Origin of the sequence: Riemerella columbipharyngis (assembly GCF_900101995.1) — a bacterium.
GTDB classification, from domain to species: domain Bacteria; phylum Bacteroidota; class Bacteroidia; order Flavobacteriales; family Weeksellaceae; genus Riemerella; species Riemerella columbipharyngis.
Genome location: NZ_FNAS01000015.1, coordinates 1 through 57,671, shown reverse-complemented (window position 1 = coordinate 57,671; position 57,671 = coordinate 1). Strand labels below are relative to the sequence as shown.

Here is a 57,671-nt window from a genome sequence, read left to right as displayed (position 1 = left end):
TTCGATGAGAAAATCCCGGAAGACATCTCAACAGCTCTTCTAAAAAATAAGTATCCTTTAGGGCTAATGTTTCCACTTCTTCATAACTTAGTTTTAGCTTTAATGTAGATTTTGTTTTAACATTATTATAATATATAATTTCCTGATTGTGAAGAAAATTAAGTATATTTTTGATCATAGAGAGAGGTGTTTTGGATTGTCTTTGCAATCTATTAACATCAAACTGAAAAGTATAATTACTTTGCTCCAAATCCGCCACCTGAAACATTGAATAAAGGCAGGTTACTACATTTTTGAAAACATTACGATTGGGAATCTGGTATTGTAACATCTGATCAAAACTATCTAATTCTACCTCGTTCCAAAGTAAAAAAGTATAAGCTAAGCCCCCGTCTCTTCCCGCTCTTCCTATCTCTTGATAATAGCTTTCTATAGACCTCGGAGGCGAATAATGAATCACAAAGCGAACATTATTTTTATCTATCCCCATTCCAAAAGCATTCGTAGATACAAGTACAAAATTCGGTGAACTCAGCCATCTTTTTTGTCTTTCATTCTTATCAAAAACACTAAGACCTGCGTGATAGTAATCTACATTATCAACCCCTCTTTCTTTAAGATAAACGGTAAGATTTTCTGCATCTTTCCTCGTAGCCGTATAGATAATCCCTGAATATTCCGAATTATTTTTTAGCAAATGATAAATATGTTTACTTTTATCTGAAATTTTTTCGGTATATATTTTCAGATTACTCCGCTGAAAACTTTCTTTGAAAATATTAGCTTTTTTTATTCCCAACCGCTCTTTAATATCCTCTACTACCTTTGGTGTCGCTGTAGCAGTAAGAGCTATGATGGACAAATCCGGATATAATTTCCTAAAACCTAAAATGTTTTGATAACTTGGGCGAAAATCTTGTCCCCACTCAGAAATACAATGAGCCTCATCTACCGCAATGAAAGACAATGCTGTTTCTTCTATTCTGCTCAAAAACACTTCATCCATAAGTCTTTCCGGAGAGACAAACAGTATCTTCACGAGTCCGTCTTTGCATCTCGAAAATATTTCTTCCCTTTCTATATCATCATTTTCAGCACTAATAAAAGCCGCCGGTATCCCTCTACTATTAAGCTGAAAAACTTGGTCTTTCATCAATGCCAATAGTGGTGTAATCACCAATGCTGTTCCTTCTAAAATAACAGCCGGCAATTGATAGCAAAGAGATTTTCCACCGCCAGTAGGCATCAGTGCCAAAGTATCTATTCCCGACAAAATACTAATTATGACATCTTTTTGAGAATTTCTAAAAGCATCATAGCCCCAAAATGTTTTTAAGGTTTTGTCTAATTGTTGTTCTAGATTTGAAAGCATTTGTAAATATAAAAAAAATAAAAATAAAAAAGCTACGAAATATCGTAGCTTTTTATTGGATGAAAAATTCTTGGTTTATTTTGCTTCGAAGTAAACCCTTCTGTTAGCTCTATTTTTCCATGCAGGACACTTAGAAACAGGTCTACATTCAGGATATTTTAAATCATTTTTACCTTTACCTATAGCGTGAAGTCTATCTGCTTTCACTCCATTTTTAACCAAATAGTTTACTACAGAATTAGCTCTTCTTTCGGAAAGTTTTTGGTTGTAAGGTACAGATCCTGCATCATCTGTAGCTCCAATTACATTAAAATTGCTAGTAGATGAATTTATATAATTAACAGCATTATCAAGAATAGTTTTGTTAGATGTTAAAATCTTAGAAGAATCAAAATCAAATTCTATACCTTCTAAATTCATAACAGTTTCTTTTACTGGTGATGCCGGAGCTTCAGATTGTACAGGACAACCGTGGTTTTCAACAGGTCCTGGTACTGTAACACATTGATCATAAAGATCTATTACTCCATCCAAATCAGTATCAAGAGCTACACCTGCACCATCTACTCTTGCTCCCGTAGGAGTATCTAACTGTCTGTCCCAATCATCGCAAACGCCATCATCATCTTTATCTCCATTTTTACAAACTTTCACATCAACAGTATTATCTGCTAAAATATCTAATTTACTGTAAATATTTTGCAATGGATCATACCACATAACATTTGTTTCGTGCTTGCCTAATTTAAATGTCAAACCTAATGTAGCATTGAAGAAATCATCTGAATTTTGTTCTTCTCTTTCATTTACTACACTATATTGATCGCCTCCACCATCAAATTCATCGTCTCCTGTTACTACATACATTAACCTTCCTTCAAGATCCAATCTATTAGATATTTTATACTTAAGCCCTGTACCAGCTTGTCCAAACATAGAGCGGAAAGTAAATGGCTTAATTTCTGTCATCAATTTTTGTGCTCCACCATTGTGAGCCAAGTAAGCACGATACGCCAAGGTTCCAACACCTGCATACCCATGTAATGCCCATCTATAAGGAGATTTGTTATCTACTCTTCTTAATAAATTTGAGAAGTTAACATCTCCTAAAATAGAGATAGCATCATATTGTGTTCTAGCCGCGTATCCTCTTCCTGAATGATCTTTTGTATTGTAAAAACCTTGTCTAGTTTCTCCTCTATCGTATTGTAATTTCAAACCAAATGCGTGCGTAATCGCCTTATCTAAACTTAGGTAAGAAGAATAACCAAATACATTTTTACCATTTCCGTTTTTAATTGAAGTCAAATCTGCGGATTGCACCAACGGTACACCTCCACCTATAGAAACAGACCAATCATTAAATCTTCTAGTATCATTATTAAAAGGGTGGATGTCTGCAGATCCTGAAGAAAAGGTATTAGGATACTTATCTGAATGTGATACTGTAGAATCCTGTGCACTTAACGCTAAAGGTAGCGATAAAGCAAAAGCTAAAGTTGCAATTTGTAATTTCATTATTTTTAATTTTATCTATTTTTAATCTTTAATTTTATAGAATTATAAACTTAATCTACCGTTTATTACCTATTTATAGGGCATCCATCATTTTCTTTCAACCCAGGAACTGTTACACATTTATCATATAAATCTATAACACCATCCAAATCCATATCTAAAGCTACTCCAGATCCATCTACTCTAGCTCCTGCCGGAGTATCAAGCTGTCTATCCCAATCATCACAAACGCTATCATTATCTTTATCTCCACTTTGACAAACATCCAAATCTATAGATTTTTTGCTTAACAACATTGCTCTATATCCAATATTTTGCAATGGATCAAACCATGTCAAATGAGGATCGTGTTTACCCAGTTTGAATGTAAGACCTAAATTAATTGTAAAATAGTTATCTGAAGAATTTTTCACTATTTGATTATATGGATAATCTGTATAATCTTGCTTAAGCATCGAAGTAGTCCAGCCTCCTCCATCAAACTCATCATCTCCTGTCATAATATACATGGCTCTAGCTTCTATATCTACTAACTTAGAAATTTTATATTTCAAGCCTACACCTCCTTGATAAAAGAAAGAAGCAATATCAAGGTTTTGATTTACAGTATCTGGATTATTCCATCTTCTAGAATCGTCTTTCAAATAAGCATCATAACCTTCTAAACCAATCCCTGCATATCCGTGTAACGCCCATCTGTAAGGAGATCTATTATCTACTCTTCTTAATAAATTTGAAAAATTAATATCTCCTAAAACCGATATTTGTTTATACTTAGTCCAAGCAACACCTACTCCCCAGCTAGGTTTATACATCCCTTTCTGGTTCGTTTGACCTTGCTGATACTGCAAACTTACCCCAAATGAATGAGTAATTTGCTTATCTAAACTTACATAAGCATTCCACCCCCAATTTACTTTATTACCATAAAAAGATGTAAGGTCGGCTGATTGCATAAGTGCAGTACCTCCTCCCACAGAAATACTCCAGTCATTAAATACTCTACTTTTGTTATCAAACTTATGAATATCACTAGATTCCGAACTAAATGTATTAGGATATTCATGGTTAGAATTTACTTTTAGATTATCTTGGGAATATATTGCAATAGGTAATGCAAATAACGCCAATAAACTCAATTTCATATATTATTATTTTTTAAATTTTACTTTTCAAATCTTCTAAAAGCTCTTTCGAAAAAGATCTTTCATAAGTATGTTTAGAATGGGGAAGCTCTAGCCTATTGCTCTTAAAGACCAAATCCCCCAGATTAACTATATCTATATCAATAATTCGATCCTGATACTCTCCCCAGAAAATGGAATCTTTCGTCCGTCCCATCATTTTCTCTATATCCTTAATCTTTTCTAGCAACCCATGAGGAGACAATACCGTTTTAATTGAAACCGCAATATTACAAAAATAATTATTACTGACAAATTCCACGGGCTTTGTTTTTAAAAAAAATGTTTTTTTTTCAATTTTTCCTATTTTTTTTTCTATCAAAGAAATAGCTATTTCTATATTTTTCTTTCTATCTCCAATGTTACTTCCAAGTAACAAAACGGCATTCCTCTTAGACATATTGTATGTAACTATTCAAAATTTATATTATGCGAAGCTTTTTCAAATTTGTTTTAGCAACCATCGTGGGTATATTTATCACGACATTTCTATTCTTTATTTTATTTTTTGCTACTATTTCTATCATTGGATTTTCTTCCGATAAGAATGATACAAATATAAAGAAAAATTCTATCCTCACCATTGGGTCTAAAATTTCCATTATAGAAAACCCAAATGAAGATAATGAAAACTTTTTTGATCTTTCATCATTGAAAAACAATAAACAAGCAGTAAATATCCAAGATGTAATAAATGCCATTAACGAAGCTAAAAATGATAACAATATCAAAGGTCTAAGTATTGAAACAGACAACATCTCTGCCGGCATTACCCAGATAGATGACCTCAGAAATGCAATTTTAGACTTCAAAAAAAGCGGAAAGTTTGTTTACGCATACGGCAACATCGTTTCTCAAAACGCCTATTTGTTAGGAAGTGTGGCAGACAAATATTTCTTAAATCCCGCTGGAAGCATTGACCTTAAAGGAATGGCTTCAGAAGTGGTCTTTATGAAAGATTTTGCAGATAAATATGGCATTGGAATACATGTGATCCGTCACGGAAAATTCAAAGCTGCAGTAGAACCTTTCTTGAGAAACAATATCTCAGACGAAAACAAGGAACAGCTTTCCACCCTATTAAACGACATATGGGGAAATGCTTCAAAAAAAATGGCGACTGCGAGAGGTATAGACAGCTTAAGTTTTCAAAAAGCAACAGACAGTTTATACGGAATGATTCCGGACAACTGCATAGAATATAAACTAGCGGACCAACTATTACAAAAATCTCAATATAACGATTTCATTAAAAATAAACTTAAAATTTCAAATGATGACGACCTCAACAAAGTGTCTATTTCAGATTATATCGATTCTATCGACAAAGACAATGCCGATGATGAAGTCGCTGTACTCTACGCCTCCGGAGAAATAAAAAACGGTGATGAACTTAATGGCATTTCGAGCAAAAGGTACATTAAATATATCCAAGACTTAAAAAACAACGACGATGTAAAAGCCGTAGTACTTAGAGTAAATTCACCCGGAGGAGATGCAAATGCCGCCGATGAAATTCTTTTTGAACTACAACAATTAAAACTTAAAAAACCTCTTATTATATCTTTTGGAGATTACGCAGCTTCGGGAGGATATTATATCTCAATGGCAGGACAAAAGATTTTTGCAGAGCCCAATTGTGTTACTGGTTCCATAGGGGTTTTCGGAACAATATTCGATGCAAAAGAATTAGCCAATAGGAACGGCATACGCTCTGATGTCGTAGAGACAAATGCAAATGCCCAGACAGGCTCTCTTATAGCAGGAATACCCAACAGCACCCTCGCCATTGTACAAAAGAGTGTAGAAAAAACTTACAAAAGGTTCGTTTATTTCGTAACCCAAAACAGACATAAAACATTCGAGCAAATAGATGCTGTAGCAGGCGGTAGGGTATGGTCCGGAAAAAGAGCTAAAGAAATAGGTCTTGTAGATGATTTAGGTTCTCTAAATGATGCCATAAAATATGCTGCAAAACAAGCTCATCTAAAAAATTATAGCGTAACCTCTTATCCTGAAAAATCAAGTCCCTTTAAAGAATTTTTCAATGATACTGAAGATAGCGGTTTAGATTCTTACCTTATGAAACTGAAACTCGGGGATAAATATCAACTCTACAAAACTTTCTTAGATTTCAATAATAACAATCAACACATTTTTATGAAATCTAATATCAAAGTTAATTTCTAATTCCTTATTAAAGTATATTTCAAAAAGAAGCCGTATCAAAATTGATACGGCTTCTTTTTTTACAAATTATTCTTTTTAATCTTGCTGTGGTTTCTCTTGTCTTGGTGGTTTTGGCAAGAGTACTTTTCTGGAAAGTTTCATTTTCTTGCGATTATCATAGCCCATAAACTTCACTTCTACTTCGTCTCCTTCTTTGTATGGTACAGTATCCGTTCTTTTCCAGTCTATCTCCGAGATATGAAGTAATCCCTCTGTTCCTTTTGCCAATTGTACAAAAGCGCCAAAGTCCACTACTTTCACTACTTTCCCTTTATAGACTTCTCCTACAATCGGGATAAAAGTAATCTCGTTAATCTGAGCTATAGCGGCATTGATTTTCTCTCTATCGGTTCCGGAAATTTCTATATATCCTATTTCTCCTTTCTCTTCGATAGTGATAACGGTATCCGTATCCTTCTGCATCTGCTGTATCACTTTACCACCAGGTCCTATTACCGCCCCTATGAAATCTTTAGGAATCTCCATCATTACCATTTTCGGTGCGTGAGGTTTCACATCTGCCCTTGGTGCATCTAATGTTTTAAGCATCTCTCCAAGGATATGAAGTCTTCCTTTCCTTGCCTGCATTAGTGCTTTCTCCATAATATCCATAGTAAGCCCTTGGATTTTGATATCCATTTGACAAGCCGTGATACCATCTTCGGTACCCGTTACTTTGAAATCCATATCGCCAAGGTGGTCTTCATCTCCTAAAATATCGGAAAGAACTGTCCATTTCCCGGATTTTTTATCTGTAATCAGCCCCATTGCAATACCGGAAACAGGTTTTCTCATCTGAACACCGGCATCCATTAACGCTAAAGTACCTGCACACACCGTTGCCATAGAAGATGAACCATTAGACTCCAAAATATCTGATACCACACGAATAGTGTAAGGATTTTCCTCCGGAATCATCACTTTCAAAGCCCTCTGTGCCAAGTTCCCGTGTCCTATCTCTCTACGAGAAGTCCCTCTAAGCGGACGAGCCTCTCCGGTAGAAAACGGTGGGAAGTTGTAATGCAAAAAGAATCTCTCATCATGCTGCGTAATTACGCTATCTATCCTATTGGCATCCATTAAGGAACCAAGTGTTACCGTAGTAAGAGACTGTGTTTCTCCTCTTGTAAATATAGCCGAGCCGTGTGCTGCCGGTAAGTAATCTACCTCGCTCCATATCGGACGAATTTGTTCATTATTTCTACCGTCAAGACGGATATTTTCATTAAGGATAAGCTGTCTTACTGCTTCTTTTTGCACATCGTGGAAGTAGATTTTTGCCAATGTTTCTTTTTCCTCTAATTCCTCTTCGGTATATCTAGACAAAAATTCATCTACTACAGCTGCAAACTTCTCTGCCCTCTCTTCCTTAGCACTCGGGGTTTTTGCAATATCAAAGTATTTCTGATAACCATATTCCCAAATTTCTTTTCTAAGTTCCTCATCGTGGGTTTCGTGGCAGTATTCTCTTTTAGGGAATGCTTTTCCTGTTTTCTGGGCAAGCCGTTCTTGTGCCTCTACTTGAGCTTTTATCTCTTCGTGTGCAAAAGCGATGGCTTCCAGCATTTCTTGTTCGGAAATCTCATCCATTTCTCCTTCTACCATTACCACAGAGTCTTTGGAAGCCCCAACCATAATATCGAGCTCTACGCCCTCTTGTAGTGTTTCCCAGCTTGGGTTAATGCTTAGTACGCCGTCTTTTTTTATTACTCTTACCTCCGAAAAAGGTCCGTTAAACGGAATATCCGTGATGCTAACCGCAGCCGATGCCGCAAGTCCCGCCAACGAATCCGGCATTACCTTGCCATCATAGGAAATAAGGGATATCATCACCTGAACCTCTGCGTGGAAATCTTCAGGGAAAAGCGGACGCATTACACGATCCACCAATCTCATTGTAAGAACTTCGTCATCAGATGGTTTTGCTTCTCTTCTAAAAAAATTGCCCGGAACCTTACCTGCGGAACCGAACTTTTCTCTATAATCCACAGTAAGTGGTAAAAAATCTACTCCAGGATTTGCTTCCTTAGCCGCAACTACAGTGGCGAGAAGCATTGTTCCTCCCATTTTTACAACTACAGCGCCGTCAGCTTGTTTGGCTAACCTTCCTGTTTCAATGGTAATCTCTCTGCCGTCTTTCAGCAGAATTTTTTCGGTGATTGCTTGTGGTGCATTCATAAAATTAAATGTTTTTTAGCCAAAGCCTTAGTGCTATGGCGCGTCTGCGTAACTTCTTTAGGCAGATAATGATTAATACTCTTTTAAATATCGGCACAAAGGTAGTGTTTTTTTCGATAGAAAACAGAGTCCCCTCTACAAATTATTTTGTTAGAATACATAAGGTATAGAATAAAAAAAACTCTGACAATCTTTTTTTGAGAAAAACATAGGGTAGCGTTCTCTATACATCATACCCAGATTGGGTTTATCATTATTTAGACCTTTTTTTTAAGTATAGGATAGCGACCATAGCATTGCTGTGCTACATACTACGCATCGGACAACCCTCTTGAAACAGGGGGTACTCTATCCTCCGGAGGACTAGAGCTTACAGTGGTAAAACCTACTTACCCCATTACCCAAAGAATTTTAGAGAAAATTTTTAATTATAATGAGGAAAAGCATTAAAATAAAAACATTATCAAAAATAGAAGAGCTACTTTTTGGGTAGCTCTTTTCTATTAAAAATATTACCAATATTATTTGGGGGCTTGTATTTTTGGAAGGTGAAGTCTTGGCAAATATTTGTCAAACTCTTGCTCGTCTATTTGTACCAACCTTGCTCTTCCCACCACAAATCCTAAATTATAATCTAACCTTATAAAATACTTCTGTTGAGGAACTAAATCTAAGTTCAGTACATCTTTATTTTCTGTAGTTGCTACAATACTTAGTGGTTTAGCCTCTGTTTCCCAACAGAGATAACTGCCATGCCCTAAGCGCCCTACCAATTTATCATCTTGATAGATTTTAGATTTTATTGCCGCTGCCCAAATCACATTAGGTCTTACCACACAGATTGTAGCGTTCCCCTCCTGAATAGTATCATCTTTTTCTTTGAAAGCCACATATTGTGATGTAGATGAACAAGATAACCCATTAATTAAAATAAGAAATAAAATAACTCTTTTTAAGTAGATAAGCAATTTCTATCTGATTAAAATTTATATCCTACCCCTATTTGAAAAGCACGGTTTTTCACAGTAACATCATCAATATCATCATTATCTACTATATTAGTTAGTCCTAAATTATATCTTGCATCAATAAAAATACCTTGCCGTAAATTATATTCTGCACCAACCAATAAACCTACATCAGGCTTAACTTTAGAATCCATTTTTTCCCAAGAGCCTCTATTAATTCGACTTTCTACATCCAAGATAAAGCCCAAATAACCACCACCGTTAAACATTAAACCTTCAACAATTTGATATTTAAGCAGAATAGGAACATTAAGTTGGTGTATTCTAACCTCTCCATTTTCTATCGTCCTAATAGTTTGATAAGTATTAGGAATTCTTTCATAACTACTTAAACTTTGCTTAGCACCATTTTGTACATAGTTGAGTTCTATTTGACCAAATAGATTATCAGATGCTGCAGATAGAGGAAACTCAGCTAAAGCTCCCGCATAAAATCCAGTTCTACCACTTATTCCTTCTGTAACATCTCCATGAAATCGTGCAGTCGAAAAGTTAACTCCAGCTTTGATACCAAATCGAACATTTTGAGAGAAACCAAAAGTGGTAGCCATTACCACCATTGCGCTTGTTAAGATTTTTTTCATTGTATAATATTTTATTTTTTATAAGGCAAAATTACATATGGTACCTCCATTTTCATTATATCCGATTACTAACTCAAGAAAAATATTACTAAAATCAATTTTTATTTTTAATTTTGACGAAAATAAAGATTATGACACTCGGTGAAAAACTTAGACAAGCAAGAATAAACAAAAACTATTCTCAAGAATACATGGCTGAAGTTTTAGAAATATCTCAAAAAACTTATTCCAATTTTGAAAACGATAAAACATCTCCCAACTTTTCTCAGATAGAAAAAATATCTACTACTTTGGAAGTAAGTATTCTTGATTTTTTAACCGATAATAAACCTTCTTTTAACTATAGCATAAGCGGGGGAAACAACAATAACGGCTATGTCGTCAATCAAATACCTGAAAAACTTATAGAACAATACGAACTTCGTATAAAAAAATTAGAAGAAGAGAACAAGTATCTAAAATCAGTTCTTGATCGTATGATAAAGTAATACATACATTGTATTTTGCTAATAATAAATATTATTTATTTTTTAAATTACCTCTAACTCATATTCTTTAAAGCTAAACCAATAGTATAAGAAAGTTAAAAAAATCACAACACATTCACCTCCCGCTCCAGAGTAATGCGGAACTGCTTTTCTATACTTCGGATAAGCTCTTCCGAAAAATCGTAGATTTCTTTACCGGTGGCTTTACCCGTAGCATTGATAATCACCAATGCCTGCTTCTGATGGGTGGCTACATTTCCTATCTGCTTACCCTTCCAGCCTGCGGTCTCAATAAGCCAACCGGCAGGCACCTTTACTCCGGAAGCGGTTTCGTAGCCCGGCATATTGGGATAGCGTGCATTTAGTTCTTGAAAATGAGCCTTATCTATAACGGGATTTTTGAAAAAACTTCCGGCATTACCCGTGATTTTCGGATAGGGCAATTTGGATTGCCTTATAGACACTACCGCCTGAGATACCTCCTGAATAGTGGGCTCCGTAATTCCTTTCTTCGTCAATTCTTTCTTTATGGCTCCATAATCGGTTTTTATATCGTGATGCCTTTTGCTCAGCCTAAATGTAACGGATAAAATAACATATTTGCCTTTGCCCTCCCGCTTAAAAAAAGAGTCTCGATAGCCAAATGCACATTGCTCTCTATTAAAGGTTTCTATCTGATGGGTTTTAAGATTGAGTGCTTCGCAAGACTCAAAATGATCCTTAATCTCCACGCCATAAGCTCCGATATTTTGTACCGGCGAAGTGCCTACATTCCCGGGGATAAGTGAAAGGTTCTCTAATCCGCCATAATTTTTCTCCAAATTATACAATACAAACTGATGCCAATTCTCCCCTGCCTGAGCCGTAACCAAAACAGTATCTTCATCAATACTATTTTCTGTAATTCCTTTTAGATTAAGCGAGATGACCAATCCCTCAAAGTCTTGTGTGAAAAGAATGTTGCTCCCTCCCCCCAAAAACAAAACCGGCAAACCTGCTGCTTCGGGGGCATTGAGCACTTGTTTCAGTTCCTCCACGGAAGATACTTCTGCAAAATACCTCGCTACAACATCTACTCCGAAAGTATTGCGAGCGCTTAGATTATAATTAGAAATTAGTTCCATTTGAAATTTAGGTTGTATTTGCGTATATTATTTATTCTGATATTCTGCCAATGCATTTTTCAAGATTTCCACGCTTCTTCTTAAATCCTCTTCTTTCAGCACATACGCCATACGCACTTGGTGTTTGCCCAATTCCGGATTAGAATAAAATCCGCCTGCCGGTGCTACCATTATCGTTTCTTGGTTGTGATGATAAGACTCCAACAGCCACTGCGCAAATTTTTCCGCATCATCTACCGGAAGCTCCACCATACAATAGAAAGCTCCCTTCGGCATAGGACAACGCACTCCCGGAATTTCATTGAGTAATTTTACCAATAAATTTCTCCGCTTAGTATATTCTTCTCTTACCGAAGTGATATAGGCTTCGTCATCTTGATGCGCTTTCGCTGCGATAATCTGACCGATAAGTACAGGGCTAAGTCTTGCTTGCGCAAATTTCATCGCTGCATCTTTGATGAGTTTTGAACGGGTTACCATAAAACCTATACGCACACCGCACATAGAGTAGCGCTTAGACTCTGAGTCTATAACGATACAATGCTCTGACAATTTCGGAAAAGACAGCATAGAACACTGCTTCTCACCATCATAAACATATTCTCTGTAAACCTCGTCCGAGATAATTACAATATCGTGTTTCAGGGCAATATCTGCCAATTTTCTCAGTTCTTCTTTGGTATAAAGATACCCTGTAGGGTTCCCCGGATTACAGATAAGAATTGCTTTGGTTTTATCGGTTATTTTTTCCTCAAAAGCCTCTATGCTCGGCAATGCAAAGCCTGTTTCTATAGAAGACGGTATCGCCACCACATTCACTTTGATATGGCGGGAAAAGCCGTTGTAATTCGCATAATAAGGCTCTGGCACAATGATTTCGTCGCCCTCGTCGCAAAGTGTGGACAATGCAAAATTAAGGGCTTCCGAACCGCCATTGGTAACGATGAAATTATCTACCGTAATATCCTTAAAACCAAGCCCCTGATAATATTTTTCTAATGCTTTACGATAATCCAAATTACCCTCGGAAAGCGCGTATTCCAATACCTTTAGATGAATATTTTTCAGTTCCTCCAAAGCCGCTTTGGGCGTTTCTATATCGGGCTGCCCGATATTGAGGTGATACACTTTTATTCCTTTTTGTTTTGCCGCCAATGCATATGGCACTAATTTTCGAATAGGCGACGCAGGCATTTTCAATGCTCTCTGAGATATATTTGGCATTTCTACTTTTTTTAATCCTACAAAAATACATTTTTTTTTGAGAGCGCAGAATAGGAATTACACCAATGCCCCATATCTATTCTGTAATCTCTATCAAATTCCCCTCTATCCCAAAAATACAGCTTCCACAACAACCTTAAATATCGGATTTTTCAAAAACTTACAAATAAGTTTTTACTAAATATCTTTAGGCTAAAAATTTCTATTTATCCAACAAATGATTTTTCAGCCATTGGGAAACAGATTCGTAGGTGGCGATGCAGTCATTTAGCAAGGATTTGTTTTGTGTCTTCACAGGATTCTCTTTGTAATAGAGCTTAAACTGTGGCGGCAAATCCGATTCTTTCAATTCCAATGCATACTGCTTTACTTGCTTCACCGGTGAAATAATGGTGAGCGTATCGTTCTTTATTAATCCTAAATCTTGATAGGTGGCAATATACGCTCTTGGTTTATAGTTGTTGCCAAAGACATCCTCACCCATAAATTTAGATTGATAACTAAAATTCATCAAGCCCATAACGGTAGGCATCAAATCCATCTGAGACATCAGCCCTGTAAATTGCTGCGGCTCTATGAAATCTTGAGAATAAATAATCGCCGGAATTCTATACTTATCCATCGGAAGTTCCGTTTTCCCTGCACTTGATGCACAGTGGTCCGCCACAATCACAAAAATGGTATTCTTAAACCAAGGCTCCTTTTCTGCCATTGCAAAAAATTGTTTCAGAGCGTAGTCTGTATATTTTACTCCTCCGTCTCTTGATTTGGCATCTCCGGGAATATCTATTTTTCCGTTGGGATAAGTAAATGGGCGGTGGTTGCTTACCGTCATCCAATGGTTAAAGAATGGCTTGCCGGTTTTGTATTCTTCGTTCATCACTTGAATGGCCTTTTTTGCCATATCTTCGTCACAAACACCCCATACATTGGCAAAAGTAATCTCATCAGGACGGAAACTATCCCTATCCACTATACCGTAGCCATTCCCCTCGAAAAAGTCTTTCATATTATCAAAATAGCTGTAGCCACCATAGAGGAATTTCACTTGGTATCCCTTAGCCTTGAAAATGCTTCCGGTACTGAATTTATTTTTGTTGTCTTCTCTTTTGATAATACTTTCTCCCGGTGTAGGCGGAATGCAGAGCGTAAGGGCCTCGAGCCCCCTCACCGTACGGTTTCCCGTAGCATAAAAATTAGTACAAAATAAAGATTTATCCGCTAAGCTGTCCAAAAACGGGGTAATGCCGTTCGTATTGCCAAAATGCCTCATATACTCGGCAGAAAGACTTTCCACAGAGATAAGAACGACATTTTTATGCACCTCCTCTCCCCTGCCTTGCACCGGTTTTAGAATAGACGGCGGATTGAATTGTTTTAGATAAAGAGCTTCAGCCTCCTTCACCGGCAGTGTAGAGTAGAATTTGAAAAAGTCCAATTCATTATGGGTAAAGGCATAATAAAATTTATAAAACCCATTAGACTGTATCTCCAGCACAAAGTTGTCTTCTGCTTTGAAATCTTCAGTTTTTGGTATTACCAAAAGACTTATCCCACATATTACTACGAAAACACCTACCAATACTATCTTTTGAAAGATATTGGGTATCTCCACCAGACAATCTTTGGTCTTTCTAAAAATCCAAATGCTAAGAAGAAGTGCTATCGCAAAAATACCAAGGAACAAAGGAATTACAGGATAACTTTCCATAATATTTCCAATCACTTCATTGGTATAAATAAGGTAATCTACGGCAATGAAATTATACCTTACTCCAAATTCGTTCCAAAAGAAATACTCGCTTACACCATTGAAAATGATTAAAAGCACATAGAGAAAAATAGTGAAAAAATAATAGCCATTCCTTATTTTCAAACGATATTTCGGAAGGAAAAGCATCAGTGCAAACGCAAGGGTTTTCAATCCTACAAATATCATCACAACATCGTTCAGTCCTCCACCGTACTGTTTGAATATATTATTCGGAACAAGCCATACATAGAGAAACGCCACAACTAAAATACCTAAAATAATTCCTCCCCAAGGCTTCTCGAACTTTCTATTGGAATAAGTGAGAAAGTAAAGTGCCAAAAATAAACTCGCTAAAATAAAAATAGGAATATCCGCTAAAGTCCCTTTCAATAGAATACCTACAGCCTCAAAAAAAGTAAAATGCGTGGTCGTAATAGGATGAAAGAAAAACACAAGTCTCAGAAATACGGATAGACTAAGATATACCCCCGCGAGATAAAAGTAAGGTTTTATTTTATTGAAATACATAAACTCTTTTTTATAATTTATTTTTCAGAGCAGCCATTCTAAGTGCCGTAGCAGCCGCTTCTATACCCTTATTTCCTAATACTCCTCCACTCCTTGCGATGGACTGTTCTTTTTTATCATCCGTCAAAAGGCAAAAAACAGCCGGCGTATCTGTATCCGTATTACATCGGGTAATGCCCTCTGTAACACCTTGACAAACAAAATCAAAATGAGAAGTCTCTCCACGAATGACACAGCCTATGGCAATTACAGCATCATATTTCCCTTTCTTACAAAGCTGCATAGACGCAAAGCTAAGCTCAAAAGCTCCAGGCACATAGTGTACCTTGATATTTTCTTCTTTCACGCCCTCTTTTTTCAAAGTTTCTACTGCCCCGTCGCGGAGGTTGAAAGTTACAAAATCATTCCACTCAGAAACAACAATACCGATGTGAAATTCATCGGCATTGGAAATATTGAGCGGCTTATAATCTGAAAGATTAACTGTTGCCATAATCTATTTTTATTATTTAAAGTATTTCACCATTTCTATATAAGCGTCTGAAGCTCCTGCATCAAAATCTTGATATTCGTCTTCTATTTTTTCAAAATACTTTTTAGCATCACTGTTTTTTTTCAGAGCAATTGCCATCAGCCCTGCTTTTCTAGTAAAATAATACATCGTAAAAGGATCATCAGATACGGAAGTCGCTTTATCATAGAGCTTCATAGCATCGTCTCCTTTATTAAGATTTGCCATACAATCTCCCATTGCTCCATATTTAAGAGCCATTAAAATCTTATTGTCCGAGCTAAAAGCATCCAACAAATCATAGGCCTGCTGATACTTCCCCTCATTAAATTTAATAATTCCAGCACTGTAAGCCGATAATTTACCGGCAGCCGTACCTTTGTATTCTTGATAAGTTCCAATGAACCCCGGATTAGCGGCAGATTTTCCGCCTAATGCTTTCGCATCATCGCCTAAAGCTAAGTTTTTCTGAGCGGCAAGATACCCCAGAGTCGCTTTATCATTACGAGGAACCATTACAAACTGTTGATACGCAAAATATCCCAAAACAGCCAAAACTAAAATCAAAAATACGGCAGTCAACTGCTTAGCATATTTTTCGATAAATTTTTCGGATTTTAGTGCAGACTCATCTAAGTCGTGGAATACTTCTACGGTCTCCTTTCCTTCTTTTATTTGTTTCTTGGTAAGATGCGTACTATCGTTATATTTATTAGACATTTTCAAAAATTTATTAGTCCGCAAATTTAGTTTTTTATTCGTTTATATACAAACTTAATTTTATTCTTAGTACTACTAATCTTTAATATTCTATAATTTTGTATATCTCGGCACCGAAATGCTCCAATTTTTTCTCTCCATAAAGTTCCTTTAGCCCAATGAGAAAACTAAACTGTGCCACCTTAGCCCCTTGTTTTTCTACTAATTTTGCAGCGGCCTCGGTAGTTCCTCCTGTCGCCAGTAAGTCGTCGTGGATAAGCACTCTATCTCCTTTTTTGATTTGCCCTTCCCTCATTTCAATTTCCGCCGAGCCATACTCCAAATCGTATTTTTCGGAAACGAATGGTGGCGGTAGTTTTCCTTTCTTTCTAATCAACATAAAAGGAACATCGAGTTTCAATGCAATCGCAATCCCAAAAAGAAATCCCCTGCTCTCTATACCGCAGACTGCATCTACTTTCCCTTTACTGAAAGCCGCCAAATCCTCTATCACTTCCTCATAAAGAGAGGGATAAAGAAATATAGGACTGATATCTTTGAATTGTATTCCCGGTTTTGGAAAATCCGGAATATTCTGTATTGTGCTGTGTAGCTTTTCTACAAGTTCTTTTGATGCCATTTTTTTATTGTTTTTGAGATGAAATAATATCGTAGCTAACTATTTTCCAACCATTATCAGTGGTATTCAGACCATAATTAACGCTTACCACAATACTATTATCGTTTTTATCAGTTACATTGTACACTGCATTTACCGTAGCAGAATTACCATCAATATTTTTAGTGCTAATATTTTTCACTTTAATGCTTTTAACCGCACCAAATCCTGATGCTGAATTTGAAAAATAGCCATAATCTCCCCAAGCCGGATTGTCAGACAGACTGTACGCTGCTTTTAGATTTTGTGTATCCAGATATTTTAAGAATTTTTGAATCGTCGCTTTCGGATCGCCCACATTATGCGTTAGTTCTAAATCCTGACTTTGTTTAGCATCGTTCGCCCTAACGGTATCCAATGACACTGGCTCTTCAGCCTCTTCGCTATCTGTATTTTGTTTTAGAGCATTGGGATTTATCTTTACTCCTGAAATTTCCTTAGTGAAAATATTTTGAGCCGTTTTCACGCTTACCTTTATATCCATCTGATTGTCCACTATTCTGTCTGATACCAAAGACGAGAATCTCAACCTAATACCTTGAAAATGATTGTCTTTCATTAAACTTTTCGCAGTGTAAATAATCGATCCTCCGCTATATACATCCATAGAAGCTTCTAATGCCGCATTCGAAAAATTAACATCATTTCCTTTATCATCTACCAATCTTGGAACGACAAGAACAGCCTTCGACCCCGATAAACTATCCGCATCTATAGGCTTTAGCTTAACACTGAGTGCATAGGCCGGTACATCATTTGGATCTATTTCGGTAGGTTCTTGGCTTTTAAAAATATTCATTTGCCCTAATGATGGTGGTTCTGTACTATCCCAATCTATATTATTTTGCTTTGCAACTTCATCTGCCAATTGGAAAATTTCATTTACATTCTTACCATTGATTTTTTTAGCAAGATTATTCAACTTTTCAATATCATTTTTTCCTGAAACTCCAAAAGACTTCAACAAATAAAGAGCTTCATTGAATTTAATTTGTTTTATCGTCGGAAGAGAAGTCGTCATATCATTGATACTGGACTGAAAGTGCTTGATATCAGAGCCGTCCACTTTGTCTTTTTTACAGCCTAATAATGTAAGCAACAATAATAATGGTAAAAACTTAATTGCTTTCATTGTTATAATCTTTAGTGCAAAAATAAAAAAATCCCGACAAAAAATCGGAATTTAATAAATATTGTTAATTCACATCTTAAAAACTTAGAATGGATATTCGTAAATTTCAGATTCGTGTAAAAATGGATTCCCTTTTGGAATAAGTTGCATTTTGGATAAATTGGTCATTACCACGAAGATAAATAACCCCATCACAAACAAAATAGAACCGAAAACTAATAAGAAATTAGATGGCGTTTTCCAATATGGTCCTACAGTACCAGGGTATACCATTACAAAGTAATCCATAATGTGTCCAATGATAACAATAACTGCCACAGTGGTTACCACTTTATAGTTTCTCTTAATATTACTACTTACTAATACCAATAGAGGAATCAAGAAGTTAAGTATCAACATTGGCAAAAATACCGGTGAATAGTAATCAAATCTTCCAAGGAAATAATTCACCTCTTCAGGGATGTCTGCATACCAATAAAGCATAAATTGAGCAAACCATGTATAGGTCCAAAGCATACTTGTAGCGAATAGGAATACTCCTAAATCGTGTAAGTGGTTATCATTGAACTGAGGCAACACTCCTATTTTTTTCATATAAACAGAAATCAATACTATCACAGCTATACCACTAGATAAACAGCTCACCATAGAATACCAAATATACATAGTAGAGTACCAGTGAGGATCAATAGACATAAGCCAATCCCACGCCCATGATGCTGATGCAAATCCGAAAAATGCGATATAGCCTACACTCCATCTGTAAAGCATCTGATAGTCATCTTTTGATTTTGTTCTATCCACTTTTTTAGAAGTTACTCTGAGCTTCCAAGCAAGAAGAGAAGCACCTACTACAAATATTATCGTTCTAATAACATAAAAAGGAATATTTAAGTAAAGTTTTTTCTCAAAAAGCAGAACATCAAAATGCTGCGATTTAGGATCTGTAAGTTCCGGATCCATCCAATGAAACAAGTGGCCGTGATGTGTTACATTCAAAATAGTAGTGACAAGAAGAATAGCTCCGCCAAAAGGTATATAAGTGCCTATGGCTTCCATTATTCTCGTAATGATAATAGACCATCCTGCGTGCGAAGCATGCTGAATACAATAAAAGAACATTACACAGCAACTTAATCCAAATAAAAATACAGCTATGAAATGAATAGCAGCCAAAGGCTGATTCTGAAACTGCATAGTAGCATGCTCCAAATGTGCCGAATGGTCCTGAGGACCTACAAGTTCACTGGAATTAGATGGATTATTATGCCCATGTGCGTGAACTGTCGTCATCATATGTGCTATATGCTCTTGATCTACCCCCCGATTTAGGAAATATCCGATGCCAAAAAGCACCAATCCCAAAACGATAAATACGATTGAGTAAGTTCTTAATTTTGGTGAAAAAGTATACATTTTTACTCTTTTTATTTTTTAGTATTATCTTCTGTTTTATTATCTGATACTGTAGAATTATCAACTGGTACAGCTGTTTCGCTAGTTATTTTTTCTGTACCATTATCTCCTTTAAAAGCAGACATTACATACATAGCAATCCTCCAACGATCTGCCGGAAGCAACTGCCCTGCATAGGATCCCATCATATTACGACCATTTACGATAACATAATGTACTGTTCCCAAGGAAAATTCTCTATCTTTATAATTTGGTACTCCGGAAAAAGCACCGCTTTTCACTATCGGACCTTGTCCATCTCCGTCTAAACCATGGCATGCCGCACAAGTAATCTCAAATAGATGCTTTCCTCTTTCTAAATCTTTTTCTCTGTTTTTAGGGTCAAGAGGAGACACCGTTACACTTTTGGAGGCTTCATACCCTGCATTATATTCATCTACAGAAATAGACAAAGGTGAATTGGCTTCTACCAAACCTGATACTGTTCTGGGAACTGTTCCCACCACTGGTGTAAGTGCCGTAGCTCCATCGTTTTTAACAAATATCGGAATTGTATTCTCGTGATCAGAATAAGGATCATCCGCTTGTTGCAAAGGATCGTAAGCAACCGGAAAATACATATCAGGAAAATATACTGAAGGCGGATTTTCTTTTGGTCCGCAAGAATTCAAAACAATTGCTGTTAAACCAAAGATACCTGTTAATTTGACAATATTACTTTTTATTTTCATTTTAAGCATCTTTTACAGTTATTTCTTCTACTCCTGTATCTATAAGGAGCTGTTTAATAGTCTCTATATCTGAAGAAACAAATTCCATTAAAAATTTGTCATCAGTAGTTCTTGGGTCCGGATTTTGTGGTTTAGCACCAGGATACATTTTGTTCCTATAAAGAAATGTTAGAGACATTAAATGTGCTGAACAGAATACCATCAATTCAAACATTGGCACTACAAAAGCCGGCATATTATGTGCCCAATCAAATGCTGGTTTACCACCAATATTCTGTGGCCAGTCATGATTCATAAAATACCAAGTAGCCAACGCACCTATGGTTACGCCATAAAGAGCGTAAATAAATGCGGCATCGGAAATCCTTGTTTTTCTAAGCCCTAAAGCTTTATCCAAACCGTGAACAGGAAAAGGGGTATAAACCTCTGCTATTTCAATTCCTTTTTCTCTGAACGCCTTCACGCCGTGCATCAAATCATCGTCATCGCCATAAAGACCGTATATTCTTTTAGTGGTGCTCATCTCCTTCTTTTGCTTTATAAGTTTCACCTGATATTTTCAAAATACTCTTTAACTCTGCTTGCGCTATTACAGGGAATGTTCTAGCGTACAAGAGGAATAATACCGAAAAGAATCCTATTGTCCCTAAATACACTCCGACATCCATAATAGTAGGCTTAAACATCGTCCAAGAACTTGGCAAGTAATCTCTTGACAAGTTGATTACTATAATATCAAAACGTTCAAACCACATTCCAATATTAATAATCAAAGCAACTATGAAAGTCCAAATTATATTTGTTCTTAGCTTTTTGAACCAGAATGATGCAGGCACTACAAGGTTGCAAATAATCAATGCCCAGAAAGCCCACCAATAGGGTCCTGTAGCTGCACCTGGAGAAAGATAAGTAAAGTCTTCAAACCTAGAACCAGAATACCACCCGATAAAATACTCCACTGCGTAAGCCACCGTTACCATACCTCCCGTAATGATAATTACAATATTCATAATTTCAATATGGTACATTGTAATATATTGTTCTAAATGACAAACCTTTCTTGCTACCAAAAGCAGTGTCTGAACCATTGCAAATCCTGAGAATACCGCACCTGCTACGAAGTATGGAGGATAGATGGTAGAGTGCCATCCTTTGATAACCGAAGTAGAGAAGTCAAATGATACAGTGGTGTGTACAGAGAATACCAATGGTGTAGCCAAACCAGCCAATACCAACGAAACCTCCTCAAACCTTTGCCAGTGTTTTGCTTTTCCTCCCCATCCGAATGCCAAGATGGTGTATATCTTTTTAGTAAAAGGTGTTTTTGCTCTATCTCTAATCATTGCGAAGTCAGGAATAAGTCCGATAAACCAGAATACTACTGACACCGAGAAATAGGTAGAAATAGCGAATACATCCCATAATAACGGAGAGTTGAAGTTAGGCCAAAGAGAAGCAAACTGGTTAGGTATAGGAAACACCCAATATCCTACCCAAACTCTACCCATGTGAATCACAGGGAATATGGCCGCCTGCACTACCGCAAATATAGTCATCGCTTCCGCAGAACGGTTTACAGACATTCTCCATCTTTGTCTAAATAAAAGGAGTACCGCCGAGATAAGCGTTCCTGCGTGACCAATACCTACCCACCATACGAAATTGGTAATATCCCAACCCCAGTTGATAGTCCTATTGAGCCCCCAGGCACCAATTCCCGTCCCAATGGTATAAGCAATACATCCAAAACCATAGACGAATAATACTAAGGCTGCATAAAGCGATGCCCACCATAATTTACCTGCCCTTTCTTCGATAGGTCTTACAATATCTTCAGTGATATCGTGATAAGTCTTGTGACCAATAATTAAAGGTTCCCTAATCGGAGCTTCGTAATGTCCTGACATTTTTTACCTATTTATTTTGATTAAATTTTATTTTCTTCTTCTTTTCTGTTTCTCACTTTCACATGATAGAATATATTAGGTTTAGTACCTATTTCTTCTAACAAATGGTATCTTCTTTCGTCCTGATAAAGTTCTCTTACTTCTGAAGACTTATCGTTGATGTCTCCAAACCTCATCGCTCCTGTAGAACAAGCTTTGCTACAAGCACAAGCATCATTGAACTCTTCATCTGTAACGCGTCTGTTATCCTTTTTAGCTGTAAGAATAGCGGCTTGTGTAGATTGGATACAGAAAGAACATTTTTCCATAACCCCTCTTGTTCTTACTACCACATCCGGATTGAGAACCATTCTACCTAAGTCATTATTCATATTATAGTCAAATTTATCATTAAGGCTATAATTGAACCAATTAAACCTTCTCACTTTGTAAGGACAGTTGTTCGCACAATATCTTGTACCGATACACCTATTATAAGCCATCATATTCTGTCCTTGCTTACCGTGTGAAGTTGCCGCTACAGGACAAACTGTTTCACAAGGTGCATGGTTACACTGCTGGCACATCACCGGTTGGAAAATAACATCAGGGTTTTCTGCCGGATGGTTTAGGATACCACTATCCTTATTGAAAGCATTACCATACATTTCTGGAACATCGAGTCTTCCTTCTCTTCCGTTAAGGCTTTCTACTTGCTCAAGTTTTTCTTTAGCAGAATAGTAACGGTCGATTCTCAACCAATACATATCCCTAGACATTCTTATCTCGTCTTTACCTACTACCGGCGTATTGTTTTCTACCTGACAAGCGATGACGCAAGCACCACAACCAGTACAAGCATTAAGGTCAATAGATAAATTGAAATGAGGTCCGTCTGTATCATCGAATACATCCCACAGATCTACTTTATGAGCAGGCTGTTCTCCATTCAAAGTTTCGTATTCCAATGGAACATTCCATCCTTCAATATTTCCTTCTGCATCTCTTTTTGTACTGTCAAAAGGTACATTCAAGAATTTTTCCAAAGTTACTTCCTTAGCAATGTCATAACGACCCATCAAAGTATTTTGCAACTGCATTCCTGCAAACTCGTGGTCACTTTCGGAAGTTTTGGATAATTTCACACCGGATACCGCAAAATCAGATCCATTGTATGCCGGATAAGCATTTACCCCTACATCGGCTACTTTGCCGCAAAGTTTTTTGCCATATCCTAAAGCTAGCCCTAAGGAACCATCTGCTTGCCCCGGTTGTATAAATACAGGAACATTTTTGATGGTTTTCCCGTTTACTGTCAAATCCACTACCGAACCATCCAACTGCATTCTTCCATTAAGACTATTATCAAGCCCCAACTTATCTGCATCTTTAGGCGATACGGTAAGGTAATTATCCCACGACAGGCGAGATATCGGATCCGGCATTTCTTGCAACCAAGGGTTGTCTGCCTGAGTACCATCTCCCATAGAAGTTTTGGTATAAAGCATCAATTCAAGGTCAGAAGATTGGAATTTTTTAAGGTCAGCAATAGCCGCCTGAGCATCTCCGCCATTGTATGATAGAGCTCCCGACTGAGGGATTACATTATATCCGTCATATAAAGCTTTATTAAATGTGGTGCTGTCTCCTAAAATAGAAGTTGCATTATTTTTAAGATAAGCGTATAAGTCGTTTGCAGAATTATTTTTACCATTAGTCCAAACTAACAACGCTTCCTCTATTTGTCTTGACTTAAATATCTTCTGAATCGTAGGCTGCATTAGGGTATATACTCCGGATTCCGGAATAAAATCTCCCCAAGATTCCAAACAATGAGAAACCGGTATAACAGCATCAGAAGCCTTGAATACCTCGTCTCTTTTATTGATAAGTGCTACTTTGCAAGGTACTTTCTTGAGAAGTGCTTCAAACTTAGCTCCGTCTTCGTGAGAATATATAGGATTAACATTGTTTATAATAACAGCACCTACCTGCCCTTGGTTTAACCAAGACAAGAACTGGCTGTATTTATTGGCATCAAACTCTCTTAAAAAGTTGGCTTTACCAGTAAAAGCATTAGATTTTAATTTCTGGTTAATTAAATGAGTCAATACATAGGCACCTTTAGAGCCCTCTGCTATGACTACAGCTTTACTGCCTTTGGCTTTAAGTTCAGCCACCAACTTAGAAGCTACCGCATCAGAAGTTCCGCCGTTAAGTCCATTATAAACTTCTACTAAAAGTTTATTAACTTCACTTGGCTTAAGTCTTATTCTGGTATCGGCGTTTGCTCCGGTAAGAGATAGGTTGGATTCTACTTGAATATGACGCAACATATTCGGACCAGGTTTTCTTGCTTTACCATAAGATTTTTCCAAACTTCCACCCGAATAGCTTTCAATGAAATTTGCTTGAAAACCTATTACCAACTCTGAATTTGACAAATCATAAACCGGTAAAGCCCTCTGTCCGAAAACTTCCTCTGAAGCGTCTAACGCAGAAGCGTAAGGAACTGCATCATATGTTACCAATTCTGCATTAGGATATTTAGCTTGAAAATCTGCAAAAATTTTCTTAAATGTAGGACTTGGATAAGAATGTGAAAGAACTACAATTTTTTTGTTAACTGCTTGAGCTTGAGCCAAACCGTTTAAAACATAAGAATCTACTTTATCAAAAGTCGCATTCTCTCCTTTTAATGCAGGCTGTCTTAATTTATCATTATCATAAAGGGAAAGCAATCCTGCCTGAACTCTTGCATTGGCACATCCAAGCTGCTCTGCCGCAGAATTTGAATCTATTTTAATAGGTCTTCCCTCTCTTGTTTTCACTAATACGCTTGCGAAATCAAAGCCGTCAAAGTAAGAAGTTGCATAAAAGTTGGGCACTCCCGGTATAATATTATGAGGTTTGGTTACATAAGGGATCGTCTTAATTACCGGAGATTCACAAGCAGCAAGCGTAACAGCCACCGTAGAGAACCCTAAAAATTTAAGGAAATCTCTCCTACTTGTTCCGGAATTATTCATTTTATCCTCGTTCCCCAAAAACTCATCTACAGGAATTTCATTCTGAAACTCTTTTTGAGCAAGCTTCGTATTTAGCGAAGGGTCTTTTAATTCGTGAATACTTCTGAATTGTATTTTTTTTGAAGCCATTTTTTGATACTTCTAATTTTCTATTATTAATAATGACATTTACCACACTCGATACCTCCGATTGCATCTACTGTAATCTTAGTACCTTTACCATATTGTTTTTCTAACTTAGCATGCAAGTTTTTGAAATAGGCTTCGTTGTAGCCATTCGTCATATCCACTTGCGTCGTTCTGTGACATGAAATACACCATCCCATAGTGAAATCATTAGCCATTTGCACTACATTCATAGTATCAATTTTACCATGACAAGCTTTACAAACAATATCTACATTTTTAGCGGCCATAATCGTCTTAGCTCCCGCCACAACATGCTGAGAATGATTGAAATACACAAAATCAGGCATATTATGAATTCTAACCCACTGTATAGGGTGCGTTTTACCTGTATAAGACTGAGTTTTTTCATCCCAACCTACAGCGTCATATATCTTTTTAATCTCGCCAGTATAAAAATCTTTTGTTTTACCAGCTTGAACATACTCGCCCTTATATTCAGAAATAAATTTATGACAGTTCATACACACGTTGAGTGAAGGAATTTCTGAAACCTTACCATACTTGGCACCTGAGTGACAAAGTTGGCAATCAATTTTGTTTATACCAGCGTGAATTTTGTGAGAAAAATAGATAGGTTGCTCCGGCTGATATCCTTTATAAACACCTACCCACATTAGCCAGTTCCACACACCATAAGCAGCAAAAACGGCCAAAATTCCTAACACCAATTTTCCTATCGTATTATACTTCTCATATAGCTCTCCAAAATTACGAATTTGGCATTCATTAAAAACAGAAAGTTCTTCAGACTGATTGAGTTTAACGAGCTGTCTTAATTTAATAAGAAGCCAAACCAATAAACCTGAAACAGCCAGTAAAGAAACCAATATAATCAACGAGTTAGTTTTCTCTGTCCTCTCTGCTTCCAGCTGAGCCGGATCTTGAGCTTTATCAGCAGTAGTAGCCGCAGCATCATCTTGTTTTGGCGGATTAGTAGTATACGCTAAGATGTCATCTACATCTTGATCCGAGAGATTAGCAAAGACAGGCATTTCTGTCTTGTTAAATTTCTCAAAAAGTTCATTAGCGTACTTGTCTCCAGATGTTCTAAGAGCTTTATTGTCTTTAATCCACTTGTAGAACCAATCGACATCCAAATTTTCTTCTTGCTTCACCCGATCCACTACGCCACCCAAAGCAGGACCTACAAGCTGTTTGTCCAAGGCGTGACAAGCGGCACAATTCGCTTTAAAGAGTGTTTCTCCATTCTCAGGATCTCCTTTAGAAGCATCTTGTGCATAAATGGAAACACTCGTACATAGCAATAAACTTAATGCTATCAGTGCTTTTTTGTAATGCGTTCTCCAACTATTCATTTATACAATATTGGGTTATTAAAAAATGATTTTTACATTCAGTGCTACAAAAGTAAGACTTTAACAGAACATTAACGAAACCTCGCTAATGGAAAAATATCATATTTCTTTAATTTATAACCATTCTAAATTGAAACTTATAGTATATTAGATAGTTACAGTAGTATTTGGAGGGAAAATAAATAAATAAATAAATATACGAAAATCTAATTCTAATTTTTCAAACCCACTTAGCCAATAAATAATTAAAAATCCTCGCAGACTCTTGATTGTTAAACTATTTCAAAAAAAAAGACCTATTTAACGAGAGCTATCCCCTGCCATTTCACATAAAATAAAGTGTTGTTTCATAAAACCAAAGCAGATCAACTTCCTAACGATCAATATTACGATTGCTATTTTTAGAAATAACACTTAAAAATTATTATTGATCAATATTCTATCAAAAAATAATAAAATTATACCACTGTAAATAAGACACTTATAGTATTTTAAAATAAAAAAAACAATCAATCGTTTGATTCAATCAAATGTTTGATTTATCTTTGCAACGGATTTAATTATACGACATAATGAAACAGCTGTCTAAAGAAGAATACATAATGAGCGTAGCAGAAAAATTATTCGCTGAAAGAGGGTTTGAAGCTACTTCTATCCGCGATATTTCTGCGGCTGCCAATATTAATGTGTCGATGATTTCCTACTATTTCGGTTCTAAAGAGATGCTCTACGAAAAAATCTTTGAGTATCGGATGAAATGGGGCACAGGATTCATCAAAGAAATTATGGCAAAACAAGAATTGAACGAATGGGAAAAATTAATTGGGATTATAACTTCTCATATCGAACGATTACAGATCCTGCCCCATTTTTATGTGGTACTGCAAACCGAACAACTCATCAGTAAAAACCCTAAAATAAAAGAGTTTATAAAAAAGTTTAAGCTCTCTTTCCTAAGCGTGTACGAATCATTATTGGAAGAAGGCTGTCGAAAAAAAATTTTCACCAAAAAACCATCTGTGGATATACTCCACGCCATCGTGGCAGGAACTTTGTTCTACGCCGTGCGGAATATTCCACTATACAGCGAATTTGCCAAATCCGAATCAATGGAAATTTTCATTCCTGAATTTATAAATGAATTGAAAAACAAATTAATAGAAACCTTAAAAACACTTTTAGGTTATGAAGAAAAATAGAATATTATTATTTGCAATGCTTATAGGCAGTTCGATCTGCGTAGCACAGCAAAGCAGAATGCTGACTCTCGACGAAGCTGTGGAAATGGGGATTGCCCACTCGAAATATTTGAAAATAGACGCCGCCAAAGAATTGGAAGCCAAAGCACGCTACGAAAGTGTCAAAAACAACTTCCTCCCGAATCTGAAAGTATCCGGAAGTGCCTTGGCAATTGCTAATTCTGAAGTAAATATAGAAGTACTCTTCAAAAATCCGAATGCAGCAAGCATACAAACACCAAAACCCAATTCTGCATATTTCGGGCAAGCCAATCTCTCCTTGCCTCTGTTTGCAGGCGGAAGCATCCGCTACGGAATAAAAAGTGCCGAGTATCTGGTAAAAGCCCAAGAACTATCTACCGAAAACGACAAAAATGCCATGGCGTACAATATTGCACAAGCCTATAACAATTTGTTCAAAGCAAGCCAAACCATTAAGGTATTAGAAGAAAATCTCAAAGTGGCACAAGACCGCGATAAGCATTTCTTAAGTATGGAAAATAATGGACTCATCACCCGAAACGACCGTTTGAAAGCCAATTTGCAAACTTCCAATATTGAACTTCAGCTCTTGGATGCCCAAAACAATTACAGCATTGCCAATATGAATATGGATTTGCTGCTCGGGCTACCCGACGATACAAAAATTGAAGTGGATCCAAACTATACGGCAGACGAGAAGGTTTATACCCTCGTGCAGGATTATGTAGCAGAGGCTATGCAATACCGCAAAGATCTACAAGCAGTGCAGTATCAGCTGAAAGCTGCCGGTATGGGCAAAAAAGCTGCCAAAGGATCTTATTACCCCCAAATAGCCCTTACGGCAGGATACACCGCCGCCAAAATCCCGAAGATTTTCTCCATCTACAATGCAGCGAATATCGGTATCGGCGTGCAGTACAATCTGGATAACCTTTGGAAGAAAAACACTTCGCTGGAACAGGCAAAGGCACAGGAACAAGCCTTGCAGTCACAAAGCGAATTGACGACCGAGCAAATCCGCCTTGAAGTCAACCGCGATTACCAAAACGCAATACTTGCCAACAAGAAAATAAGCGTTTACGAAAAAACCATGCAGCAGGCTGCAGAAAACTACCGCATCACGAAAAACAAATTCGACAACGGACTGGCAACGATGACCGAGCTCTTGGAAGCCGATGCCGCCCAAATAAGTGCTAATGTAGGCTATGTGAATGCTAAAGCCGACGCCGCATTGGCGTACAAGAAACTAATGCAGACCATCGGAAAATCCGTGATTTTTTAAACATCAATCTATCAAAAAAATATTTACTAAACATAATTCAGAACTAAAATGGAAAATAATACCAAAAGAACAAAAAAGAAATCGTCCTTTGCTTTTCCTATCATCTTCGGAGGACTAATTCTCATCGGATCTATTTTCGGATACCGTACTTATGTACACGGCACCACGCACGAAGATACCGACGATGCACAAATTGCTACCAATATGTCGCCTATTATCTCTCGTATATCGGGCTATGTGAAAGAAGTAAAAGTAAGAGACAACCAAATGGTGCATAAAGGCGATACGCTCGTGGTGTTGGACAACCACGACGAGCTTTTAATATTGGCACAAGCCAAAGCCGCGCTGGCTACCGCAAACAGCAATGTAGCTACCGCCAAAGCCTCTGCCAATGCAACCTCGCAAAACATCAACACCTCCAAAGCCGCCATAGCAACGGCAGATGCCCAAATAGAAGCCGCCAAAGTGAATGTATGGAAAGCGACGCAGGATTTTAACCGCTATGCGAATTTGATAAAAGACCATTCCATCACGCAGCAACAATACGATGCCGCCCTGGCTGCCAAACAAGCCGCAGAAAAGCAGCTCCAAGTCCTTAGAGACCAAAGAAACCAAGTCGCCCAGCAGGTGAATGTGATAGCCTCCCAAACCGATGCCAGCTCTTCCCAAATAGGCGTAGCCGATGCCATGGTAAAACAAAGAAGCGTAGATGTGGAAAAAGCAAAACTCAACCTGTCTTACACCATCATTACAGCACCAGAAGACGGCTATGTTTCCAAAGTACCCGTACAGCCGGGGCAGTTTATCCAAGCCGGAGCACAGCTTTTCAGCCTCATACGCGATAACAGCGTGTGGGTGGTTGCCAACTTCAAAGAAACGCAATTGACCAAAATGGTGGAAGGGCAAAAAGTAAAAATTAAAATAGATGCTTTCCCGGACGAAAAATTAGAAGGTGTGGTAAGCTCTTTCTCCCCTGCCACAGGGTCTACTTTCTCCATTCTGCCTCCGGATAATGCTAGCGGAAACTTCGTAAAAGTAGTCCAAAGACTGCCGGTTCGCATCGATTTTACCAACCTCAATAAAGACCTTGCAAAAAAATTGCGTGCAGGGATGAATGTAAAAGTTGAAGTATTTTTAAAATCTTAACTTATGCTGGAAGAATCTTTAATAGAATACGGATATAGGCGCGTAGTTATCACCATTACCGCAATTCTCTGTGCATTGCTCGAGATTGTGGATAGTACCATCGTGAATGTGGCACTCAACGATATGAAAGGGAACCTCAGTGCTACACTCTCCGAAGTGGGCTGGGTGGTTACTGCCTATGCCATAGGGAATGTAATTATCGTTCCGATGACGAGCTGGCTATCGCAGCAGTTCGGACGGCGGAATTACTTCGCGGCATCCATCATTATGTTTACCGTTTGTTCCTTTTTGTGCGGAAACTCCACCAATATCTGGGAGCTCGTGTTTTTCCGTTTGCTACAAGGGATGGGCGGGGGTGCACTTTTGGTAACTTCGCAAACCATTATCACAGAATCTTATCCGGTAGAAAAACGAGGAATGGCACAGGCTATTTACGGCTTGGGCGTCATCGTAGGACCGGCATTGGGTCCGCCGCTCGGAGGGTATATCGTAGATAATTTCAGCTGGGCATATATCTTTTACATCAATATTCCCATCGGGATTTTAGCAACGATTTTTACTTTGAAATTTGTAAGAAGTCCGAAGTATTCCGAGAAACGCCAAGCCAAAGATGTGGACTGGATAGGCATTATTCTCTTGGCAATATTCGTAGGCTCCCTTCAATTTGTTTTGGAACGCGGCCAAGAAGACGATTGGTTTGACAGCCAGACTATCATCATTTTTTCCGCTATGGCATTTTTAGGATTTATTCTGTTTATCTGGCGTGAACTCACTTTCCGCTACCCCATCGTGGAGCTGCGGGTACTACGCAACGGGAACCTGCGTATAGGAACTATTATGTCCTTTATTTTAGGATTTGGATTGTATAGCTCAGCATTCGTTATCCCACTTTACACACAAAACATTTTAGGTTGGTCTGCCCTGCAAGCCGGTATTCTAATGATTCCACCAGCAGCTGCCACAGCTTGTATGATGCCCATTATTGCAAGGCTTTTGTCAAGCGGAATCAAACCCCAGTTTTTGGTGGCATTGGGCTTCCTACTGTTCTTTGTGTATAGTTTTTGGGGTTATAAAATCTTAACGCCGGATACCGCCAAAGACGACTTTTTCTGGATGTTGATTGTAAGAGGCATTGGGCTGAGTATGCTCTTTATCCCGATTACCACCTTGGCACTCAGTACACTGAAAGGGCAGGAAATTGGGCAAGGTGCCAGCTTTACGGGGATGATGAGACAGCTGGGTGGTTCTTTCGGCATTGCCGCTACTACCACATTTATGGCACGGCAGAATACCGAGCATCAATTTTTCCTCGTTTCCCACTTGGATATGAACAGCCTCAATGTACAACAACGGATAATCGGAATGAAAGCCGCCTTTATGGCAAAGGGAATGCCAGCAAACATTGCCACAGAGTCCAGCTATAAAGCGATAGAATATTCCGTGATAAAACAAGCTGCCGTACTTTCTTATATGGATGTATTTTTATTCTTAGGTATAATGTTTCTTATCTGTATTCCATTCATTTTGTTCATAAAAGAGCGGAAAGGCAAGAAGAGCGTAGATATTTCTATAACACATTAAAAGCAGATTTTCATCTATCTATAATGATAAATTGAGGCGAGGAGGATTGTAAAAATTTTGTAATTCTCCTTTTTTATTAAATTTTCAACACTTATTTATAAAACAATTAACAGATTAGATTATTTTATATATTTTATTTAAAAAACAAAAAATTAAAGCATTAATAATATATTAAAACACAATAGTTTATTACATTCATAAAAATATAAAACAATAAAATTATTTAATAAAAAAAGAAAAATAACCCGTATCGAATAATAGAAAAACAGCTCTTCCGATGCCAATTTTCAATTTAATGGAAGATTTTCACTCAAAAAAAGTAGTGGAAGATTTAAAATCATATTGGGGCGTGAAAGTGGAAAATGTTTCAGGAGATGACCAAACTATCACGATGGAAATTGATAAAAGAATAGTATGCTTGAGCTTTATAAAGCTATTCCAAAAGATGACATAGAAAATATACTTAGCTTTAATTATTTATGGAAAAATGCATATGAATATTTAAAAGAAATATGAAAAGTCATATTATTGTTTTGGGGTTCGAAAAGAGAAAAACAATATTGAAAACTATCATAGCAAAAGTAAATGCATCTGATTAAGAGTATGTGATAATACCATAGAGAGTTATCAAGACTCTCAAACACTTTTATTGTCGAAAGATTTATATCTTAATTTTGCAAATTTTCTTTTGAACAACCGGCTGTTTATTCAGCTATGAATATATATCGGATTAGTTCATGGAGAAAAAAATAGTATTTATACCTATGGAATGAAAAAGTTTGGAAAATCTAAAATATAAATATTTATAGATAAATATTATTTATATTACTTTATATTCTCTATTTTAAATTATTTCTTATCATCCGGTATTACACTAAAAGAAGAAGAAATATTAAAACTTAATTTATAATTATACCAACCGATAAAAAATCAATCAGTCAGAAAAAAAGGGGAGGGATAATATTCCTATTTTTAAAATTAGCCGTTATCCTCTCCGTAATATTTTTCGCCTATTTTGATACGCTCACGGCCGTTTTGCAGCCTCCAGTGATTGGTATCTCGTAGTGAATAAGCACAGCCGCAGTATTCCTGCATATAAAACTTCTCCCGTTTGCTGATGTCCAGCATCCGTTTAGAGCCGCCTTTCTTCCGCCAATTGTGTGTCCAGTAAGTTAGTCCTTCATATTTAGCGGCGGCACGCTCTCCGCAGTCGTTGATTTGTTCAAAATTTTTCCAGCGGGAAATCCCCAATGAACTGCTAATGGTGTCAAAACCGTGTTCGTAAGCATAGAGTGCCGTTCGTTCAAACCTCATATCAAAACACATGGTACAGCGTATCCCCCGCTCTGGCTCAAACTCCATACCTTTCGCCCTCGCATACCAGTTGTCCGTATCATAATCGGCATCAATAATCGGGATATTGTATTTTTCCGCAAAGCGGATATTTTCGTCCTTCCGAAGCTCGTATTCCTTACGGGGGTGGATATTGGGGTTATAGAAAAAAATAGTAAAATCAATGTCCGAAGCGATGATAGCTTCCATCACCTCTCCCGAGCAAGGTGCACAGCAAGAGTGCAGTAATAATTTTTTACCGTTATTCGGCAGCGTTAGTTTTTCCCGATTAATGTCTGTCATTTTAATTCCTAAAATAATTTCCCGCAAAAGTAAAAAAAACTAAATTGAGTTATATCAAACTAATCTAATTTTTTTGACAGGCAGTAGAGGAAGTCCTTTTATAATTCACATCTTTGCTAACACAAACTTCAACTCAAAATACTTGTATTACAATACCATATAGCGAGATGAATATTTCAATTTCATACGAACAATAATAGTATTTGCCAAAACAACTATCCCCTTTACTTTATCGAACTAATAAAGAAACATATAACTATATTTTTTTTAATAATTTACATACCCACATTCTTTCTCCTAAATAATTGAAGTTTAATATAAATAAACCATTTTACATTTTCATCGTAAAACTAAAAGTACTCTTTTTTGAGTCTTAGGTTTATAAAATAAACTAAATTGTTTAACAAATTAAAAATTTTCAATTATGGAAGACAAAAAATTAAATAAAAAGGAAAGTTTAGAACTTATCCGACAAATGATTAACGAAACCCGCAATGCCGTACAACAAGGATAACCCTTCAACCTGCTTTTTGTGGGATATCTGGGGCTGTTTTCCTCTCTGTTGGTATATTTTGCGGTGTATTTTACGGCTAATACCAATTATTATCTGCTGTGGTTACTGATGATTACTCCCGCTTTTAAATCATTTTTCATCAAAGAGAATAAACAAAAAGTTGTTTCCTACGCATCCAAATCGATAGATGCCATTTGGAGATATATCGGCTATTTTTTAGCTATCGCTCCAATTCTGTCAATTATTAATACTTTTGTATTTCATACTGGGACTTCCGGAGTTACGATATTTTCATTGTCCTTGATTTTAATAAGTCTCGGATGTGCCGCAACAGCATCATTATCAAAGAAAAAATATTTACTTTTTTGGTATCTTTTTAGGGGTTGTCATTGGATATTTTGTCTTGGAAAATTTATTTAACGGTATTTTTCCTGCGTATTTTAATCTGCTGTACGGTTTGGTATGCCTTGTGTTGCTTATCATTCCTGGTCATTATATTAACCGCAAATATAAGAAACAATGATGAAAGAATTAGCCCCCCTACTGCATTCACAGTTGCGTCTGGCAGTAGTCTCTCTGCTGATTGGGCTGGAAGAGGCGGATTTTATGTACCTGAAAGAGAAAACCAATGCCACTTCGGGCAACCTCAGCGTGCAGCTCGACAAACTGGAACAAGCAGGCTATATTACCATAAAAAAGAATTCGTAGGGAAGAAAACCCGCACCTCGTGCAGCCTTACAAAAACAGACGGGCATTAGACAATTACATAGAAGCCCTGAAAGACTATCTACCATTGGGCCGACACTTGTACTACAATAATCATCCCTAATTATCTTAAAAAAACGCATATATGTATTCAAAAAAATAATTATATTTGTTGCTTATTAGATAGTCACAATCTCTAAATCCAGCTTATTATGATGACAGAAAACTCTATTTTAATGAGTAAAGCGAGCGAATCCCTAAAAGGAAAATGGGGATTAGCTATAGGGACATTTGTTATATATATGATGATTGTTTCTATTATTGGTGCACTTATTCCTTTTGCCCATTTAATTGTTGGAGGCGCTTTTCAATTAGGAATTTCTATTTTTTCATTGTCAATAGCAAGACAACAAGATTCTAGAGTCGAACAAATATTTGCAGGATTTAATAATTTTGGAAGAGCATTAAGTGCTTTTCTACTAATATTTATTTTTGTTTTATTTTGGCTTCTTTTGCTTATTATACCTGGTATCATTGCTTCGATATCTTATTCAATGACTTTCTTTATTCTTGCTGATGATGACTCAATAAGTGCTATGGACGCTATTAAAAAAAGTAAGCAAATGATGAATGGATATAAATGGAAATATTTTCGTCTATCATTAAGATTTTTTGGCTTGGCATTACTCTGTATTTTAACATTAGGAATTGGATTTCTTTGGTTAATACCTTATCAATATGTTACCTATGCAAAATTTTATGATGATGTAAAAAATAATTATTTACTTAACCAACAAAAAAATTAATTAAACGCTTCCGCTAATTTTTCTTCCTTGTGGAAATTATTTATTCATTAAAATAGTGTTCCCGTACTTGTTGCCATTTGTGGGATTTTCAGAGCTCCGCCTAATTCTTGGTTAATCTTTTCTATGAAATACGCCGAAAGAAGCGGTGAGGCTTTCTCCACATTCTGGTGTACAAAGAAATAAAGATTTTGCAAACCTGCATTTTTCCATTCTTTTAGGCGCGCTACCCAATCATCTAACCGCGTGTAGTCGCTATCGGTATTAGCTCCCACATATCGCACAAAAGCCGTAGGGGTAGTGAGGCGTATATGCAGCATATCCCTTCTCCCGGCGGTATCTACGATGATATTGGTAATGCCGTGTTCTTCGAAAAGTTGCGTAGTTTCGTCAAATATAACTTCATCTGAGAACCATTCGTGGTTACGAAGCTCTATTCCAAGTGGAAGCTCACGCGGCCAACGCTCCACAAAACGGACTAATCTATCAAGATTTTTGGTTTTAAAATTATCATGCAACTGCAGAAATACCATTCCTAATTTTTGCTGAAACGCTATTACCGCCTCGGCATACCTCGTAACCGCATCATCTACCTCTATGAGCCTTCGATAATGAGAAATGGTATTGGTAATCTTTGGAAAAAACTTAAAGTTTTCCGGCGTTTTGTCCCTCCAAGCAGTAACCTGCTCTACCGATGGCAATCCGTAAAAGGTGGCATTCAGCTCTATACTGTTGAATTGTGTGGCATAGTAGGAAAGTTCATCTTTCGTCCCTCTGGGATAAAAGCCTTTTAGGTCTGTTTTATTCCATTTGGCACAGCCTACGCTGATATTGAGCGACTTCTTCAAATCCTGATACCGAGAAAGTATTTTTTCGGTATTAGGATGACTCTTAGGTAATGTAAAGTCTATAAGATCGGGATTTTCTACTTGTCCGAATTTCATTTCAATAAGTTTTATTTAATTTTCAAAAATAGGAAAATTAGCATAATGCTCCGAGCCGAAAAAAGTTTTATTTTTGCATAAAAGAATTAAATATGTTCAAACTTAAACTTCCCACCGACCCGAGATGGGCAAATATAGCAGAAGGAAATATAGAGGAAATATTGACAGACCACGCGTGGTGCGAACAAAAAGCGGCGTCTAACGCCATTACCCTCGTAACAATGCTGCCCGAGCACACGGAAATAGTAACAGAACTTTTGGCAATAGCACAAGAGGAATTAGAACATTTCCAACAGGTGCACGAAATCATCAAAAAAAGAGGATTTGTACTCGGCAATCCCAGAAAAGATGACTATGTGAACGATTTGTTTAAGTTCATCGTACAAGGAAGCAGAGAACAATTTATCATCGACAGAATGCTTTTTGCAGCAATGATAGAAGCCAGAAGCTGCGAACGATTCAAAGTCCTTACCGAAAATATAAAAGACGAAGAGCTAAAAACTTTCTATCGTGAACTGATGATTTCCGAAGCCAACCATTACACCACTTTCATAGGATTTGCAAGAGCATTGGGCAATCCGGAAGAGGTCAATAAACGATGGGAAGAATGGCTGGAATACGAGGCTAAAGTAATAAAATCCTACGGCAAAAAGGAAACCATACACGGATAAATTATCCTCACGATTGTGGGCTGTCTTTGGTGTAATCCGTACTGTTGATATTTTCTGCTGTAAAACCTGCCACACCACCACTTACCGCAAACTTCATCACCTCTGCGGCATTTACCCCGTCTAAGACTTTGATGTCCGAAGCCTTGACGAAAACCACCCAGCCCGATATAGCGTAAGACATAGGCATATACACGGAGACATAGTCCTCAAAATTCTCCACACAAACATTCTTTTGGGTGATAAACCCTATGCGCCAAGTTTCTGGCGACTGAGAAACACGAGCCAACACAGGGTGATTGAATTTTTTCTTATCCCCCACGAAAGAAGACATGACATCCTTCAAGGAGGTATAAATGAACTTGATGCCGGGGGTATGCTCCAGCAGATAATCCAAACTATCTATAATAATACGCCCCAAGAGGAATTTATTGCCCAGCCAGCCAATAAGCGCTGTACCGAGTATCACGACTAAAAATGTAAGCCCCGGAATTCTATCCGAAAGAGAAGGGATAAGATTATCAATAGTAGAAACAATATACCAAATAATCCATACCGTAGCTGCCAATGGACCAATGATAACCAAACCCTGCAAGAAAAACCTTAGGAAACGCTTGAGTATATTATTTTCTTTGTTCATAATATTCTTAGTATTTAGGATTATCCTTTACTACAATGTGGTGCAGCTTCGTAACTTTTCCTGAAATTTCCACCGTTACCTCGTCAAAAACGCTGTTCAGCACCCCGTTTTTTTCTGCGATATCTCCGTTTTCTGCAGATACTTTTACACCTTTTCCGAAAAGCTCGTAATTATTCTCCGAAAAATTCATCTGCGAGAGCGGATAACTTTTACCATCAATAGATAAAAGCCCCGCATTGGCCTCCGAATTAAAAATCAGAACGGGTTTCCCATTTTCTAAAAATAAAGTCTCGTCTTTATCTGGTGTTTTTTTTGAAAGGTCTAATGCTTCAGTAGGGATATCCCCAGAAGAAACATTTTCTAAACTACCTGCCCACGGCTTTGCCTCTGCCGTATCATTCTGAGAAATAGCTTCAGAAACAGTCTGCTTTTTATTACACGCCAATACCAATCCCAGACATAAGGTATATAACGCTATTTTTGTTGTTTTCATTGTTTACACTTTATTATTGATATACCCTTCCGTAGCATTTTCTTTAGGCATAATCTGTGCCGGATTTCCTACTACTACAGAATCAGACGGAATATCTATATTAACATAGGCATTCGGTGCAATCAATACATTATCTCCGATTTTGATATTGCCTACAACCACGGCATTAGCACCTATCCATACGTTATCTCCGATTGTAGGAACGCCTTGTCTTTTACCTCTGTTTTGCTGTCCGATAGTTACTCCTTGAGCAATATTACAATTTTTTCCGATAACAGTCTCGGGATTGATGACCACCACCCCCCAATGACCAAGATAAAGCCCCTCTCCTATCTGTGTTTCAGGATAAATCTGAAAACCATATTTTATTTGATAATGCCTAAGCACCAATTTCCAAAATATCCCTAAAACAGGTGTATTTCTATACTTTTGTGCTTTTCTGAAACAATAGATATAATGAAGATTTGGGCTAAAGCATTTAGCTAAAATCTGCATAGAAGACAGCCATCTGCCCGTCGCACGGTAAAAATCTTTCTGTATAATGGAGCTCATAAGTTTATAGAATTAAAGTTCATCGATAATGTTCATAATGCTTTTTACCGAATTATCTAAATTAAAAGGCATCTCATAATTTTTTAGCCGGGATTGATAAGCCTCAAAAAGCTGAGGAGAAGCAAGTGCTTTTTTCATTCCTTGGTAAATGCCTTCCTCGGAGTTTTCCACAATAAGCCCCAATTCTCCCTCCAGAAGCATCTCTCTAACTCCGGAAACCTCTGTTGCGATAATGTTTTTTTGCAGCGTAACCGCTTCGAATAATACCGTAGGATAGCCTTCGTATCGAGAACTCAGAACATAAAAATCGGCAGCCTTAAAATAAGGATAAGGATTATCCGTAAATCCTAACAGCTCTACAGTATTCTCTATCCCCAGCTCTGATCTCAGCTTCTTGAGGTTTTCAAAATCATAACCGTCTCCTGCAATCAGAATCCGATGAAAACAGCCTTCATCTAATAATCTTTTATGGACTTTGAGTAGTCTATCAAAACCTTTTTGTGGAAAAACAGTCCCCACAGAGAGAAAAATAGGCAAACCAACCGTCTCTATATCAACAGGCTGCAAACTTTTACAAAGAATATCTCTGGTATCTAACGGATTATAAATTCTTACTATTTTTTGTCGTTCCTTATTAGTTTTCGCCAAGTTCTCAAAATCTTTCTGAATATACTCCGAAATAACTAAAATTTTATCAAACCCAAAAAACCTACAAATCTCATCATCCGTATAATTATGAAATTCTGTCTTTCTCAAATCATTGTGTATCCAAATTATTTTTTTAGAACTACGAAGCGGAGAATCAAGAATCTCATCTCTAAAACCGTGTATAGCTGCAAACTCTATATCGTATTTTTTATTTTTAAGAATAAACTTATAGAGCAGAGATGGAAATCTCTTGAGCAGTCCCTGATAAATCACTCTAAATGCTTTTTTAGGAATGTCCTGAGGGCGGTTGGTAGTAATCATCTCCCCTCTATTGAGATAGAGAACATTGACCCAAGAGGGGATCTCCGGCAAGTATTTACCGGAATAGAGGTTGAGCAGTAAGTCTATCTCGTACTTATCCTCCGGTAAATTCTTTAGAAAAGTAACCAGCACCTTCTCTGCTCCTCCGTGCCGCATAGAGCCTATTCTGATAAGGATTTTCTTTTTATTTTTCAATTTTTACAGATTTTAAATATCTAATAAATTCTTCATTAAACTTAACTACTGCATCTTGATTCATATGGTCGCTATCATAGAAATCTACTGTATCATTCAGAGGAATGCTTCCGTAGAAATTTTTATATATTCCCAGATGAAAAAGCAAACTGTCTACTTGTTTATTATTGGTTCTTGCTGAATACAGTTTCTGAGTAATAGGTGCTTGTACAAGAATATAAGGAATTTTTCTTTTTTTGATAAACGCAATATTTTCTTTTAGAGCTTTTACCTGCTTGGGGGTTAACTTCCAGATTCCTACAGGCTCATCTTTTAAAGGGTTTTTTCTAAAATCGCTTTCCACATAGCCTCCTCCCGTTATATAGTGGTTCCCATCTTGGTCTACCGGTTCATGAAAACTTCTGTTTGCCCCTATCATCGTACGAAAAAACCCATACAAAAGCGTATTATAAGTAAGCCAATCGTTAATTCTATATGCCATTTCAAAAGAATTTTTATCCACATAAGAATTACTAAGCATATCCAAAGAAGACTCTACCCCATTGTCAGTAAGAGTCCCAGTATAAACTTCATAAACAATCATTTTAGGTTTAATTTCATCTAAATATTGTTTCAGTAAAACCTGCGTATTGATAGGCGTCTGACGACTGAACCTAAATTAAACGCTCGAATGTGATGCTTAGCAAAAACTCTTGTATCAAATCCTCTGTAAGAATGAGAGGAACCTAAAAAAAGAATATCCGGATTCTTTACTTTTTCTGCATCCCTCACCCTTGATAATAAATGTCCATAACATCCTACGCAATTTCTAACATTTTTTGCCAAATACTTAGGCATTACATAAGCCCACAAAGGCATCACTATAATATAAAATAAAACAGCAAATATTGAAAATATAATACAGTTTCTTATAAATCGTTTCATCTATCTAAAATTGAAAGTATATAAACGGTGTCTCTTTCGTCTGAATAAATAATCCTATCAGCATTATGATAAATGCATAAAATACCCATCTTGCTATTGATAGAAATCTTGCTCTCTTAGCTGAAGTATTTTGATGAGGAATTAATAGATTTTCCAATGCATAATTATAATCCTTTCCCATCCATTCCACAGACATAAAAAACGCTATAATAATCAAGACGCCCAATGCCTCCTTATTAAAATCAGGAAAAGTAAAAAAGCTTTTTGTAAAAATACCTTTTATATACGCAAACGCTTTACTTATACTCTGGGCTCTAAAAAATATCCATGCCAAAACTGTCAGTAAAAAAGTGGTAAAAATCTGTAAAGCATCTTTATAAGAAGGAATCAATCTATTGAGTGCTACCACCTCCATATTTTTCCGATTGGTTTTCAGTATAATAGAAGGCATTATAAACAAAGCATTAAGGACCCCCCACATGATGAATGTCCAGTTAGCTCCGTGCCAAAAACCGCTTACCACAAAAATAATGAAAGTATTCCTTATCCTCATCCACGTTCCTCCCTTGCTCCCTCCCAATGGTATATAGAGGTAGTCACGAAACCAAGTGGATAAAGAGATATGCCAACGACGCCAAAATTCTGCTACATCACGAGAGAAGTATGGATAAGCAAAATTCTTCAGCAATTCTATTCCGAACAATCGTGCCACACCAAGTGCAATATCCGAATATCCCGAGAAATCTCCGTATATCTGAAATGTAAAAAATACAGCTCCTAAAAAAAGTGTACTTCCGGAAGAATGGTCTGCATTAGCAAAAACATGGTTAGCAAAGGTGGCACAATTGTCCGCTATAACAACTTTTTTGAAAAAGCCCCATAAAATCTGGCGCATACCATCTACCGCTTGGTCATAATTAAAAATCCTTTTCCTTTGTATCTGAGGCAATAAATGCGTAGCCCTCTCTATTGGTCCCGCCACTAAAAGCGGAAAAAAAGATACAAACACTGCATAATCTACAAAATTGTATTCTGCAGGAATTTTTCGTTTATAAATATCTATTACATAAGATAATCCGTGAAATGTATAAAATGAAATACCTACCGGTAATACAATATGCAGTACCCAAGGATCCATATTAAGTCCAAAGCCTTTGAAAAAATCCGTAAAAGATTCTACAAAAAAATTATAGTACTTAAAGAATCCCAAAAATCCAAGATTGATAACAATACTTAAAGTTAGCCAAAATTTTCGTAGTTTATCATTCTTAGAATTAGCCATTTTGAGCCCCGTAAAATAATCCAACAATGTGGAAAATAATAGCAAGAAACCAAAACGCCAATCCCAGCACATATAAAAATAATAACTGGACAACAATAATAATATATTTTGCCACTTATAGTTTTTATTCAAAATCCAATATAAGGTAAATACTATGGGCAGGAATATTAAAAAACTGATAGAATTAAATAGCATAATATCCTATTTTATCTTATTATATAAAAAACTAAATGGAAACAACAGCATACCCAAAAGTCTTATCACTCCATCTTTAGGGGATATTATTATTTTTGAAAACGATATTTTGTTCTTCAGTGCATAATACTGAAACCCAATAATATTCCTCAACAATGCTTTGGGGTAACCTAATAATTTTTTCCTGTACGAATTCAAAAAGGAAAGATGTCCTTCCATCAATCCAAAGATATTTTTGCCCGTCCAGCGTGTATTGGATACTGATTCTGCGTCCTCCGTATCCATTAGATAATATCTCACCACTTTATTTACAAACCTTGTTTTTATACCTTTGGCATCATACTCATTGAAAATAACGCTCTGAGGAATATATCCTTTCCCTTCGTAGAGGCTATAGTCTTTCCCTTCTATTTGTTTATGATAAGATGAGGTAATGAATATCCCAAATTTATCACCTCTGACCTTGTATTTGTAACGCATCTCCAAAATACTTCCATCAAATCCGTCATTGGGATATCGGTCGCCCACTATATTGCCTTCTTCATCTGCCGAGAGCCCCATCACTGCGATATAATCATCTTGATTTTTAATTTGCTCCGCTTCATTGTACAAAACCTCCAAAGAGTCGTCCGGATAGGCATCATCTGAATCTACTACCATATGATATTTAGAAACTACTTTTTTGATGCCATCTAAAACAGTCAGAAATTTATGTCTGTTGGACTGAGAATAATACTCTATCTCAAAAGACGAATTTTCCCTAAACACCTCTACAAGAGATGCGGTATCGTCTGTGGAGCCATCGTCCATAATGAGCCACTTAAAGTCTCTGAAAGTTTGTTTTTTAAGAGATTCAAAAACCCGTGGCAATGTATGTGCCCTATTGTATGTCGGGGTGATAATGGTTATTTTCGGGGTTTCTTGTGCATTCATTTTTTTAATACATTTTCCAAGACTGCTATTATTTGCTGATAAATTCGCTTTTCATCAAATTTCTCATCTACATTTTTTGTTCCTGCCTTTATTTTCTCTACAAAGTTTTCGTCTGTAAGAAAACATTTCATTGCATCGTAGAGCTCGTTTTCGTCATAATTAACCAAAACACCATCTACGCCGTCTTCTATCATTTCGGGGATACCACCTACATTGGTAGAAATAATAGGTTTGCCAAGAGCCATCACCTCTCCTATGGTAAGCGGATAGCTCTCTGATTGCGAAGGTAAAACAAAATAATCAGACGCTAAAATATACGGCCAAGGATTTTTCTGTGTTCCCAAAAGCAAAAATGTGTCTTCTACCCCCAACTCTTTAGCTTGATTTTTGAGGTTTTCCATTTCGCTTCCGCCTCCTATTACAAATATACTATGATGATGCCCCGAGTCTAAAAGCCTCTTGTGGACATTCATCAATGTATGATAGCCTTTCCTGCTGTGCAACCTTCCCATAGAGGAGAAACAAGGTCTCACGGCAGGGAAACTTGCATCAAAGGCTTTTGCTTTTTGACGGGCTTCGTTTATTTTAATAACATTATAGATAACAGAACTTTTAGGATAAGTAATCCCATATAAATCTTCTATTACTTGCCGAGTTTGCTTAGCACCAAAAATCATCCAATCAAACTGCTTCATTAGCTCGATACGCTCATTTACACGCTTTTGATTCTTATCATAGCTCACATCGGTATGAAACCAGCCTATTTTTTTAGATTTTTTATTGGGAGATCCCAATACCATTTTGAATTCCGCATAGCCCGGAGCAATCTCTATATCAAAATCTTCCTTAACCTTTAATGCATAGAGCAACGAGGGGAATCTATCGTAAATCTCCAACTTCAAACGCCTAATACCTAATTGTAATTTTTGGATAAAAGGATTTTTGGACATTTGTTCCCTACCTTTTTCAATTTTGATGACTTTGATATCTTCCGGAATCTCGGAGACTAATTCTCCTTGATAGAGGTTGAGCATAAGCGTCAGTTCAAACTTATCCTTAGGCAAATTCCGCAACAAATCCAATACGACACGAGGAACTCCCCCCATCTCCAAAGAACGAAGACGGAATAATACTTTTATTTTTTTTGTATCAGACATATCAAAAATATTTTTTTAATTCAATAATATATTTTATCGGAGAGGTCCAATAAAAATGTGTAAATGTCCAGCCATACATAGGAAGCCCCAAAAACAACACAAATATTTTCAATATTAAATATTTTTTATTGATAAAGAAAGATTTTCTTTTTTCAAACAGAACGAAATAAAATAAAATTACCAAAAAGACCATATAATACCATCTTACAAAATCTGTAGCAATACAGCAAAGAATTAATATCATACTAAAATTCCCTAAAATAAAAATTGTATTTCTTTTATTAACAAAAAAACATTGCTTAATATATAAATAAAAACATAAGCATACTAAAATATAGTTTAATAAAAATCCTACCAAATAAAATTTATTTTTTACAAATGCTACATTATATATGATATATATAGGTCCTTTTAATGAAAATAACCATCTTAGATAACTTAAATGTTTCGGATTAACCCCTAATCTTTCCCAAGATAGTATTATATTGTCAGCACTTGAAACATTTCCTTTAAATAGGATTACCATCAGTAAGAAAACAACCAGTGAAGGTAAAAAAACAACTGTACAATACATCCATCTATTTCTTCCTAATTTGAAATATAGAATATAAAACAATGGAAATGAAGCTATCAAAAAATAAACTTCATGAATTAAAATTCCGATGATAAGGAATATCAATGTAAATATTATTTTTAATATTAATTTCAAATTATTTTTTTTCAAGATAAAAAACTGTAAAAACAATAGTGGTATCATCAATAAATCTAATCTAAATGCAATATGCTGAGCATAAATATTCAAAACCAGAAAGCTTGCCATAAGTATATACAAAGGAAGTTTTTTCCATATCATAATTGTTAGAATAAGGCTTAAATTAATTATCATCAGTATAGAAATTACATTATTCAAAAACATTTCTATCCCCCCCTTGCAAATAAATTACTAAAAATCAACAATATAGAACCAACTAATCCTCGTCTAATGAATGTATATTTATATGAAATAAAAAATTCAGGATAACTCCAAGTCAATCCTTTATTGAAAAAATGTAGAATACTAGATAAAAAAACTAATATAAAACATATATTCAAACCCAAATTTACTATATAACAATATCTTGATCTCTTCATTTTACTTTTTTAATGTATAAATTAACAGGCTCCTCTATGTATTTGAATAATAGAATAGATATTACATTTAAAGCAACAAATAAAAACAATTTATTACTCCAAACATATTCATCAATAAAAATAGAGACAAATCCTTTATGAATAAGATAGAATACATATGAGCTTTTACCAAGAAGCACCATAATTTTAGAGGATAACATTCTTTGTATCCAAGTGTCTTCAAAAATAAGCCCCCATATCAACGGAGCAATACCTAAAAAAGAAAGAAGGCCAATAGAAATAAAACGCCCTAAACCCGAATTTAATTCGAATATAGGGTAAAGATATTTCATTATACAGAGATATACTCCTATAAAAAATAGTCCTATATAAGTAATTTTGATAGGCATTTTAACAGAAACAGGTTTTTTCTTGATAAAAAGAGCTAATGCTATACCTGCAAAAAATTCTATTATGTACACAGATATATTATTCCTCATAAATCCCCCTAAGTAATCGAAATGTAGGCTTAAACCAGTTAAGACTGAACCAAATAAAAATATAATAATAGGCAAAACACAAAGCCAATAAGTCTTTTTTCTAATGAGTATAAAATAAAGAGGTGCTGTAAGGTAGAAAAGTTCTTCTAAAGTAAGCGTCCAGCCTTGCGATATACCCGACATAAAAAAATCCGAGAATAATGCCTTAGTCATTGTAAAACTAAAAATAGCTTCCAAAGTATTCGTATCTGTCCATACACCTTGTTTCAAATATATTACAACAAATACTAAAACTGTAATAATAAAATACATAGGATAGATTCTCGCAAACCTATTCGTCATATATTTTTTAAAGTCAATAGAAGTGCCAAAATAGCGATAAGCAATCAAAAAACCACTCAATACAAAGAACATATCCACTCCTATATGGAATTCCCAAATAATATCAGCTATCCATTTTGGATAATTATGATGTATATTTTTAAATGGGAAAAAATGATATATAAAAATAATCCACGCTGCAATAGCCCTGTAGCCAGTCAACGCAGGAAAAATTTTTTTTTTAGAAGAATTATTCAACATCACAACCTAAATTTCTATATTGTTCTTTAAAATGACTTACCCACTTTCTAAATTCCTTTACATCAATCTTTTCATCAAAAAAAGACTCCAAATATTCTATTTCAAAATCTTTAGGAAAATTCTGCGTTATATCAAATTTGCCATCATACCAAGCCTCATTAAGCAAATGATTGCAATAATTGACATCAAATAAATATCCATATTTATGGTAAGAATTGGTAGCCGAACTCTGAAAAGTAGTACGCATCGCTTCGTTTTTTAGCCGTGCTGCGAAATTGGCGTTTCTCTTATTTTTGTTATAATACGCTGCAGCATTTCTAAGCTGCTGTTTCTCATCTACCTTACCTTTAGCATCTTTCCATACCTCCAGCCAGTATTCTCTTTTCCAAAGTCCCATTAAAATAGAATTAAGCCCCCAGTATTTTCTCTTAGTATAATTATCAAAGAATCCTAACTTATAGCCTATGGTAAAAAACTTGTATTTATTGTAAAAAAACAAATCCATCAATGCTTTAGAGCCTAAAAACATTTTTTTCGGAACTATATTTTCTATATCTTTTGATATCTCACTAATATCAAAATACTTGTCATCTTCTACATTTCCCAGCCAGCCCAATTTAAGTAAATTAATCTTAAGCTCTTTACACCTTGCTACTGTTTCATCTATGTTTATGTGTGAGCCAAACCAAACATCATCCTCCGTAACGATGCAGTATTCGGAACCATTCTTCACAGCATTATACCACAAATCCGTAGGGATGCTAAAACCGTCTATATCTTTCCCAGAAATAATATTTTCTTCTATAGACATTATTTTGTTCTTATAATTTTTAGATGTTTTTATTTCTATCTCAGGGTATTTTTCTTTAATCTTGTCAAGATACTTTTTGGGGGTACCATCGTCTAAGACGATAATTTTATAATCCCCCGTGAGATTTTGTTTGACACTATATATAGCTCGGTCTAAGTAATAAACTCTATTAAACGATTTTATAAAGATATCAACAGCCATTAAAAAGATTTTTTCAAAAATTTATAATAAAATTTAGGAATAACCATAGGAAATGAGTTCATAATATTTAATAAAATCACATCAATTTTATTTCCGTATTGTGATTTATATTGATTCATAAGAATAGAAAGTTCTTTTTTATATCTATGCTTGGTTGCAACATTAAGTGCAAATTTCAGCTCTTTTTCACTTTCATTTTTTTCAGAATCCAGTATATGTAATAAATATTCAGGATGAAACTCTTCATAAGAATCTTTTCCGTATTTTAAAGACTCTCTATAAAACTGTTTTGTTTTTTCCACAAAAAGAGTTCTAAAAAACTTTCCGTCTTTTCTTGATATAGATGTTTCTAAAATCCTATAATCCAGCAATGGTGTAGTGAAATTATAAAATTTTTTGCCCTCTATCATCAATCTCAGATACAAATCATAATCTTCACAATAGTAAATTTTATCTCTGTACCTTACCTCTGCATTATTACGAAACATAATTACCGGATGATACATCGATATAGATTTAGGCATTTTTTGCTTTATCGCTTCATCTCTTTCCGGAGCCTCCAATACTTTAATAAAATTATCCTTTTCATCTATAAAATTAATAGAACTCCCCACCATAAAAACATCAGAATAAGCATCTAAAAACTGTACTTGCTTTTCCAATCTTTCAGGATGACTGATATCATCTGCATCCATACGAGCCACATATTGCCCCTTTGCCTCCTTCAACCCCCAATTCAAATTTTCTACAAATCCCTTAGAGCCTTTGTTTTCTTGCTTTCGTAGAACTTTAATTCTTTTATCCACATCTACATAATGTCTTATGATTTCATAAGACTTATCAGTAGAGCAATCATCTATTATAATAAATTCAAAATCCTCAAATACCTGTCTTACAATAGATTCTACCGCCTGACTGAGGTATTTCTCCGCATTATATACGGACATTATGACTGATACTTTACACATTATTATTATTTCTGAGTGATAAAAACAAATTTTCCCATTGCTTCATTATTGTTTCTAAACTAAATCTTTGTGCTGATTTTATGGCTTCAATAGAAAAATTATTTCTCAATTCAGAATCTCCAATCAACTTTTTTATTTTTTCTGCTAATTGATAAACATCTCCCACTTCTGCTAAAAAACCATTTTCTCCGTCATTTATCATTTGTTTAGGCCCATGCTTACAATTAAACGAAACACAAGGTAATCCACTTGCCATGGCCTCTATAAGAGCTAAAACAAAGCCCTCAAACCTTGATGATAATATAAAAATAGAATGATCGTGATATTCCTTTTCTATTTCTTTAGTCGGAGGATGTATCGTTATTATTTCTTCCAAGTTACAAGCCTTAATCTGTGCTTGCAAATCCTCCTTTAGCTCTCCATCTCCATAAATATCTAAATGCCAATCTGGATATTCCTGTGCAACTATTTTCCAAGCATCTATTAAATAATCAAAGCCTTTTTGATAAGCAAGCCGGCCTACTGCTATAGCTTTTTTATTTACCAATTGTGGTTTTTCTTTGATAGATTCAATCGTAATAGGGTTTCCGATATAAGATACTTTATCGAAATATCTTTTCCATTCTTCGGCATCTTCTTTTGTAAGAACTACGATTCTGTCAAATTTATTGACTACTTTTTGTAATTTATAGATATTATATTTCGCTTTAAGATTTTTAATGCTAATTTTTTCTTTTAAGCATGAAAACGAAGTTGTATTAAAATTAAAATGATATTCTATAATTTTTTTACTTTTGTCTTTTATCTGTGGAAGAAATGTATACTCTATCCCTAATCCCATAGATATAGAAATATCTTGAGGATTTTCTTTCAAAAATTGTTCTACCCTGCTTTTATACTCTTTTATAAAACTTCTATAAATTTTCTTTCTCCTGAAAAAACCATATTCTTTGAGGGTAAATGTAGGATCTTCTATATCTAAATGAACCATCTTGACCTTAGGGCTGAATTGAAAGAATACCGGAGCCCCATATTGTCTATATGTTAGTATAGTAACATTATTTTTTTCTGCTAAATAATTTGCTTTAATACTAAGCACTCTCTCCATACCGGATGATAATCTTAGATGTGGTATAAAATATACAATATTCATTTATTTCAATTTGAGTAATTGTAACACTATCAATTTCAAAAGACTCTCAGGAAAATATTTAGAAATTCGCCTAAGTACAGAGAAATAATCACTACTAATAGAGTTTATATAATTTATAGCCTCTATATAGTGCTTTTTCGTTGGTTTTAACAAAAAATATCTTCTAGCCCATAACCTAAAGTAATAGTTATAATTTATCCCTAAATTCTGTATTTCTCTTTTAAAACTAAAAACCACCTCCAATACATCTCTGGTACAGTTTCTATCTGTATTAGACAGAGACCCTTCTCTAATTCTGACATAAATTGTATGTTTGTTAGAACTATAAAAACGAACCCCTGCAAACAACAATTTCAGCCACAGATGCAAATCTTCCGCATTCTTGTCAAAAGAAAACTTGCTACACTCTACCAAAGCCTGTTTTTTGCATACCACTGCCGGTGTATCTATTTCATTATGAAAAAGCATATGAGGAATAAATTTCTTATCCAATTTTCCTTCTTGGCAAGATATTAATGGTCTGGCAATATCATTTGTATAAATATTATTTTTTATAAGAAATGACCTTGAATATGCGAAATCTGCATTATTCTCGTATAGATTATTAATATTATGCTCTAAATGACAAGGCAGCCAAACATCATCACTGTCAAGAAATGCAACTAATTCCCCTTTTGCTAAGTCTATCCCTCGATTTCTGGTTTTAATAATCCCTTGATTTTCTTGTTCATAAATACGAAATCTAGAATCTTTTTCTTTCCATTTTTTAATAATGTTTAAGGTATTATCCGTAGAACCATCATTTATAATAATACATTCCCAATTCTGATATGTCTGAGACAAAACAGACTGCAACGCTTCCTCTATATAATTCTCTACATTATATGCTGGAACAATGATAGATACTAAAGGACACTTACCCATTCTTTTTATTTTTACAAATTCTTTTAAAATCTATTTCCCCTATAAGATTTTTTCCCGTTTCTATCTGAATAATTTCACAATCGGGAGTGTTGATGTTTAAGGCGGCAGTAGAGCTTATGGTATATGCTTTTTTAAGCCTCAAACCATTTAATTCTAATAATTCAAAAGGAATCGGCTGGCTGACAACCACCGCATCCGGGAAATACTTTTTGTAATCCGTCTTCTCGCGAGGGTGTGTTTTTATTATCACATTGCTTTCTCCTTCTTTTTCTATTGCAGCTCTGTATAAATCTATTTTTTGCTCCTCTGTATGGATCTCCTCGACCCAGGAATCTTCATAAAAAGGCTGGGTAAGAACAATAACACTTCTTTTTTGCAAACCGTCAATTAAATCTCGTCTAAAACAAAACCGATCTAAAATAAAATTCTTTTTCCTTTCGGAAGAATTGTCCCACAATGCTTGTAACGAAACAACTTCTACTTTGGGATCGTTATGATCATTCCTTGTAAATATTTTTTTTGCCAGTCTCTTTGATGCTATACCTTTGTATTTTTCTATCCGTAGAAAAAATAGCTCTATTGCTATTTCAAAAATATTTTCTTTTTTCTTTTCTGCAGTTTCTTTATTTTGTTTCTCCTGCTGAATATGATTTGCTAATCCGTCCTCAATAAGTGTGTAGTCGTTTGTGTCTACAATGGCTGTTATCAAGAAATGCCCCGGAGGCATATGAGTAAATATTCTTGTATCTTTTACAAACGGATAATGTTTTTTATAAAAAAATCTGCTTTTATTCCATATAAGAACATTTCTTAGCCTATTGTAATAACGGTTAATAATTCTAAAAACAGATTTATTTTCAAATAAAGTAATGGAAGAGGTGTAAGTATTTATAACCAGACCGTCTTCACCTATTTTATCTAATAACTCTTTATTAAAATCCTTGGTTAAAAAATAGAAACACTTATCGATGTCCTCATCCTTCACATACAATAGAAAAAGTAAATAAGTATAAACCGTAGCACCTATATAAGTATTTTTATATTCTTTCTTCATCATACTAATTTTGCTTGTTCAACAAATACGAGGCATAATCAAAATCCTCTTGTGTGTCTATATCCACCAAGGCAAAAGGATGAGACACCGTCATAGGATATGCATTTTCTGTAATAATATTCCCATCTAAAACTACATCCGCACGCGTTATATACAGCAATCCGTTTTCGTAATACAATTTTTCCATATCCTGGCTTCTCTGCCCGAACGCATAATTAAACGGCTGAAACCTATCGTTAATGATTTTACCTAATTTATGACGATTCTCCGAAACCGTAAAAAGACTGTCAAGATGTTTTTCCCGAAAAATTGCCAATGCCTCTTCTAATAATCCTGCGGGCCTTAATGGGTTTGTTGGCTGTAATGTTATAACATAATCAGAGTTTTCTATCTCAATCTGCATCAATACATGTTTCAATACTTCTACCGTAGGCGTATAATCTCCTGCCAGTTCCTCCGGCCTGTCAATAACTTCTGCATTCCACTTTTCTGCCGTATGTTTAATTTCATCAGAATCCGTAGAGACCAATACCCTGTCTATTTCCTTAGAATTCTGAGCATACAAGATGCTGTGTGCCAGCAAGGGAATTTCTCCCAGTTTCTTAACATTCTTCCCCGGCAGTCTTTTTGAGCCTCCTCTCGCCGGTATTATAGCTATTTTTTTCATTAAAAATTATCTCTAAATTGTTTTTGGCAAGAAAGTTCCCAAATATCAGTTTGAGAAAGAATTTCAAAGAACTTGTTTTTACTGTTTCCCTCTCCGAACTCCATATTTGAAGCAATAGCAGCGTCTGCTTTTTTCGGAATATCATTCAAGGCTTTGTGTATATGTTCTTTTGAATAAGGAACATTATGTATGGCTTCATTACTACTTCTATTCATTTGCCTATCTCCTATATTGATGGAATGTACCCCATAGCACGGTGCCTCACGAATTCCCGCACTGCTGTTACCTATGATGAAATCTGCATTCTTAAGTAAAGTTAAAAAATATTCAAATCTCAATGAAGGATAAATTTTGAAATTGGCATTGCCTTTCAGTCTCTCATATTCATTTAGTATAAGTTTACTCCCCAAATCATTATTAGGATAAATTACAATATATTTTTTTTGACTTTCTAACAATGCATCTACAATAACTTTGGCATGATCTTGAATGTTTGCATAATCTGTCGTAACAGGGTGAAACATCAATATTCCATAATTATCAAAATCTATATTGTAATATTTTTTCACCAAATCCAAAGATGGTAAATCAGAGAACATTACATCCAAATCGGGAGAGCCTATTGTAAATATAGATTCTTCTAATTCTCCCATTTTTAGGAGTCTTGTTTTAGCTTCTTCATTAGACACGAAATGGATGTGGCTCATCTTTGATGTAGAATGTCTAATAAGTTCATCTATCGTACCAGACACCTCTCCTCCCTCTATGTGTGCTACAAGAGTGTTATTGAGAGCTCCCGTAATGGCTCCCGCAAGAGCCTCTACCCTATCGCCGTGCACCACGATAAGATCGGGTTTTATTATTTTTATATACCTCGAAAACCCGTCAATGGTTTTGGCTAATGTCAAATCCATTGTTTTCTCATGGGTAAAATTATCAAATGTGTCTATATGAGGAAAACCACATCTTTCAATTTCTACTAAAGTATATCCGTATTCTTCTTGCAGATGCATTCCAGTAACGAAAATATATGGTTCAAACTCTGCCGACTCTACGAGTACTTCTATAAGAGATTTAATTTTACCAAAATCTGCTCTGGTACCTGTAAGAAAAACTATCTTCTTTTTATTTTCCCACTTGTTCATATCTAATTTGTATATCTACAGGAATATCTTCCAGTGCTATTTTTCCTAAAATGTTGTTATACTCCTCTGCCAAGATTTCACCAGTTCCAGGTCTTTTCACCCAAATATTTTCCTTGGTGAAAAGCTCTCCTTTTTTTATTGATTTTATGGTACATACTGTGGCAAATGCAAAATCCATAGTCACTTGCTCCTCTTTTGCAGCTCTTTTTTCTCCTCCCCTCATTTTTTGGATTTGTGCCGATCCTTCAATGAGATCTTTCGCTGCGATTTCATCCATACTACAGACAATATCAGGTCCCAGTCTGTCCATTTTATCTGTAAAATGTCTTTCAAGAATCGAAGCTCCTAATGCCACAGCTCCAAAACAAGCAAGATTACCTTTCGTATGATCACTCAACCCCACGACTTTATCAGGAAATGCTTTTTTTAGTTGTTCAAAAGCTCCCAGCCTGACCAATTCCGGAGGAGTAGGATACAGATTGGTTGTATGAAGCAACGCTATAGGAACATTCTTAGAATCAAATATTTTCACAGCTTTCCTAATGCTTTCTATATCATTCATTCCCGTGCTAAGAATAACCGGTTTGCCAAATGTAGCAATATGCTCTAACAGAGGGTAATTATTACATTCTCCGGAGCCTATTTTGTAAGCGGGAATATCCATTTTTTTTAATCGCTCTGCTGCCGCACGAGAAAACGGAGTAGATATAAACACCATTCCTTGAGACTCTACATACTCCTTAAGCTCCATTTCTTCTTCCTCATTCAGAGCACATCTTTGCATAATTTCATATATAGAAACCTCTGCATTGCCTGGTATAACAGATTTTGCCGCACTACTCATTTCATCTTCTACAATATGAGTTTGATGTTTTACAAATTCTACGCCTGCTCGTTTGGCTGCATCTACCATCTCTTTAGCCACAGCCAGAGATCCCTCGTGATTGATTCCGATTTCGGCTATTACCAAAGGAGGGTAGTCCTCTCCTATTCTTCTTCCGCATATCTCAATATAAGGATTATTCATATTTGTACTTTATTTATATATTTTTTATCACTAATTCTTGCTTGTTAATCACGATGCTATTTGCCGGAATATCTTTATATATAGTACATCCAGCTCCTATAATAACATTGTCGCCGATAGTCACACCTTTTAGAACAACAACATTACTCCCCAGCCAACAATTTTTACCAATTTTGACAGTTCCAGTATTAAAATCCTGTTTTTTTACACCAAAACTATCGTACTGATGATTATGATCATAAACCCTAACACCTTCTCCAAATAACACATTTTCTTCTATTATTATTTTTTCTAAACAATTGATAGAACAAAAATTATTCATAAAAAAACCATCTTTTATTGAAAGTACAGCATTATTTGAAACCAATATACTACAGTTATTTCTAATATCAACTCTTTTCCCGATTTCTACTTGAGCTTTCGGATAAAACTTAAAATTACAAAAATCACCAAATTTAATCTCATCAAAATTTTTCTTTTTTAAAATGATCTTATTGGGTAATTTTATAAGATAAATAATTATTCTGGACAAAAAAAGCATACCTTTATTTTATTGCAAAAATAGTAAAAAAATGTACTTTTGCAGAAACTTTTTGAATTTTGAAACCATTAGTTACCATATCTATCCCTATTTACAAATGTGAAGATTTCTTAGAAAAATGCTTAAACTCTGTATTGGCACAAAGCTATTCAAATATAGAGGTAACTCTTATCAATGACCAAACACCCGATAATTCGGTGGAAATTGCTGAAAATTTTATTCAAAAACACAATCTCAGCAATTGGAGAATTTATCATTTAGAAAAAAATTTAGGGTTATCTGTAGTAAGAAACAAAGGAATAGACACAGCGCAGGGGAAGTACATTTTTTTCTTAGATAGTGATGACACCATTACGCCAGACTGCATAGCCAATTTTGTAGCCCGAGCTGAAAAAGAAGCCGTACAAATGGTAGCAGGAAATGCAAGAACAATAAATATAGAAACAAAAAAGGAATTAGCCACTTTTAAAATCAAATCAAATAAAAAATCAATAATAGGAAACGACTTAATACTTAAAGCATTTATTGATGGAGATTACCCGTCCTCTTCTTGGAATAAATTGATAAGAACTGATTTTTTAAGAAAACACAAACTATACTTTACAAAAGGACTATTTGCACAAGATGAATTACAAAGTTTTCAAACCGCACTACATCTTTCTAGCATAGCCTTTATTAAAAAAGAAAAAATCACATATAACTATTATCTTCATAAAAAATCCGTCATTCATAACCGTGGGAAACGGAATTTTGATAATTGGTTTACCATTGGACAATACATAGATAAAGCGTTGAAAGAAGAAAAAGATCCTACCCGCAGAAATTTAATTCTAAAGTATCTTACCAACTTCAAGAGCATGACTCTGCTTATGAATTGGAAAGCTCAAAAAAACAAAAATCTATGGAAAGAATCTTATAAAAACTATAAAACGCTTTCTTCTCTTAGTATTTTAGACTATTTTTCTCCGACATACGAATGGAGTATTAAGAAGAAATCTCTACTTAACAATCTTCCTACTTCATTAGGTTTTATAGTTTTTATAAAAAGATATAACAGACTATAGAAAAAATAGTTTTTCCACATTACGTAAGAATCTGTTTAAATTTTATTAAACAAAGGTTTTATAATAGAGAATTTAATCTTTTTTCCTAAGTTTTCTATTAGAAGGTCGCAATTCTGCATACTCTTCTTCTTTCATTATCAAACTTACCACACCCCCTGCCAAGTGGCAGGGGGTGTTTATGTAATATCCTCCAAAAAAACTAATTGCTGTTAATTTTTATACAGCGTACAGGTGCACCTGCCGCAATTGCAGAAGGACCTTTAGTAGCTCTAACATGAACCGATGTTACTCCACCCGTAGCAGTATCGCGACATACATAATGTATTTCTCCGTCTGAATCATAATAATACGTTGTAGGGTATCCGCATATGTTTCTTGTCCAATAGCCTGTATAAGAATTCCATTGATTAGGTATTTGACCATTAGAGAGTCTATCTTTGGTCAATCGCGGAAGAATAATATCAGAATAATTCTCAAATTGTTCATAACTTGGTAGAACGAAACCAACAGGACACGGATTATTACTTCTCTCAGAATCATTATACCATCGCCCGAAAAATGAATACAAAGCATTCTCTTTAATGACCCAAGTACCATGACTATCATTTGCTGGGATAAACTTATTAGTCCCTGCCCCTTCTACAGGAGAATTTGCCAAACTTCCCGCTCCTTGGTATTTAGGAGAAGCTTGAGTGTGAGAAGACCACTTAATCAGCTCATGCCCATCAGGCTTACGCCCCCATTGAAAAAGCGAACCATAAGCACGCCAATCTCTATCGAGATCGTACGAATCTGGATTTTGTGTTAAATTTCCTCTTCTATCGTAAGCTCCCGCCTGGTGATTGGGGTTAAAATAGGTAGGGTTGTCTACATCTGTATAAGCGGCACCTAAATTGTTGTTCAGCCATATCCGTCCCTTAGAATCAGTTATGGGCACATACACAAAATTATGCTCTTTTTCGTCTGAAGCCCCACTTCTATAGTTCACACAAGTGGAGGTAGGTATCCCTGCACAGCGGTCTGGGATACCCGAGATGGCTCTCAGCTGCACGGTGGCACGGTCTACAAGATCAAATTGCGCTAATAGGTTACCCTGATAATCATACCCCACACCGCTATTAAGGTCTAATTTTTTAACTTTCAGATCTCCGCCTACGGATTTCACCGTTGCTACAATGAATCTAGTTTCAGCGGTATAAGCTTGCTCGGGCCATGAGAGATTAACCACACGGCTTACACCATCTTCGGTATGCTCTGCCGGCACTACATAATTGTCGGCATAGGCAGG

53 protein-coding genes and 2 pseudogenes (1 of these 55 running past the window's edge) are annotated in these 57,671 nt (G+C 35.8%); 12 read left to right on the top strand and 43 right to left on the bottom strand.

Translation table 11 applies throughout. The features are described from left to right. From BLS89_RS08260 to folK, 4 genes are all read right to left on the bottom strand, one after another. Positions 1 to 1,372, bottom strand: the 5' portion of a protein-coding gene (locus BLS89_RS08260) for a RecQ family ATP-dependent DNA helicase (RefSeq protein ID WP_092737394.1). It extends 533 nt beyond the left edge of the window; the window shows 1,372 of its 1,905 coding nt (coding positions 1-1,372); its start codon is at positions 1,370 to 1,372; its stop codon lies off the left edge, out of view. Between the two features lie 75 nt (positions 1,373 to 1,447). Continuing rightward, entirely contained in the window at positions 1,448 to 2,890 is a 1,443-nt protein-coding gene (locus tag BLS89_RS08255; RefSeq protein ID WP_092737392.1) for an OmpA family protein, read from the bottom strand. A gap of 65 nt (positions 2,891 to 2,955) precedes the next feature. Continuing rightward, positions 2,956 to 4,035 carry a flagellar motor protein MotB gene (locus tag BLS89_RS08250; RefSeq protein ID WP_092737390.1) on the bottom strand — a complete coding sequence of 360 codons (1,080 nt, stop codon included), beginning with the start codon at positions 4,033 to 4,035 and terminating at the stop codon, positions 2,956 to 2,958. A 13-nt stretch (positions 4,036 to 4,048) separates the two neighbouring features. Next, positions 4,049 to 4,474 carry a 2-amino-4-hydroxy-6-hydroxymethyldihydropteridine diphosphokinase gene (folK, locus tag BLS89_RS08245; RefSeq protein ID WP_092737388.1) on the bottom strand — a complete coding sequence of 142 codons (426 nt, stop codon included), beginning with the start codon at positions 4,472 to 4,474 and terminating at the stop codon, positions 4,049 to 4,051. Between the two features lie 29 nt (positions 4,475 to 4,503). On the opposite strand from folK, the gene sppA reads away from it, so the two are divergent. Next, complete coding sequence (sppA, locus tag BLS89_RS08240) at positions 4,504 to 6,264, top strand: signal peptide peptidase SppA (RefSeq protein WP_092737386.1); 1,761 nt, start codon at positions 4,504 to 4,506, stop codon at positions 6,262 to 6,264. 75 nt (positions 6,265 to 6,339) lie between these two features. Here the strand turns inward: sppA and BLS89_RS08235 are convergent, their stop codons facing one another. Next, positions 6,340 to 8,481, bottom strand: coding sequence for a polyribonucleotide nucleotidyltransferase (locus BLS89_RS08235; RefSeq protein ID WP_092737384.1), 2,142 nt, complete (start codon positions 8,479 to 8,481; stop codon positions 6,340 to 6,342). Positions 8,482 to 8,781: 300 nt separating this feature from the next. Between BLS89_RS08235 and BLS89_RS11350 the strand changes: the two are divergent. Then, positions 8,782 to 8,931, top strand: a pseudogene (locus tag BLS89_RS11350) (DUF6909 family protein); the annotation flags it as partial. A 71-nt stretch (positions 8,932 to 9,002) separates the two neighbouring features. Here BLS89_RS11350 and BLS89_RS08230 read toward each other — a convergent pair. Next, a complete protein-coding gene (locus tag BLS89_RS08230) occupies positions 9,003 to 9,371 on the bottom strand; it encodes a hypothetical protein (RefSeq protein ID WP_092737382.1) in 369 nt (122 codons plus the stop codon). A gap of 89 nt (positions 9,372 to 9,460) precedes the next feature. Continuing rightward, a complete protein-coding gene (locus BLS89_RS08225; RefSeq protein WP_092737380.1) occupies positions 9,461 to 10,093 on the bottom strand; it encodes a porin family protein in 633 nt (210 codons plus the stop codon). A 131-nt stretch (positions 10,094 to 10,224) separates the two neighbouring features. On the opposite strand from BLS89_RS08225, the gene BLS89_RS08220 reads away from it, so the two are divergent. Continuing rightward, on the top strand, positions 10,225 to 10,581 hold the full coding sequence (locus tag BLS89_RS08220; protein WP_092737378.1) for a helix-turn-helix domain-containing protein: 357 nt from the start codon (positions 10,225 to 10,227) through the stop codon (positions 10,579 to 10,581). Positions 10,582 to 10,685: 104 nt separating this feature from the next. Here BLS89_RS08220 and murB read toward each other — a convergent pair whose 3' ends face one another. The 13 genes from murB to BLS89_RS08155 all read right to left on the bottom strand — a co-directional run bounded on the left by murB (position 10,686) and on the right by BLS89_RS08155 (position 26,798). Further along, positions 10,686 to 11,705, bottom strand: a complete 1,020-nt coding sequence (gene murB / locus BLS89_RS08215; protein WP_092737376.1) for a UDP-N-acetylmuramate dehydrogenase — start codon at positions 11,703 to 11,705, stop codon at positions 10,686 to 10,688. A gap of 27 nt (positions 11,706 to 11,732) precedes the next feature. Then, positions 11,733 to 12,929: a pyridoxal phosphate-dependent aminotransferase gene (locus tag BLS89_RS08210; protein ID WP_092737374.1), complete on the bottom strand. Its 1,197-nt coding sequence runs from the start codon at positions 12,927 to 12,929 to the stop codon at positions 11,733 to 11,735. Between the two features lie 202 nt (positions 12,930 to 13,131). After that, complete coding sequence (locus tag BLS89_RS08205; protein ID WP_092737372.1) at positions 13,132 to 15,210, bottom strand: LTA synthase family protein; 2,079 nt, start codon at positions 15,208 to 15,210, stop codon at positions 13,132 to 13,134. A 10-nt stretch (positions 15,211 to 15,220) separates the two neighbouring features. Next, positions 15,221 to 15,703 carry a 6,7-dimethyl-8-ribityllumazine synthase gene (gene ribH, locus BLS89_RS08200; RefSeq protein WP_092737370.1) on the bottom strand — a complete coding sequence of 161 codons (483 nt, stop codon included), beginning with the start codon at positions 15,701 to 15,703 and terminating at the stop codon, positions 15,221 to 15,223. Between the two features lie 12 nt (positions 15,704 to 15,715). Further along, positions 15,716 to 16,441: a YfgM family protein gene (locus tag BLS89_RS08195; RefSeq protein ID WP_092737369.1), complete on the bottom strand. Its 726-nt coding sequence runs from the start codon at positions 16,439 to 16,441 to the stop codon at positions 15,716 to 15,718. Between the two features lie 82 nt (positions 16,442 to 16,523). Further along, on the bottom strand, positions 16,524 to 17,060 hold the full coding sequence (locus BLS89_RS08190; protein ID WP_092737367.1) for an adenine phosphoribosyltransferase: 537 nt from the start codon (positions 17,058 to 17,060) through the stop codon (positions 16,524 to 16,526). Between the two features lie 4 nt (positions 17,061 to 17,064). Continuing rightward, positions 17,065 to 18,231 (bottom strand): DUF6694 family lipoprotein, encoded by a 1,167-nt coding sequence (locus tag BLS89_RS08185; protein WP_092737365.1) that lies wholly within the window; start codon positions 18,229 to 18,231, stop codon positions 17,065 to 17,067. Between the two features lie 84 nt (positions 18,232 to 18,315). Then, complete coding sequence (locus BLS89_RS08180) at positions 18,316 to 19,647, bottom strand: quinol:cytochrome C oxidoreductase (protein ID WP_092737363.1); 1,332 nt, start codon at positions 19,645 to 19,647, stop codon at positions 18,316 to 18,318. Between the two features lie 11 nt (positions 19,648 to 19,658). Further along, complete coding sequence (locus BLS89_RS08175) at positions 19,659 to 20,378, bottom strand: c-type cytochrome (protein WP_092737402.1); 720 nt, start codon at positions 20,376 to 20,378, stop codon at positions 19,659 to 19,661. A gap of 1 nt (position 20,379) precedes the next feature. Continuing rightward, a complete protein-coding gene (locus tag BLS89_RS08170) occupies positions 20,380 to 20,901 on the bottom strand; it encodes a DUF3341 domain-containing protein (RefSeq protein ID WP_092737361.1) in 522 nt (173 codons plus the stop codon). Further along, on the bottom strand, positions 20,888 to 22,285 hold the full coding sequence (nrfD, locus tag BLS89_RS08165; RefSeq protein ID WP_092737360.1) for an NrfD/PsrC family molybdoenzyme membrane anchor subunit: 1,398 nt from the start codon (positions 22,283 to 22,285) through the stop codon (positions 20,888 to 20,890). The genes BLS89_RS08170 and nrfD overlap by 14 nt, the downstream gene beginning before the upstream one ends. 20 nt (positions 22,286 to 22,305) lie before the next feature. Beyond that, positions 22,306 to 25,422: a TAT-variant-translocated molybdopterin oxidoreductase gene (locus BLS89_RS08160; protein WP_092737358.1), complete on the bottom strand. Its 3,117-nt coding sequence runs from the start codon at positions 25,420 to 25,422 to the stop codon at positions 22,306 to 22,308. Positions 25,423 to 25,448: 26 nt separating this feature from the next. Then, entirely contained in the window at positions 25,449 to 26,798 is a 1,350-nt protein-coding gene (locus tag BLS89_RS08155) for a c-type cytochrome (protein ID WP_092737356.1), read from the bottom strand. Positions 26,799 to 27,370: 572 nt separating this feature from the next. Here BLS89_RS08155 and BLS89_RS08150 point away from each other — a divergent pair. The 5 genes from BLS89_RS08150 (at position 27,371) to BLS89_RS10680 (ending at position 32,481) form a co-directional block, all read left to right on the top strand. Then, entirely contained in the window at positions 27,371 to 27,997 is a 627-nt protein-coding gene (locus tag BLS89_RS08150; RefSeq protein WP_092737354.1) for a TetR/AcrR family transcriptional regulator, read from the top strand. Then, positions 27,984 to 29,300: a TolC family protein gene (locus tag BLS89_RS08145; RefSeq protein WP_092737352.1), complete on the top strand. Its 1,317-nt coding sequence runs from the start codon at positions 27,984 to 27,986 to the stop codon at positions 29,298 to 29,300. The genes BLS89_RS08150 and BLS89_RS08145 overlap by 14 nt, the downstream gene beginning before the upstream one ends. A 48-nt stretch (positions 29,301 to 29,348) precedes the next feature. Continuing rightward, on the top strand, positions 29,349 to 30,446 hold the full coding sequence (locus tag BLS89_RS08140; RefSeq protein ID WP_092737350.1) for an HlyD family secretion protein: 1,098 nt from the start codon (positions 29,349 to 29,351) through the stop codon (positions 30,444 to 30,446). A 3-nt stretch (positions 30,447 to 30,449) separates the two neighbouring features. Continuing rightward, the gene (locus BLS89_RS08135) at positions 30,450 to 32,027 is read left to right on the top strand and encodes a DHA2 family efflux MFS transporter permease subunit (protein WP_092737348.1); all 1,578 of its coding nucleotides are present in this window, start codon (positions 30,450 to 30,452) and stop codon (positions 32,025 to 32,027) included. A gap of 295 nt (positions 32,028 to 32,322) precedes the next feature. Next, complete coding sequence (locus BLS89_RS10680) at positions 32,323 to 32,481, top strand: hypothetical protein (RefSeq protein WP_176763276.1); 159 nt, start codon at positions 32,323 to 32,325, stop codon at positions 32,479 to 32,481. 524 nt (positions 32,482 to 33,005) lie between these two features. Here BLS89_RS10680 and BLS89_RS08130 read toward each other — a convergent pair. After that, entirely contained in the window at positions 33,006 to 33,662 is a 657-nt protein-coding gene (locus tag BLS89_RS08130) for an epoxyqueuosine reductase QueH (protein WP_092737346.1), read from the bottom strand. A gap of 1,069 nt (positions 33,663 to 34,731) precedes the next feature. Here BLS89_RS08130 and BLS89_RS11295 point away from each other — a divergent pair. Beyond that, a complete protein-coding gene (locus BLS89_RS11295; protein ID WP_317039419.1) occupies positions 34,732 to 34,884 on the top strand; it encodes a transcriptional regulator in 153 nt (50 codons plus the stop codon). 209 nt (positions 34,885 to 35,093) lie between these two features. Further along, a complete protein-coding gene (locus tag BLS89_RS08115) occupies positions 35,094 to 35,687 on the top strand; it encodes a DUF975 family protein (RefSeq protein ID WP_092737342.1) in 594 nt (197 codons plus the stop codon). Between the two features lie 47 nt (positions 35,688 to 35,734). Here BLS89_RS08115 and BLS89_RS08110 read toward each other — a convergent pair whose 3' ends face one another. After that, entirely contained in the window at positions 35,735 to 36,628 is an 894-nt protein-coding gene (locus BLS89_RS08110) for a DUF72 domain-containing protein (RefSeq protein ID WP_092737340.1), read from the bottom strand. A gap of 92 nt (positions 36,629 to 36,720) precedes the next feature. Here BLS89_RS08110 and miaE point away from each other — a divergent pair, with 92 nt between their 5' ends. After that, positions 36,721 to 37,299 (top strand): MiaE family protein, encoded by a 579-nt coding sequence (miaE, locus tag BLS89_RS08105; protein WP_092737338.1) that lies wholly within the window; start codon positions 36,721 to 36,723, stop codon positions 37,297 to 37,299. A gap of 7 nt (positions 37,300 to 37,306) precedes the next feature. On the opposite strand, the gene BLS89_RS08100 is transcribed toward miaE, so the two are convergent. The 20 genes from BLS89_RS08100 to BLS89_RS08010 all read right to left on the bottom strand — a co-directional run bounded on the left by BLS89_RS08100 (position 37,307) and on the right by BLS89_RS08010 (position 55,319). After that, complete coding sequence (locus BLS89_RS08100; protein WP_092737336.1) at positions 37,307 to 37,936, bottom strand: DUF502 domain-containing protein; 630 nt, start codon at positions 37,934 to 37,936, stop codon at positions 37,307 to 37,309. A 7-nt stretch (positions 37,937 to 37,943) separates the two neighbouring features. Beyond that, positions 37,944 to 38,429, bottom strand: a complete 486-nt coding sequence (locus tag BLS89_RS08095; protein WP_092737334.1) for a hypothetical protein — start codon at positions 38,427 to 38,429, stop codon at positions 37,944 to 37,946. 3 nt (positions 38,430 to 38,432) lie between these two features. Next, positions 38,433 to 38,981, bottom strand: a complete 549-nt coding sequence (locus tag BLS89_RS08090; protein WP_092737332.1) for a serine O-acetyltransferase — start codon at positions 38,979 to 38,981, stop codon at positions 38,433 to 38,435. 12 nt (positions 38,982 to 38,993) lie between these two features. Next, on the bottom strand, positions 38,994 to 40,106 hold the full coding sequence (locus BLS89_RS08085) for a glycosyltransferase (protein ID WP_092737400.1): 1,113 nt from the start codon (positions 40,104 to 40,106) through the stop codon (positions 38,994 to 38,996). A gap of 28 nt (positions 40,107 to 40,134) precedes the next feature. Further along, positions 40,135 to 40,728, bottom strand: coding sequence for a hypothetical protein (locus BLS89_RS11100; RefSeq protein ID WP_245688947.1), 594 nt, complete (start codon positions 40,726 to 40,728; stop codon positions 40,135 to 40,137). A 29-nt stretch (positions 40,729 to 40,757) separates the two neighbouring features. Next, on the bottom strand, positions 40,758 to 41,003 hold the full coding sequence (locus BLS89_RS11095) for a hypothetical protein (protein ID WP_245688945.1): 246 nt from the start codon (positions 41,001 to 41,003) through the stop codon (positions 40,758 to 40,760). Positions 41,004 to 41,073: 70 nt separating this feature from the next. Then, positions 41,074 to 42,546 carry an MBOAT family O-acyltransferase gene (locus BLS89_RS08075; RefSeq protein WP_092737330.1) on the bottom strand — a complete coding sequence of 491 codons (1,473 nt, stop codon included), beginning with the start codon at positions 42,544 to 42,546 and terminating at the stop codon, positions 41,074 to 41,076. Between the two features lie 6 nt (positions 42,547 to 42,552). Continuing rightward, positions 42,553 to 43,479 (bottom strand): glycosyltransferase family A protein, encoded by a 927-nt coding sequence (locus BLS89_RS08070; protein ID WP_092737328.1) that lies wholly within the window; start codon positions 43,477 to 43,479, stop codon positions 42,553 to 42,555. Continuing rightward, positions 43,476 to 44,636 (bottom strand): glycosyltransferase, encoded by a 1,161-nt coding sequence (locus BLS89_RS08065; RefSeq protein WP_092737326.1) that lies wholly within the window; start codon positions 44,634 to 44,636, stop codon positions 43,476 to 43,478. Before BLS89_RS08065 ends, BLS89_RS08070 begins: the two co-directional genes overlap by 4 nt. 1 nt (position 44,637) lies before the next feature. Then, positions 44,638 to 45,489 (bottom strand): hypothetical protein, encoded by an 852-nt coding sequence (locus tag BLS89_RS08060; RefSeq protein ID WP_143017751.1) that lies wholly within the window; start codon positions 45,487 to 45,489, stop codon positions 44,638 to 44,640. A 274-nt stretch (positions 45,490 to 45,763) separates the two neighbouring features. Beyond that, entirely contained in the window at positions 45,764 to 46,828 is a 1,065-nt protein-coding gene (locus tag BLS89_RS08055; protein WP_245688950.1) for an acyltransferase family protein, read from the bottom strand. Then, complete coding sequence (locus BLS89_RS08050; protein ID WP_092737322.1) at positions 46,818 to 47,840, bottom strand: glycosyltransferase family protein; 1,023 nt, start codon at positions 47,838 to 47,840, stop codon at positions 46,818 to 46,820. Before BLS89_RS08050 ends, BLS89_RS08055 begins: the two co-directional genes overlap by 11 nt. After that, a complete protein-coding gene (locus BLS89_RS08045) occupies positions 47,840 to 48,808 on the bottom strand; it encodes a glycosyltransferase family 2 protein (RefSeq protein WP_245688943.1) in 969 nt (322 codons plus the stop codon). Before BLS89_RS08045 ends, BLS89_RS08050 begins: the two co-directional genes overlap by 1 nt. Continuing rightward, positions 48,801 to 49,961 carry a glycosyltransferase family 4 protein gene (locus tag BLS89_RS08040; RefSeq protein WP_092737318.1) on the bottom strand — a complete coding sequence of 387 codons (1,161 nt, stop codon included), beginning with the start codon at positions 49,959 to 49,961 and terminating at the stop codon, positions 48,801 to 48,803. Before BLS89_RS08040 ends, BLS89_RS08045 begins: the two co-directional genes overlap by 8 nt. Continuing rightward, the gene (locus BLS89_RS08035) at positions 49,962 to 50,885 is read right to left on the bottom strand and encodes a glycosyltransferase family 2 protein (protein WP_092737316.1); all 924 of its coding nucleotides are present in this window, start codon (positions 50,883 to 50,885) and stop codon (positions 49,962 to 49,964) included. Then, entirely contained in the window at positions 50,878 to 51,942 is a 1,065-nt protein-coding gene (locus BLS89_RS08030; RefSeq protein WP_092737314.1) for a glycosyltransferase family 52, read from the bottom strand. Before BLS89_RS08030 ends, BLS89_RS08035 begins: the two co-directional genes overlap by 8 nt. A gap of 1 nt (position 51,943) precedes the next feature. Then, a complete protein-coding gene (locus tag BLS89_RS08025) occupies positions 51,944 to 52,606 on the bottom strand; it encodes an acylneuraminate cytidylyltransferase family protein (RefSeq protein WP_092737312.1) in 663 nt (220 codons plus the stop codon). Beyond that, positions 52,606 to 53,751: a UDP-N-acetylglucosamine 2-epimerase gene (neuC, locus tag BLS89_RS08020; RefSeq protein ID WP_092737310.1), complete on the bottom strand. Its 1,146-nt coding sequence runs from the start codon at positions 53,749 to 53,751 to the stop codon at positions 52,606 to 52,608. Before neuC ends, BLS89_RS08025 begins: the two co-directional genes overlap by 1 nt. Beyond that, positions 53,732 to 54,778 (bottom strand): N-acetylneuraminate synthase family protein, encoded by a 1,047-nt coding sequence (locus BLS89_RS08015; RefSeq protein ID WP_092737308.1) that lies wholly within the window; start codon positions 54,776 to 54,778, stop codon positions 53,732 to 53,734. The genes neuC and BLS89_RS08015 overlap by 20 nt, the downstream gene beginning before the upstream one ends. A 13-nt stretch (positions 54,779 to 54,791) precedes the next feature. Further along, positions 54,792 to 55,319: an acyltransferase gene (locus tag BLS89_RS08010; RefSeq protein ID WP_092737306.1), complete on the bottom strand. Its 528-nt coding sequence runs from the start codon at positions 55,317 to 55,319 to the stop codon at positions 54,792 to 54,794. Positions 55,320 to 55,378: 59 nt separating this feature from the next. On the opposite strand from BLS89_RS08010, the gene BLS89_RS08005 reads away from it, so the two are divergent. Continuing rightward, on the top strand, positions 55,379 to 56,383 hold the full coding sequence (locus BLS89_RS08005) for a glycosyltransferase family 2 protein (protein ID WP_092737304.1): 1,005 nt from the start codon (positions 55,379 to 55,381) through the stop codon (positions 56,381 to 56,383). 199 nt (positions 56,384 to 56,582) lie between these two features. On the opposite strand, the pseudogene BLS89_RS10675 reads toward BLS89_RS08005, so the two are convergent. Continuing rightward, positions 56,583 to 57,671, bottom strand: a pseudogene (locus tag BLS89_RS10675) (hypothetical protein); the annotation flags it as partial.

Bases quoted from the DNA above. Each gene is read 5' to 3' on its own strand.
- BLS89_RS08255 (WP_092737392.1), bottom strand. From the start codon at position 2,890: ATGAAATTACAAATTGCAACTTTAGCTTTTGCTTTATCGCTACCTTTA.
- BLS89_RS08250 (WP_092737390.1), bottom strand. From the start codon at position 4,035: ATGAAATTGAGTTTATTGGCGTTATTTGCATTACCTATTGCAATATAT.
- folK (WP_092737388.1), bottom strand. From the start codon at position 4,474: ATGTCTAAGAGGAATGCCGTTTTGTTACTTGGAAGTAACATTGGAGAT.
- sppA (WP_092737386.1), top strand. From the start codon at position 4,504: ATGCGAAGCTTTTTCAAATTTGTTTTAGCAACCATCGTGGGTATATTT.
- BLS89_RS08235 (WP_092737384.1), bottom strand. From the start codon at position 8,481: ATGAATGCACCACAAGCAATCACCGAAAAAATTCTGCTGAAAGACGGC.
- BLS89_RS08225 (WP_092737380.1), bottom strand. From the start codon at position 10,093: ATGAAAAAAATCTTAACAAGCGCAATGGTGGTAATGGCTACCACTTTT.
- BLS89_RS08220 (WP_092737378.1), top strand. From the start codon at position 10,225: ATGACACTCGGTGAAAAACTTAGACAAGCAAGAATAAACAAAAACTAT.
- murB (WP_092737376.1), bottom strand. From the start codon at position 11,705: ATGGAACTAATTTCTAATTATAATCTAAGCGCTCGCAATACTTTCGGA.
- BLS89_RS08210 (WP_092737374.1), bottom strand. From the start codon at position 12,929: ATGCCAAATATATCTCAGAGAGCATTGAAAATGCCTGCGTCGCCTATT.
- BLS89_RS08205 (WP_092737372.1), bottom strand. From the start codon at position 15,210: ATGTATTTCAATAAAATAAAACCTTACTTTTATCTCGCGGGGGTATAT.
- ribH (WP_092737370.1), bottom strand. From the start codon at position 15,703: ATGGCAACAGTTAATCTTTCAGATTATAAGCCGCTCAATATTTCCAAT.
- BLS89_RS08195 (WP_092737369.1), bottom strand. From the start codon at position 16,441: ATGTCTAATAAATATAACGATAGTACGCATCTTACCAAGAAACAAATA.
- BLS89_RS08190 (WP_092737367.1), bottom strand. From the start codon at position 17,060: ATGGCATCAAAAGAACTTGTAGAAAAGCTACACAGCACAATACAGAAT.
- BLS89_RS08185 (WP_092737365.1), bottom strand. From the start codon at position 18,231: ATGAAAGCAATTAAGTTTTTACCATTATTATTGTTGCTTACATTATTA.
- BLS89_RS08180 (WP_092737363.1), bottom strand. From the start codon at position 19,647: ATGTATACTTTTTCACCAAAATTAAGAACTTACTCAATCGTATTTATC.
- BLS89_RS08175 (WP_092737402.1), bottom strand. From the start codon at position 20,378: ATGAAAATAAAAAGTAATATTGTCAAATTAACAGGTATCTTTGGTTTA.
- BLS89_RS08170 (WP_092737361.1), bottom strand. From the start codon at position 20,901: ATGAGCACCACTAAAAGAATATACGGTCTTTATGGCGATGACGATGAT.
- nrfD (WP_092737360.1), bottom strand. From the start codon at position 22,285: ATGTCAGGACATTACGAAGCTCCGATTAGGGAACCTTTAATTATTGGT.
- BLS89_RS08160 (WP_092737358.1), bottom strand. From the start codon at position 25,422: ATGGCTTCAAAAAAAATACAATTCAGAAGTATTCACGAATTAAAAGAC.
- BLS89_RS08155 (WP_092737356.1), bottom strand. From the start codon at position 26,798: ATGAATAGTTGGAGAACGCATTACAAAAAAGCACTGATAGCATTAAGT.
- BLS89_RS08150 (WP_092737354.1), top strand. From the start codon at position 27,371: ATGAAACAGCTGTCTAAAGAAGAATACATAATGAGCGTAGCAGAAAAA.
- BLS89_RS08145 (WP_092737352.1), top strand. From the start codon at position 27,984: ATGAAGAAAAATAGAATATTATTATTTGCAATGCTTATAGGCAGTTCG.
- BLS89_RS08140 (WP_092737350.1), top strand. From the start codon at position 29,349: ATGGAAAATAATACCAAAAGAACAAAAAAGAAATCGTCCTTTGCTTTT.
- BLS89_RS08135 (WP_092737348.1), top strand. From the start codon at position 30,450: ATGCTGGAAGAATCTTTAATAGAATACGGATATAGGCGCGTAGTTATC.
- BLS89_RS10680 (WP_176763276.1), top strand. From the start codon at position 32,323: ATGGAAGATTTTCACTCAAAAAAAGTAGTGGAAGATTTAAAATCATAT.
- BLS89_RS08130 (WP_092737346.1), bottom strand. From the start codon at position 33,662: ATGACAGACATTAATCGGGAAAAACTAACGCTGCCGAATAACGGTAAA.
- BLS89_RS08115 (WP_092737342.1), top strand. From the start codon at position 35,094: ATGATGACAGAAAACTCTATTTTAATGAGTAAAGCGAGCGAATCCCTA.
- BLS89_RS08110 (WP_092737340.1), bottom strand. From the start codon at position 36,628: ATGAAATTCGGACAAGTAGAAAATCCCGATCTTATAGACTTTACATTA.
- miaE (WP_092737338.1), top strand. From the start codon at position 36,721: ATGTTCAAACTTAAACTTCCCACCGACCCGAGATGGGCAAATATAGCA.
- BLS89_RS08100 (WP_092737336.1), bottom strand. From the start codon at position 37,936: ATGAACAAAGAAAATAATATACTCAAGCGTTTCCTAAGGTTTTTCTTG.
- BLS89_RS08095 (WP_092737334.1), bottom strand. From the start codon at position 38,429: ATGAAAACAACAAAAATAGCGTTATATACCTTATGTCTGGGATTGGTA.
- BLS89_RS08090 (WP_092737332.1), bottom strand. From the start codon at position 38,981: ATGAGCTCCATTATACAGAAAGATTTTTACCGTGCGACGGGCAGATGG.
- BLS89_RS08085 (WP_092737400.1), bottom strand. From the start codon at position 40,106: ATGCGGCACGGAGGAGCAGAGAAGGTGCTGGTTACTTTTCTAAAGAAT.
- BLS89_RS11100 (WP_245688947.1), bottom strand. From the start codon at position 40,728: ATGATTGTTTATGAAGTTTATACTGGGACTCTTACTGACAATGGGGTA.
- BLS89_RS11095 (WP_245688945.1), bottom strand. From the start codon at position 41,003: ATGCCTTTGTGGGCTTATGTAATGCCTAAGTATTTGGCAAAAAATGTT.
- BLS89_RS08075 (WP_092737330.1), bottom strand. From the start codon at position 42,546: ATGCTATTTAATTCTATCAGTTTTTTAATATTCCTGCCCATAGTATTT.
- BLS89_RS08070 (WP_092737328.1), bottom strand. From the start codon at position 43,479: ATGAATGCACAAGAAACCCCGAAAATAACCATTATCACCCCGACATAC.
- BLS89_RS08065 (WP_092737326.1), bottom strand. From the start codon at position 44,636: ATGTCTGATACAAAAAAAATAAAAGTATTATTCCGTCTTCGTTCTTTG.
- BLS89_RS08060 (WP_143017751.1), bottom strand. From the start codon at position 45,489: ATGATATGGAAAAAACTTCCTTTGTATATACTTATGGCAAGCTTTCTG.
- BLS89_RS08055 (WP_245688950.1), bottom strand. From the start codon at position 46,828: ATGTTGAATAATTCTTCTAAAAAAAAAATTTTTCCTGCGTTGACTGGC.
- BLS89_RS08050 (WP_092737322.1), bottom strand. From the start codon at position 47,840: ATGGCTGTTGATATCTTTATAAAATCGTTTAATAGAGTTTATTACTTA.
- BLS89_RS08045 (WP_245688943.1), bottom strand. From the start codon at position 48,808: ATGTGTAAAGTATCAGTCATAATGTCCGTATATAATGCGGAGAAATAC.
- BLS89_RS08040 (WP_092737318.1), bottom strand. From the start codon at position 49,961: ATGAATATTGTATATTTTATACCACATCTAAGATTATCATCCGGTATG.
- BLS89_RS08035 (WP_092737316.1), bottom strand. From the start codon at position 50,885: ATGGGTAAGTGTCCTTTAGTATCTATCATTGTTCCAGCATATAATGTA.
- BLS89_RS08030 (WP_092737314.1), bottom strand. From the start codon at position 51,942: ATGATGAAGAAAGAATATAAAAATACTTATATAGGTGCTACGGTTTAT.
- BLS89_RS08025 (WP_092737312.1), bottom strand. From the start codon at position 52,606: ATGAAAAAAATAGCTATAATACCGGCGAGAGGAGGCTCAAAAAGACTG.
- neuC (WP_092737310.1), bottom strand. From the start codon at position 53,751: ATGAACAAGTGGGAAAATAAAAAGAAGATAGTTTTTCTTACAGGTACC.
- BLS89_RS08015 (WP_092737308.1), bottom strand. From the start codon at position 54,778: ATGAATAATCCTTATATTGAGATATGCGGAAGAAGAATAGGAGAGGAC.
- BLS89_RS08010 (WP_092737306.1), bottom strand. From the start codon at position 55,319: ATGCTTTTTTTGTCCAGAATAATTATTTATCTTATAAAATTACCCAAT.